We start from the raw sequence: 47,216 nt of genomic DNA, 5'->3' as shown, positions 1-47,216 counted from the left end.
CGCACCAAACCCCACACCGCAGCCGCACCCACATCCCCCACACCCTCACCAACCCCCACCCCCACCGCACCCCGCGACACCAACACCAACCGCGAACCAGACCACCGCTCATCCCCCAACCACGACTGAACCAACGCCAGCGAACGGTGCAACACCGCACGCACCGCGTCAGGACCCTCCTCCGCGGTCACCACACACGGCACGAACACCACCTCCGGCGCCGGACCGGACACCCCGGCCAACGCCTCCAGGTCGGGGAAGGAGTCGGCGTACGTGCCCGCGGCCGACAGCGCCGCCCGCAGCCCCAGCGGGTCGTCGCCCAGCACCGCACAGCGCCCGATCGGCGTGGCCGACCCGGCGGACGGCGTGGCATCGTCGGCGACCGGCGTCCAGTCCAGCCGGAACAGGGAGCGGGCGAGCCCCGCCGGCCCCGACAGCGAGGCGAGCGAGGTGTCGGAGATCGGGCGGAGCATCAGCGAGTCGACCGAGACGACCGGTGCGCCGGTCTCGTCGGCGGCGTCGATCGCCACCGCGTCCTCGCCCGTGGGCGTCAGCCGTACGCGCAGCGTGGACTCGCCGCTGGAGTGGAGCCGGATGCCGGACCAGGCGAACGGCAGGCGTGGGCGCCCGGTTGCGGCGCCGTCCGCTCCTTCCCCGCTGTCCCTTCCTTCCTCGCTGTCCCTCAGCGCGCCGAAGCCTGCGGCGTGCAGGGCCGCGTCCAGCAGGGCCGGGTGCAGGCCGAAGCGCCCCGCGTCACCGCGTACGGCCTCCGGCAGCGCGACCTCGGCGAAGACCTCGTCGCCGCGCCGCCAGGCCGTGCGCAGACCCTGGAAGGCCGGGCCGTAGGACACGCCGGTCTCCGTCATACGGGTGTAGAAGTGGTCGGTCACTACGGGCTCGGCGCCGGACGGGGGCCATACGGAAAGGTCGCTGCCGTCCTGCGGTGCCGCCACGGCAAGCACGCCGGTGACGTGGCGGACCCAGGCGGCGTCCTCGTCGTCGCGCTCCTCGGCACGTGAGTGCACCTGGAGCGAGCGTCGGCCGCCGTCGTCGGCCGCGCCCACGGATACCTGTACGGCCACTCCGCCACGCTCGGGCAGTACGAGCGGCGCCTCCAGGGTCAGCTCTTCGACGAGGCCGCAGCCCACCTGGTCACCGGCCCGAACAGCCAACTCCACAAAGACCGTTCCCGGAAGCACAGCCGTGCCGCTCACCACGTGGTCGGCGAGCCAGCCGTGCGAACGGAGGGACAGTCGGCCGGTGAACAGCCAGCCTTCACCGTCGGCCAGCGACACGGCAGCACCCAGCAGCGGGTGTTCGGCCGTACCCAGCCCCAGCCCTTCGGCGTTGGCCGCGTCGACCAGTACGCGGGGCCAGTAGCTCTCGTGCTGGAAGGCGTAGGTGGGGAGGTCGATGCGGCGGGCGCCTACGAAATACGGGGACCAGTCGACCGCCACGCCATGGACGTACGCCTCACCGAGAGAGAGCAGAAAGCGGTCCAAGCCACCCTCATCACGACGCAGAGACCCCAGAGCACGGGCCTCGCCGTAACCCGACGCCTCCAAAGTGTCACCGATGGGCATGGTGAGGACCGGGTGGGCCGACACCTCGATGAACGTACCGAACCCCTCAGCCGCCAACGCCTCGACAGTTTGCTGTAGTTGAACGGTCCGACGGAGGTTGCTGTACCAGTACTCGGCATCCAACTCCTCACCGCCGACCCACTCCCCCGTCACCGTGGAGAAGAAGCCCACCTCGGCAGAGCGCGGGGTGATCGGAGCAAGCACGTCAAGAAGCTCGCCGCGAATGCGCTCGACCTGAACGCTGTGCGAGGCATAGTCGACGGGGACACGGCGAGCACGGACACCATCCGCCTCACAAGCAGCCAGGAGTTCGTCCAGGGCATCGGGCTCACCGGAGACCACCACAGCCGCCGGACCATTCACCGCCGCAACACCAACCCGACCGCCCCAAGCAGCGATCCGCGCCTCCACATCCACCAGCGACGCAGCGACGGAAACCATCCCGCCCTCACCGGCCAGGGCGAGAAGGGCCTTGCTGCGCAGGGTCACCACGCGGGCCGCATCGTCGAGCGAGAGCGCCCCCGCCACCGCAGCCGCCGCGATCTCCCCCTGCGAATGCCCGATCACCGCATCCGGCACCACCCCGTACGAACGCCACAGCTCGGCCAGGGAGACCATCACAGCGAACAGGACAGGCTGGACCACATCCACACGGTCGAGAGAGGGCGCACCCTCCGTACCGCGCAGCACGGACAGCAGATCCCAGTCGGTGTAGGAGGCGAGCGCGTCGGCGCACTCACCCAACCGCTCCGCAAACACCGGAGCACAATCCAACAACTCCACCGCCATCCCCACCCACTGCGACCCCTGCCCCGGAAACACCAACGCCACCCGCCCAGCACCCGAGGCAACCCCCGACACCACTCCCCCACCAGGCGCACCCCCAGCCACCACCGACAACCCCGCCAGCAACTCCTCACGGCCCGCACCCACCACCACCGCCCGATGCTCAAACACCGACCGCGACGACACCAACGACCAACCCACATCAGCGAGTTCGCGGTCACCAAGGCCGGCGGACCGGGTGGAGAGCCGTTCGGCCTGAGCCCGGAGGGCCGCCTCGGAACGTGCGGACAGCACCCAAGGCAGTGCGCCGACACCGTCCTCCGTGTCACGGGCGGCAGGCTGCTCGGCCTGGACAGGGGCCTGCTCCAGGATGGTGTGGGCGTTGGTACCGCTCATGCCGAACGAGGAGACGGCGGCACGGCGGGCGCGGCCGGTCTGTGGCCAGGGGCGCTGGTCACGCAGCAGCTCGACGGTGCCGGAGGACCAGTCGACGTGCGAGGACGGCGCGTCCACGTGCAGGGTGGGCGGCAGCGCGCCCGCCCGCAGGGCCATCACCATCTTGATGACGCCGGCCACGCCCGCCGCGGCCTGCGTGTGGCCGAGGTTGGACTTCACCGAGCCCAGCCACAGCGGGTGGTCCGCGTCGCGTCCCTTGCCGTAGGTGGCCAGCAGGGCCTGGGCCTCGATCGGGTCGCCGAGGGTGGTACCCGTGCCGTGGGCCTCGACCACGTCCACCTCGCCCGTTCCCAGACCGGCGTTCTCCAGCGCGGCACGGATGACGCGCTGCTGGGAGGGGCCGTTGGGAGCGGTCAGGCCGTTGCTGGCGCCGTCCTGGTTGACGGCGGAGCCGCGGACCACGGCCAGGACCGGGTGGCCGTTGCGCAGTGCGTCCGAGAGGCGTTCGACGACGAGCATGCCGGCACCCTCGCCCCAGCCCGTACCGTCGGCGGCCTCCGCGAACGCCTTGCAACGGCCGTCGGCGGCCAGCCCGCGCTGCCGGCTGAAGGCGATGAAGGCGCCGGGGCTGGCCAGTACGGTGGCGCCGCCTGCCAGGGCGAGGTCGCACTCGCCCTGCCGCAGCGACTGCACGGCCAGGTGGAGGGCGACCAGGGAGGAGGAGCAGGCGGTGTCGACGGTGACGGCCGGGCCCTCCAGGCCGAAGGTGTAGGAGAGCCGGCCGGACAGGACACTGGCGGCGCTGCTGGTGGCCAGGTAGCCGTCAAGGACCTCGGCGGAGCGCAGCATGAGGGTGCCGTAGTCCTGGCCGTTGGAGCCGACGAAGACACCGGTGCGGCTGCCGCGCAGGGTGTGCGGGTCGACGCCGGCACGCTCCACGGCCTCCCAGGAGGTCTCCAGGAGGAGGCGCTGCTGGGGGTCCATGGCGAGCGCTTCGCGCGGCGAGATACCGAAGAAGGCCGGGTCGAACTCCGCGGCGCCGTCGAGGAATCCGCCCTCCCGTACGTACGAGGCTCCGGGCCGGTCCGGGTCCTCGTCGTAGAGGGCGTCGTTGTCCCAGCCCCGGTCGGCGGGGAAGGGGCTGATGGCGTCGGTGCCGTCGCAGACGAGGCGCCACAGGTCCTCCGGGGAGCGCACCCCGCCCGCGAAGCGGCAGCCCATGCCGACGACGGCGATCGGCTCCCGGTTCCCGGCTTCGGCCTCCTCAAGCCGGCGCCGGGTGTCCTGAAGATCGGCCGAGACCCGCTTGAGGAAGTAGCGGAGCTTCTCCTCGTTACCCGCCCTCTCCTCGTTCCCGGCCTTCTCCTCGTTGCCCGTCTTCTCCTCGTTCCCCGTCGTCGTCACTTTGTCGCTCCAAGAAGGAAATCAGGGCATTCGGGCATACAGTGCGGGCTCAGATGCTGCTGCTCCGCGCGGTGCGGACTCACGGAATACCGGCTCACGAGATACCGAACTCCTTGCCGATGAAGTCGAAGATCTCGTCGTCGGTCGCCGCGTCGAGCGCGTTGCCGGAGCCGTCCTGGCGCTCGGCGTCCGCCGTGTCACCGGGGGCGCCCCACTTGGCGAGCAGGGCACTCAGGCGGTCGGCGACCTTGGCTCGGTCGGCGTCCTCCGCGGCCACGCCGGTCAATGTGGCATCCAGGCGGTCGAGTTCGTCGAGCAGCGGGTCCAGGCCCGCCGGTCCGTCCGGGGCCAGCTCGGTGTGCAGATGGTCGGCGAGCGCGGCCGGGGTCGGGAAGTCGAAGATCAGCGTCGCGGGGAGGGCCAGGCCGGTCTCGGCTTCGAGGCGGTTGCGCAGTTCGACGGCGGTGAGTGAGGTGAAGCCCGCGTCGCTGAACGACTTGCGGTCGTCGACCGCGTCCGGGGCCGGGTGTCCGAGCACCGCGGCAACGTGGGTCCGTACGGCGGTGAGTACCAGGTGGGCGGCATCGGCGCGGGAGAGCCCGGCCAGCCGCTCGGTGAACGGCTCGGCCGGCACCGCGCTCGGCGCCGTTTCGGAAGCGGGCAGGACCTGGGTCTCGGGGAGGTCGCGGAACAGCGGGAGCGGCCCGGCGGCCGGGCCGCCCTCCAGGTAACGGGACCAGTCGATATCCGCCACCAGCAGCGACTCCGGTCCCGCCGCGGCACCGGCCAGGATCTCGGTGGCCGTCTCCGGGTCCAGGGCGAGGACGCCGGAGCGGCGCATCCGCTCCTGGACCGCGCTGCCGTCGGCGGCCATACCCTCACCGGCCCACGGGCCCCAGGCCAGGGCCACGGCCGGAAGGCCGTCCTGGCGCCGGTGCCGGGCCAGGGCGTCCAGCGCGGCGTTGGCGGCGGCGTAGTTGGCCTGCCCGGCGGCGCCGACGGCGCCGGCCATGGAGGAGAACAGTACGAAGGCGTCCAGGTCGAGGCCGAGTTCGCGGGTGAGGCGGTCGAGTACGACGGCGCCGCCGACCTTGGCCCGCAGGACGTGGGCGAAGCGCTCGGGGGTCATCGCGTCGATCACGCCGTCGTCCAGGACGCCCGCGGCGTGCACCACGCCGGTCAGCGGCCGCTCCGCAGGGATGCCGGCCAGCAGCCGGGCCACCTCGTCGCGGACGGCGATGTCGCAGGCCGCGACGGTGACCCGGGGGCCGAGCTCGGCCACCAGCTCCGCGGCGCCCGGCGACCGGTCGCCGCCGCGGCTGACGAGCAGGACGTGCTCCGCGCCGTCGCGCAGCAGCCGGCGGGCGACATGGCCGCCCAGGGCGCCGGTGCCGCCGGTGACCAGGACGGTGCCGCGCGGGGTCCACGGGGTACGGCCGCCGGCCGCGCGGGCGAGGCGGCGTGCGAGAACACCGGTGGGACGCAGGGCGACCTCGGTCTCGGCGGGGCCGGAGTGTCCGGTGGCGCCGGAGGCCAGTACGGCGCACAGGCGCGCGCCGGTGGCCTCGTCCACGCCCGGGTTCCCTGCCGTGACGGCCGGGAGGTCGACCAGGCCGCCCCAGCGCTGGGGATGCTCCATGGCGACGGTGCGGCCCAGGCCCCAGAACGCGTACCGCAGCGGGTGTGCCAGGCGGTCCGAGCGGCCGGTGGAGACCGCGCCGCGGGTGACGCACCACAGGGGGGCCGCCACGGAGGCGTCGCCCAGCGCCTGGACGAGGGTCGCGGTGTCGGCCAGGCCGGGAACGGCCGCCCCGTCCATGTCCGGTCCGGCGGCCAGGGCGAGCAGCGACAGCACGCCGGCCGGGGTGTCCGTGCCCAGCGCCGCGCCGATCGCGGCGGCCAGCTCCGCCCGGCCGGTGCCGGCGGCGACACGTACGACGGCGGTGTGTGCGCCGTGGCGGGCGAGGGCGGCGGCGGTCGCGACGACGGTCTCCTGCTCCCCCTCGGCCGTGTCGACGGGCAGGGCGAGCAGCCAGGTGCCGCCGAGCGGGGTCCGGGGGTCGGGCACGGCCTTCCAGACCGTGCGGTACCGCCGGGAGTCCGCGGCGTCCCGCTCGCGCCGGGCCTTGCGCCAGGTCGACAGGACGGGCAGAACGGCGCCCAGCGAGTCGCGGTGGGCCTCGTCGGCCTGGAGGGTGGCGCTCAGCGTCTCCAGGTCGCCGCTGTCCACGGCCTGCCAGAAGCTCTCCTCTGCGGGTGAGCCGGCGGCCGTCCGGGGGCGAGGGGTCGGCTCGGGCCAGTAGCGCTTGTGCTGGAAGGGGTAGGTGGGCAGGTCGATCCGGCGGGCGCCGGTACCCGCGTACAGGGCCCGCCAGTCGACACCTACGCCGGCGACATGGAGCCGGGCAAGAGCGGCCAGAGCCGCCTCCTCCTCGGGACGGTCACGACGCAGCGACGGCACCACAACCACCGCCTGCGAACCATCGGTCAGACAGTCACGGACCATGGCCGTCAGCACGGCATCCGGACCCAACTCCAAAAAGACACCGGCACCTGCACGCTCCAGAGCACGGACACCATCCGCGAAACGCACCGCCTCACGCACATGACGCACCCAATAGCCCGGATCGCACAACTCCTCCGCCGTCGCCAACTCACCCGTCACATTGGAAACCACCGGCAACGACGGAGCCCCATACGACAACCCCACCGCCACCTTCCGGAAATCCTCCAACATCCCGTCCATCAACAGCGAATGGAAGGCATGACTCACCCGCAACCGCTTGACCTTCACCCCACGCGCCGCCAACCGCCCGGAAACCTCCAGCACGGCACCCTCACCACCCGAAATCACCACAGAACGCGGCCCGTTCACCGCCGCGACCGAAACCCCCTCAACCCCGTCCAGCTCAGCGCGGACCTCACCCTCCGCAGCCCCCACGGACACCATCGCACCACCGGACGACAACGCCTGCATCAACCCGGCACGGGCCACGACCAGGGCCGCGGCGTCCGGCAGCGACCACACCCCGGCCGCGTACGCCGCGGTCAGCTCTCCGATCGAGTGCCCGGCCAGGAAGTCCGGGTGCACGCCCCAGGACTCCAGGAGCCGGAACAGCGCGACCTCGACGGCGAAGAGCGCGGGCTGGGTGAAGCCGGTCCGGTCCAGGGCCTCGGCGTCCTCGAAGACCACCGCGCGCAGCGGGCGATCCAGGTGGGTGTCCAGCTCGGCGCAGACCGCGTCGAAGGCGTCGGCGTAGACCGGGAACCGCTCGTACAGCTCACGGCCCATGGCGAGGCGTTGGGCGCCCTGTCCGGTGAACAGGAAGGCGGTCGGCGGGGTTTCCGCCGTGGCGCGTACGAGGTGGGGGGCGGACCCGCCTTCGGCCAGCGCGGCGAGGCCGGACAGCAGCTCCTCGCGGCCGGTGCCCACGACCGCCGCGCGGTGCGCGAAGGCGGTACGGGTCGTCGCCAGTGACAGTCCGATGTCCGCCGGGCTCGCCGAGTCCAGCGGGCCGCCGTCGCTCAGCGCCGACAGCAGGTTGTGCGCCTGGTCCCGCAGGGCCTGTTCCGCACGGGCCGAGACCGGCCACACCACTGTACGGGTGTCGCCCTGGGCGGGCGCCGGGGTCCGCTCGGCGGCCGCCGGGGCGGGGGCCTGCTCCACGATGGTGTGGGCGTTGGTGCCGGACAGGCCGAAGGAGGACACCGCGGCGCGCCGGGGGCGACCGCTCGTCTCGGGCCACTGGCGGGCCTCGGTCAGCAGCTCGACGGCGCCTGCCGACCAGTCGACGCGCGAGGACGGCGTGTCGATGTGCAGGCTCTTGGGCAGCACGCCGTGCCGCAGCGCCAGCACCGTCTTGATGACGCCCGCGACACCGGCGGCCGCCTGGGTGTGCCCGAGGTTGGACTTCACCGAGCCCAGCCACAGGGGCCGGCCGTCCTCCCGGGCCTGCCCGTATGTGGCGATGAGGGCCTGGGCCTCGATGGGGTCGCCGAGGCGGGTGCCGGTGCCGTGCGCCTCCACGGCGTCCACGTCGGCGACGGAGAGCCGCGCGCTCTCCAGCGCGGCGCGGATGACGCGCTGCTGGGAGGGGCCGTTGGGCGCGGTCAGCCCGTTGCTGGCGCCGTCCTGGTTGACGGCGGAACCGCGGACGACGGCAAGGACGTCATGGCCGTTGCGTACGGCGTCCGACAGGCGCTCGACCAGCAGCAGGCCGACGCCCTCGCCCCAGCCGGTGCCGTCGGCCTCGTCGGCGAACGCCTTGCAGCGGCCGTCGGCGGCCAACCCGCGCTGGCGGCTGAACTCCACGAAGGTGGCCGGGGTGGACATGACCGAGACTCCGCCGGCCAGGGCGAGGTCGCACTCGCCCTGGCGCAGCGCCTGGGCGGCCAGGTGCAGGGCGACCAGCGAGGAGGAGCAGGCGGTGTCGATGGTCACCGCGGGGCCTTCGAGACCGAAGGTGTAGGAGAGACGGCCGGAGACGACGGCGGCGGCGTTGCCGGTGCCGACGAAGCCCGCGGCGTCCTCCTCGGGGGCGGTGGCCAGCAGCCCCGGGTAATCCTGGCCGTTGGTGCCGGCGAAGACGCCCGTACGGCTGCCGCGCAGTGATCGCGGGTCGATGCCCGCACGCTCGAACGCCTCCCACGCGGTCTCCAGCAGCAGCCGCTGCTGCGGGTCCATCGCCAGGGCCTCACGCGGCGAGATACCGAAGAACTCCGCGTCGAAGTCCGCGGCGCCGTCGAGGAACGCACCCTCGCGGGTGGCGGACGCACCGGGGTTCTCCGGATCGGGGCCGTACAGCGCCGCCAGGTCCCAGCCGCGGTCCGCCGGCAGGTCCGACATGGTGTCGGCCTCGGCGAGCAGCAGGCGCCACAGGTCCTCGGGGGACCGGACGCCGCCCGGGAAGCGGCAGCTCATGGCGACGATGGCGATCGGCTCGTCGGCCGGGGCGGGTGCCATGGGCGCGTCGGCGGCGCGGTCGGTGGCCCGCGCCCCGTCGGCGTCCGGCCCGGCCAGCTCCTGGAGCAGGTGTGCGGCCAGTGCCTCCGGCGTCGGGTAGTCGTAGATGAGGGTGGCGGGCAGGGCGAGCCCGGTGGCCGCGTCCATGCGGTTGCGCAGCTCGACGGCGGTCAGAGAGGTGAACCCGCTGTCTCGGAAGGCGCGTTCGGGGTCGACGGCCGTGGCGTCGGGGTGGCCCAGGACCGCGGCGACATGGGTGCGGACGAGGTCGAGGGCGGCGCGGCGGGCCTCGGGCGCGGACAGCCCGGTGAGGCGCCCGGCAAGGCCCTGCCGGTCGTCGGTACGGTCCGCCCGTACGGCGTCGGCGGCGCGGGCGACGGAGACCGCCTCGGCGAGCTCACCGAACAGCGGGCGGGGGCGCAGGGCCGTCAGCGCGGGCACGTACCCGGACCAGTCGACGTCGGCGACGACCGCGACCGGGTCGGGTCCGGCGGCCGCCTCGGCCAGCGCCTCCAGCGCGGGCTCGGGCGCCAGCGGGACCATGCCGGAGGCCCGCAGCCGGCGTTCGAGGGTCTCGTCCCCGGCCGCCATGCCGCTGCCGGACCAGGGGCCCCAGGCGATGGACACCGCGGGGAGCCCGGCCGCGGCCCGCCGCTGGGCGACGGCGTCCAGCGCGGCGTTGGCCGCGGCGTAGTTGCCCTGCCCGGCCGCGCCGAGGGTGCCTGCCACGGAGGAGAACAGCACGAAGGCGTCCAGGTCCGCGTCCCGGGTCAGCTCGTCCAGGTGGGCGGCGGCCGACGCCTTGGCCCGGACCACGGCCTCGAAGCGCTCGGGCGTGAGGGCATCGAGCACACCGTCGTCGAGGACGCCCGCCGCGTGCACCACGGCGGTCAGCGGCCGGTCGGTGGATATCCCCGCCAGCAGCGACGCCAGGGCGTCGCGGTCCGCCGCGTCACAGGCGGCGACGGTGACTTCGGCGCCCGACTCCCGCAGCTCCGCGGCGAGTTCGGCCGCTCCGGGAGCTTCGGCGCCGCGCCGGCCGGCCAGGATCAGCCGCTCGGCGCCGTTGCGCACCAGCCAGCGGGCGACATGGGCGCCCAGGGCGCCGGTGCCCCCCGTCACCAGAACCGTGCCGCGGGGCTGCCAGCGCGGCACCGCCGCACCGGCCGGGGACGCGTGCTCCGTGCGGGACTGCTCCGTACGGGGCGCACGGCTCAGGCGGCGGGCGAAGGCGCCGGACGACCGCAGGGCGACCTCGTCCTCGTCGCCGGTCAGTGCCGCGACGAGCCGGGTGCCGGCACGCTCGTCGAACGCCTCCGGCAGATCGATCAGGCCGCCCCAGCGCTGCGGATACTCGTGCGCCGCCGCCCGCCCGAGGCCCCACACCTGGGCCTGCGCCGGGTCGACGGCCCGGTCCGAGCGCCCGGTGGACACCGCACCGCGCGTCAGGCACCACAGCGGCGCCATCACCCCGGCGTCACCCAGCGCCTGCACCAGGGCCAGGGTCGCCGCCGCGCCGGCCGCGACCGAGGCGGCCCGCGCGTGCCTGCGCGTGTCCAGGGCGAGCAGCGAGACCACTCCCGCCGCCGACTCGCCTGCCAGCGCGGTACGGACCCGCTCCGCCAGCTCCGCCCGGCCCGCCGTCGCGGCGTCGGCCTTCACGGGGGTGACATGCGCGCCGTACGAGACCAGCGTGCGCACCAGGTCGGCCGCGGCCTCGTCGGCCGTGCCCTCCGGGACCACCAGCAGCCAGCGACCGGAAAGCCGCGGGGTACCGGCGGCGGCCAGCGGGCGCCAGGCGATCCGGTAGTGCCAGGAGTCGATCTTCGAGCGCTCGCTGTGCTTGCGCCGCCACGCGGACAGCGCCGGGCGCACGGCACCGGCCAACTCCTCGTCCAGCTCCAGCGTGGCCGCGAGCTCGGAGAGCTCGGCCCGCTCGACGACCTCCCAGAACCGGGCGTCGACCGAGCCGGCCCCGCCCGTGGCCGGAGCGCTCCGCTCCTTGCCCGGCAGCCAGTAGTGGCGGCGCTGGAACGGGTAGGTGGGCAGGTCGATCCGGCGGGCGCCGGTACCCGCGTACAGGGCCCGCCAGTCGACACGTACACCGGTGACATGCAGCCGGGCAAGAGCAGCCAGAGCCGCCTCCTCCTCGGGACGGTCACGACGCAGCGACGGCACCACAACCACCGCCTGCGAACCCTCGGCCAGACAGTCACCCACCATGGCCGTCAGTACGGCATCCGGGCCCAACTCCAGAAAGACACCGGCACCTGCACGCTCCAGAGCACGGACACCGTCCGCGAAACGCACCGCCTCACGCACATGACGCACCCAATAGCCCGGATCGCACAACTCCTCCGCCGTCGCCAGCTCACCCGTCACATTGGAAACCACCGGCAACGACGGAGCCTCATACGACAGCCCCACCGCCACCTTCCGGAAATCCTCCAACATCCCGTCCATCAATGGGGAATGGAACGCATGACTGACCCGCAACCGCTTGACCTTCACGCCACGCGCCGCGAACCGCCCGGAAACCTCCAGCACGGCACTCTCACCACCCGAAATCACCACGGAACGCGGCCCGTTCACCGCCGCGACCGAAACCCCCTCAACCCCGTCCAGCTCAGCACGGACCTCACCCTCCGCAGCCGCCACAGACACCATCGCACCACCGGACGACAACGCCTGCATCAGCCCGGCACGGGCCACGACCAGCCGGGCCGCGTCGGCCAGGTTCAGCACTCCTGCCACATGCGCGGCCGCCAGCTCACCGATGGAGTGCCCGGCCACGAAGTCGGGACGGACACCCCAGGATTCGGCGAGGCGGAACAGGGCCACCTCGACGGCGAAGAGAGCGGGCTGCGTGTGGCCCGTCCGATCGAGCGCGTCGGCGTCCTCGAAGATCACCTCACGCATCGGCCGTTCCCGGTGAGCGTCCAGCTCCGCGCACACGGCGTCGAAGGCTTCGGCGAAGACCGGGAATCGGCCGTACAACTCCCGGCCCATTCCGAGACGTTGGGACCCCTGTCCGGTGAAGAGAACCGCCAGCTTGCTCTCGCCGCGGACCCGGCCCAGGACGAGGGACGCCCCGGGCAGCTCCGACGCGGCGTCCGAGAGCGCCCGGGCGGCCTCGTCACGGCCGGCGGCGCACACCACCGCGCGACACTCCAGCGAGCCGCGCGTGGTGGCCAGCGAGTAGCCCAGGTCCGCCACGGTCAGTCCGGGGTCGTCCGCGATGCGTCGCGCCAGGCGCCGCGCCTGCTCCCGCAGCGCGTCCTGGGTACGGGCCGAGAACACCAGGGGGACGGGGCCCTGGCCGGTCTCGCCGGACGCGGGCTCCGGACCCTCGGCGCCCGACAGCTCGGCTTCCGGGGCCTGTTCGATGATGGTGTGGGCGTTGGTACCGCTGATGCCGAAGGAGGAGACGGCGGCACGGCGGGGCCGGTCGGCGTCCCGCGGCCAGTCACGTGCTTCGGTCAGCAGCTCGACGGTGCCCGCGGACCAGTCCACGTGCGAGGTCGGTTCGTCGACGTGCAGGGTCTTGGGCAGCGTGCCGTGCCGCATGGCCATCACCATCTTGATGACGCCCGCGACACCGGCGGCGGCCTGGGTGTGGCCGAGGTTGGACTTGACGGAGCCCAGGTGCAGCGGCCGGCCCGAGGGCCGGTCCTGCCCATAGGTGGCGATGAGGGCCTGGGCCTCGATCGGGTCGCCGAGGGTGGTGCCGGTGCCGTGGGCCTCCACCGCGTCCACCTCGCCGGGCGCGAGTCCGGCGCCCGCGAGGGCCTGCCGGATGACACGCTGCTGGGAGGGCCCGTTGGGGGCGGTCAGGCCGTTGCTGGCGCCGTCCTGGTTGACAGCCGAACCGCGTACGAGGGCGAGCACCTGGTGCCCGTGGCGAACGGCGTCGGACAGCCGCTCCACGAGGAGCAGGCCGGCCCCCTCGCCCCAGCCGGTGCCGTCGGCGGCCTCGGCGAACGCCTTGCAGCGGCCGTCGCCCGACAGGCCGCGCTGGCGGCTGAACTCCGCGAACATCCCGGGGTTGGCCATCACCGCGACGCCGCCCGCCAGGGCGAGGTCGCACTCGCCCTGGCGCAGTGACTGCACCGCGAGGTGGAGGGCCACCAGCGAGGAGGAGCAGGCCGTGTCGACCGAGACGGCCGGGCCCTCGAAGCCGAAGGTGTAGGAGAGGCGGCCGGAGACCACACTGGTCGCGTTACCGGTGAGCAGGTGCCCCTCGACGCCCGTCTGGTCGTCGGCGACGCTGTCGCCGTAGCCCTGGTAGGCGGCACCGATGAAAACGCCGGTACGGCTGCCGCGCAGGGTGGCCGGGTCGACGCCGGCGCGCTCGAAGGCCTCCCAGGAGGTCTCCAGCAAAAGGCGCTGCTGCGGGTCCATCGCCAGGGCCTCATGCGGCGAGATCCCGAAGAACTCCGGGTCGAACGCCCCCGCGTCGTAGACGAAGCCGCCCTCGCCCACGGCGTGGGCGCCGAGGTCGTAGAGCGCGTCGGTGTCCCAGCCGCGGTCGGCCGGGAATCCGGCGATGGCGTCACGTCCCTCGGCGACCAGCCGCCACAGGTCCTCGGCGGAGGCCACACCGCCGGGGTAGCGGCAGCTCATGGCGACGATGGCGACCGGATCGCCGTCCAGCGCCGGGGAAACCGCCGGAGCCACGGCGGGTACGGCCGACTCGGCGGCCTCCCCGACGAGTTCACCGTACAGATACGTCGCGAGAGCGGCCGGGGTCGGGTAGTCGAAGACCAGGGTCACGGGCAGCCGCAGTCCGGTGACCGTGTGGAGACGGTTGCGCAGTTCGACGGCGGTGAGCGAGTCGAAGCCGATGTCCTTGAACGCCCGGCCCGGGTCGACGGCCTCGGCAGCCGCATGCCCGAGCACCGCCGCGACATGCGTACGGACCACATCGAGCAGCCGGCTCCTGGCGTCCTCGGCCGTGAGCCCGGCGAGGCGTTCGGCGAGCCCGCCGGCCCCCGCTTCGGACGAGGCCGCCAGGGCACGGCGCACGGGAGCGCGGACCAGGCCGCGCCACAGCGGCGGCAGACCGCCGTTCGCCGCCTGGGACCGCAGCACACCGAGGTCCAGCTGGACGGGGACCACCAGCGCCGAGCCCACGTTGTCGGCGGCGTCGAGTGCGGCGAGGCCGTCCTCGGTCGACAGCGCACCGATCCCCGACCGCACGATCCGCGACAGATCCTGCGCCTCCAACCCACCCGTCATCCCACTGGCCTCAGCCCACTGACCCCACGCCAATGACACTCCCGGCAGACCCAACGACCGCCGATGCGCCGCCACACCGTCCAACGCCGCATTCGCAGCGGCGTAGTTGGCCTGCCCGGCCGCACCCGCCACCCCCGACAACGACGAAAACAGCACAAACCACGCCAGATCCACACCCCGCGTCAACTCATCCAGATGCCGCGCCCCCTCCACCTTCGCCTCCCACACCCGGGACAGGCGCTCGGCGTCCAAGGCGGTCACCACCCCGTCATCCACCACCCCCGCCGTATGCACCACTCCCGTCAGCGGATGCCCGTCCGGAATGGCCGCCAGCACCTCGGCCAGCGCCTCACGGTCCGCCACATCACACGCCACCACCCGTGCCTTCGCACCCAAGGATGCGAGGTCGGCCACCAGCTCGGCCGCCCCCGCCGCCTGCGGACCACGACGGCTCAGCAACACGAGATGCCGCACCCCGCGCACCGCCGCCAGATGCCGGGCCACCGCCGCGCCGAGTGTGCCGGTACCGCCCGTCACCACCACCGTCCCCGTCCGCTCCAGATCACGCGGCAGCATCAGCACATTCTTCCCCACATGCCGCGCCTGACTGATGAACCGGAACGCCTCCGGCGCCCGCCGCACATCCCATGCCCGCACCGGCAACCCCGCCAGCACACCCTCCTCCAACAGCCCCACCACCCGCCGCAGAATCTCCCCCAACCGCTCCGGCGACGGATCCCCCAGATCGAACGAGCAGTACCCCACCCCGCCATACACCCGCGCCACCTCATCCGGATCCCGCAGATCCGCCTTCCCCATCTCCACAAACCGCCCGCCCGCCGTCACCAACCCCAACGACGCCTCCACGAACTCCCCCGCCAGAGAGTTCAGCACCACATCCACCCCACGCCCCCCGGTCCCCGCCCGGAAGGCCTCCGCAAAACCCGTATCCCGCGACGACTCAATATGCGCATCATCCAGCCCCAGCCCACGCAAGGTCTCCCACTTGCCCGCACTGGCAGTCGCAAACACCTCCGCCCCCGCCCACCGCGCCAACTGCACCGCAGCCATCCCCACCCCACCCGCACCCGCATGCACCAGCACCGACCCATCCCCCACCAGCCCGCCCAGATCGAACAACCCATAAAACGCCGTCACATACGCCACCGGCACCGACGCCGCCCGCGCCCACGACCACCCCCGCGGCACCCCCACCACCAACCGCGCATCCGTCACCGCCACCGGCCCTACCGCACCCCCGAACAACCCCAACACCCGATCCCCCACCGACACCCCCACAACCCCCGGCCCCACCTCAACCACCACACCCGCGGCCTCCGACCCCATCACCGCACCCGCATCCGGATACATCCCCAACGCGATCAGCACATCCCGGAAATTCACCCCCGCCGCACGCACGGCAACCCGCACCTCACCCACGCCCAACTCACGAGTCCCGGAATCGTCCGGCAGCAGCGCGAGGTCGTCCACGGACCCGCCGCCGGTCGTACCCAGCCGCCACCCCATCTGCCCGTCGGAACCGGCGAGTTCGCCGGGCACGGCCGGGGCCGCAAGAGCCGTGGCCGCCGCGCGCACCAGACGCGGCGCGACCAACTTGCCGTCCCTGACGGCCAGTTGAGTCTCATCCGTACGCAGCGCGGCCAGCAGAGCGTCCACGGGGAGGGGGTGCTCCTCGAGGTCCACCAGCACAAAGCGTCCCGGGTGCTCGGACTGCGCCGACCGCACCAGGCCCCACACCCCGGCCGCACCCCGGCCCCGCACATCCTCGCCCTCGGCGGAGACCGCTCCTTCGGTCACCACGACCAGCCGGGCGTGCTCGGTGCGCTGCGCGGCCAGCCATGCCTGGACGAGTTCCAGGACGCGGTGCACAGCCTCGGGACCGTCCGTCCCCTCGTCGGCGCAGGGCGCGAAGACGATATCGACGTCCCCGTCCACCGTGTCGACCCCGGCCACCCGTCGTATGCCTTCCGCGCCCAGCGCCTCGGCGGCGCGGGAGCCGTCCGTGCCGAGCACGGCACAGCGCTGCGGGGACACACCGTCCTCGGCCGCCGCCACCTGCATCCACTTCAGGGCGTAGAGCGACTCCATACCGGTCGGCTGCGCGGCCGTGCGGAGGGCGGCGGAGACCGGGCGCAGTACGAGGGAGTCGACGGTGGCGAGCGGGGCGCCCGCAGCATCGAACACGGCGACCGCGACGGCGTTCTCACCGGCCAGGGACAGCTTCACGCGCAGTGCGGACGCACCGGTCGCGTGCAGCCGTACGCCGCTCCACGAGAACGGCATACCGCCGGACGCACCGCCGTCGCCCTCACCCGTCTCGCCGCCGTCTCCGCCCACGCCGAGGCCGAGCGGGTGCAGCGCGGCGTCCAGCAGTGCGGGGTGCAGTCCGTACACGTCCGCCTGCGCGGCGAACTCCTCCGGGAGCCGCACCTCGGCGAAGAGTTCCGCCCCGTGCCGCCAGACCCGTTCCAGCCCCTGGAACGCATCGCCGTAGACGAATCCCAGGCCCGCAAGACGCTCGTACAGGCCGGAGAAGTCCACCGGTTCGGCGTCGGCCGGGGGCCACTGGCCCAGGCCGTCCGCCGACATGGCGGCGCCGGGCGCCAGCACACCCGAGGCGTGCCGGGTCCACTCCTCCGCGCCGTCCTCGTCATGCGAGAACACCTCGACCTCGCGCCGGCCGGAGCCGTCGGCGGGCCCGACAGCCACCTGCACCGCCACACCGCCACGCTCCGGCAGCACCAGCGGCGCCTCCAGCGTCAACTCCTCCACCACATCACAGGCCGTCTCATCCCCGGCCCGCACCGCCAGCTCCAACAACGCCGTCCCCGGCACCAACACCTGCCCGGCCAGCGCATGCCCCGACAGCCACGGATGCGACGCCAACGACAACCGCCCCGTCAGCAGCACCCCGCCATCGCCCGCGAGGCGCACCACCGCACCCACCAGCGGGTGGCCTGCCGCGCCCAGCCCGACCGACGCCACATCGCCCGCGGAGCCGGTCAGCGGCGGCCAGTAGCGCTGCCGCTGGAAGGGGTAGGTGGGCAGGTCGATCCGGCGAGCGCCGGTGCCCGTGAAGAACGCGTCCCAGTCGACGCGTACACCCGTGACGTGCAGCTGAGCGAGAGCGGTCACCGCCGCCGACTCCTCCGCACGGTCCCGGCGCAGGGACGGGACCAACACGGCGGCCGAGTCGCCCGACAGACAGTCCCGGGCCATCGCCGTCAGTACGCCGTCCGGACCCAACTCAAGGAAGGCCCCGACGCCTTCACGATCCAGCGTACGGATACCGTCGGCAAAGCAGACCGCCTCACGAACATGACGAACCCAGTAGTCGGGGTCGCACAGCTCCTCCGCCGTCGCCAGCTCACCCGTGACATTGGAGACCACTGACAGGGACGGGACCTCGTACGACAGACCGGAGGCGATGCGGCGGAAGTCCTCCAGCATCCCGTCCATCAACGGCGAATGGAACGCGTGACTCACACGGAGGCGCTTGGTCTTCACACCACGAGCCGCGAAGCGGTCGGCAAGCTCCAGTACGGCCGACTCGTCGCCCGAAATCACCACGGAATTCGGACCGTTGACGGCTGCGATCGACACACTCGTGACGCCGTCCAGCTCGGCGCGGACCTCGTCCTCCGCCACCGCCAGCGACACCATCGCACCACCGGACGGCAACGCCTGCATCAACCGCCCACGAGCCGCCACCAACCGCGCCGCATCCGCCAACCCGAACACCCCGGCCACATGCGCCGCCACCAACTCACCCACCGAATGCCCGGCCACAAAGTCCGGCCGCACACCCCACGACTCGGCGAGACGGAACAACGCCACCTCAACGGCGAACAGCGCAGGCTGTGTGAACTCCGTCCGGCCCAACGCCTCCGCGTCCTCGAACACCACCTCACGCAACGGCCGCCCCAAGTGGACGTCCAGCTCCGCACACACCGCGTCAAAGGCATCCGCATAGGCCGGGAACCTCTCGTACAACTCCCGCCCCATGCCGACTCGCTGCGCACCCTGCCCGGTGAACAACACCGCCAGCGGCACCTCATCCCCGGCAACCCCCGAAACCACACCACCAGCCACCGCACCCTCAGCCACCGCCGACAACCCGGACACCAACTCATCCCGCCCGGAACCGACCACCACCACCCGATGATCCAACGCCGCCCGCGACACCGCCAACGACCAACCCACATCCACCGCCGACACATCACCCCCAGCAACCCACGACACCACCCGCCGCGCCTGCTCCCGCAACGCACCCGCACCCGCGGCCGACACCACCCACGGCACCACCACACCCTCACCGACCCGAGCCGGAACCGGAACCGGGGCCGCGTCGTCCGCAGCCCCGGAAACCTCCGGCGCCTGCTCCACGATCACATGCGCATTGGTACCGCTCACGCCGAAGGCCGAGACACCGGCCCGCCGCGGGCGCCCGTCCACCGACGGCCACTCCCGCGCCTCCGTCAGCAGCTCCACCGCGCCCGCCGACCAGTCCACTTCGGTGGACGGCCGGTCGACGTGCAGGGTCTTGGGGAGGATGCCATGCCGCATCGCCATGACCATCTTGATGATGCCGCCGACACCGGACGCCGACTGGGTGTGGCCGATGTTGGACTTGAAGGCGCCCAGCCACAGCGGGCGGTCGGCGGGGCGGTCCTGGCCGTAGGTGGCAAGCAGGGCCTGGGCCTCGATGGGGTCGCCGAGGCGGGTGCCGGTGCCGTGCGCCTCCACCGCGTCCACATCGGCCGTGGTCAGGCCGGACCTGGCGAGTGAGGCGCGGATGACGCGCTGCTGGGAGGGCCCGTTGGGCGCGGTGAGGCCGTTGCTGGCACCGTCCTGGTTGACGGCCGAACCACGGATCACCGCCAGGACCTGGTGGCCGTTGCGGCGGGCATCCGACAGACGCTCCAGCAGGAGCAGGCCGACGCCCTCGCCCCAGCCGGTGCCGTCCGCGGCCTCCGCGAACGCCTTGCAACGGCCGTCGGAGGCCAGGCCCCGCTGACGGCTGAACTCGGCGAAGGCCATGGGGCTGACCATGACGGTGACACCGCCCGCGACGGCGAGGGTGCACTCGCGCCGGCGCAGGGCCTGGCACGCCCAGTGCAGGGCGACCAGGGAGGACGAGCAGGCCGTGTCCACGGTGACGGCCGGACCCTCCAGGCCGTAGGTGTAGGACAGCCGGCCGGACATCACACTCGGGGCCTCGCCGGTGAGGAGGTAGCCCTCGGCGCCTGCCGCGGCGCCCTGCATCCGTACGCCGTAGCCGGAGGAGTTGGCGCCGATGAAGACGCCGGTGCGGCTGCCGCGCAGGGAGTGGGGGTCGATGCCGGCCCGTTCGAAGGTCTCCCAGGAGGTCTCCAGCAGGAGCCGCTGCTGCGGGTCCATGGCGAGGGCCTCGCGCGGGGAGATACCGAACAGGGCGGGGTCGAAGTCGGCGACGTCGTAGAGGAATCCGCCCTCGATGGTGTGGCCGGCCGCGCCGTCGGCCCCGTACAGCTTGTCCACGTCCCAGCCGCGGTCCCGGGGGAAGGTGTCCATGGCGTCGACGCCGTCGGCGACCAGCCGCCACAGGTCCTCGGGCGAGCGGACGCCGCCCGGGAAGCGGCAGCCCATCGCCACGACGGCGACCGGCTCCTGGTCCTGTGCCTCCGCCTCGTGGAGGCGTTGCCGGGTCTGGTGCAGATCAGCCGTGACCCGCTTGAGGTACTCAAGGAGCTTGTCTTGATCCGACATCAGAACCTCATCCGTTCGTTCGGCGGTGCTCTGCGGCCGGCCGGCGGGCCGGCCGCTTTCCGATCCAGGTGGTTACGGGCGGTTGGTTACGGGCGGTTGGTCACGGGCGATGGATTACGGGGCGGGGCGGGGCGGGACAGGGGTAGTGGGGTGGTGGGGTGGTGGGGTGGTGGGCGACCGTGGGTCAGTCGAGGCCGAGCTCGTTCTCGATGAAGGACAAGACCTCCTCGGCGGAAGCGGACTCCAGCTGGGAGCTGACCGCCGAGCCGCTGTCGGCGGCGGGGACGGGGGCGGGGGCGGGGGCGGTGTCGTCTCCCCAGGTACTCAGCAGGGACTTCAGGCGCATCTCCACCCTCATACGGAGGTTCTCGTCGTCCGGTCCGGCGGCCATCGCGGCCTCCAGGCGGTCGAGTTCGTCGATGACGGAGGCGCCGCCCGCACCGTCGGGCACCAGCTGTTCGACGAGGTGACGGGCGAGGGCGCCGACCGTGGGGCGGTCGAAGACCAGGGTCGCCGGCAACCGCAGCCCGGTGGCCTCCCGGAGGCGGTTGCGGAGCTCGACGGCGGTGAGGGAGTCGAAGCCCAGGTCGCGGAACGGGCGGTTGCCGCTGACGGCCTCCGGGTCGGGGTAGCCGAGGACGGCGGCCGCCTCGGTCCGTACGAGGTCGGTGACAGCGCGGGTGCGCTCGGCCTCGGGCAGGGCGGCGACACGGTCGCGGAAGGCGGCGGGTGCCCTGACGACGCTCGCCTCGCCCGCCTGCTCGGCTGCCGCCAACACCCGCTGGACCTGCGGGAGTCCCTCGAGCAGGGGCCGGCGCCGGGCAGCGGTGAAGGCCGGGGCGAAGCGCTCCCAGTCGACATCGGCGACGGCGAGGAAGGGCTCGTCGCAGGTGAGGGCGCGGTGCAGGGCGGCGACGGCCGACTCGGGGGCCATCGGGCGCAGTCCGCGCCGGCGCAGCTGCTCCTCGCCCTCACCGTCGGCCATACCGCCGCCGGCCCACAGGCCCCAGGCGACCGAGGTGGCCGTGCGGCCGCGGGCCCGGCGCTGTTCGGCGAGCGCGTCGAGGTGGGCGTTGGCGGCGGCGTAGGCGCCCTGGCCCGCGCTGCCCCACACTCCGGAGTTGGAGGAGAACAGAACGAAGGCGTCCAGGTCGCCGCCGGGCAGGTCCGCACGCAGCTCCTCGAAGAGCTCGTCGAGGTGGGCGGCACCGGCCACCTTGGCCGCGGCGACCTCCGCGTACTCCTGCAAGGTGGCCTCGGCGAGCGGAGTGGCCTGCGGCAGGCCGGCCGCGTGGAAGACGGCGTGGGGCAGCCGTCCGTCGGCGTGCAGCTTGCCGAGGAGGCCGGCCAGGCTCGTGCGGTCGGCGGCGTCGCATGCGGCGATGGTGACCTCGCAGCCCAGCGCGGCCAGTTCGGCGCGCAGTTCCGTGGCGCCGGGGGCGTCGGGTCCGCGGCGGCTGGTCAGAACGAGGTGTGCGGCGCCGTCGCGGGCCAGCCAGCGCGCCACGTGGGCGCCGAGGGAGCCGGTGCCGCCGGTGACCAGGACGGTGCCGCGGGGCTTCCAGGGGGCGCGGCCCGCCCCACGGGGGTGCTCGCCCGTGCCGCTGTCGGCGGCCACCAGGCGCCGGCCGAGCGTGCCGTGGACGCGGACGGCGATCTGGTCCTCGCCGTCGCCGGAGGCCAGGGCGGCGGCCAGGCGGTCGGCGGCGCGCCCGTCGAAGTCCTGGGGCAGATCGGCCAACCCGCCCCAGATGTCCGGGTATTCGAGGCCGATGACCCGGCCCAGGCCCCAGATCTGGGCCTGCACCGGGTCCGCCGGTGCGTCACCGGGGCCGGTGGCGACAGCGCCGCGGGTCAGCAGCCACAGCGGGGCCTGGAGGTCCGCGTCGCCCAGCGCCAGGCTCAGCGCGGTGGTGGCAGCGGCCCCCAGTGGCACCAGCGGGTGCTCGGGGTGCGGGCGCCGGGTCAGGGCGAGCAGCGACAGGACACCGTCGACCGGGCCGTCCCCGGCAGCGGTACGCAGCAGCCCGGCCACCGCGGCGCGGTCCACCGCGGTGTCGGGGACGGTGGTGCGTACGAGGTCCGCGCCGCGCTCGGCGAGGGCGGTGAGCACCGCGTCCGCGGTCTCGGCCACATCGGGGTCCTCGGGGAGGAGGGCGAGCCAGCGTCCGGTGAGGACCGGAACTCCCTGGTCGCCCAGCGGCTTCCAGGCGATGCGGTACGACCAGGAATCCAGCGTGCTCTCCTCGCGGCGCTGCCGGCGCCAGGAGGAGAGGGCGGGGAGCACGGAGTGCAGCGGTGCGTCACCGGTGACGTCCAGGGTCTGGACGAGTGCGTCGAGGTCGTTGCGGTCGACCGCCTCCCAGAACGCGGTGTCCGCCGCGCCGGGCGCGGCTCCGCCGACGGGAGCGGTGTCGGCGGGGGCCTGCCGCGCGTCCAGCCAGTAGCGCTGCCGCTGGAACGGGTAGGTCGGCAGCGGCACCCGGCGCGGCGCGGCGTCGGCGAAGACCGCGGACCAGTCGACGTCCACACCGTTGACGAACGCCTCGGCCAGCGAGGCGAGGAACCGCTCGGGCCCGCCCTCGTCGCGGCGCAGCGAGCCGACGACGGCGCCTTCGGTGCCGGTCTCCTCCAGGGTGTCCTGGATGCTCATGGCGAGGACGGGGTGGGCGCTGCACTCGATGAAGGCGTCGAAGCCCTCCTCGGCCAGGCGGCGGGTGGTGTCCGCGAACCGCACCGTGCTGCGGAGGTTGGTGTACCAGTACTCGGCGTCGAGGGCGGCGGTGTCCAGGAGCTCGCCGGTGACGGTGGAGTGGAAGGCCACCTCGGCGGAGCGGGGCGTGATCGGCGCCAGGGCCTCCGACAGCTCCGTGCGGAGGCGCTCGACCTGGACGTGGTGCGAGGCGTAGTCGACGGGGACGCGGCGGGCGCGGACGCCGTCCGTCTCGCAGGCGGCCAGGAGTTCGTCCAGGGCGCCGGGTTCGCCGGAGACCACCACGGCGGCCGGGCCGTTCACGGCGGCGACACCGATCCGGCCGTCCCAGGCGGTGATGCGGGTCTCCACATCGGCCAGGGGTGCGGCGACAGAGACCATGCCCCCCTCACCCGCCAGGGCGAGAAGGGCCTTGCTGCGCAACGCCACCACACGGGCCGCATCCTCCAACGAGAGCGCACCCGCCACCACAGCCGCCGCGATCTCCCCCTGGGAGTGCCCGATCACCGCGTCCGGCTTCACCCCGTACGAACGCCACAGCTCGGCCAGGGAGACCATCACGGCGAACAGGGCGGGCTGGACCACGTCCACGCGGTCGAGGGAGGGCGCACCCTCCGTACCGCGCAGCACGGACAGCAGATCCCAGTCGGTGTAGGGGGCGAGCGCGTCGGCGCACTCGCCCATCCGCGCCGCGAAGGCCGGAGAGGATTCCAGCAGTTCCAATGCCATTCCCACCCACTGCGACCCTTGCCCGGGGAACACGAATGCGACCTTGCCGTGGCAGCGGGCGGCACCTCGTACGACGCCGGGGCCGCTGCTGCCCTGTGCCAGGGCGGCCAGACAGCCGTCGAACCTCTCCCGGTCCCGTGCGATCACAACCGCCCGCCGATCGAACGTACTGCGGGTGGTGGCCAGCGAGTACCCCACATCTGTGGCGTGGACCCCCTGCTCACCCCTTAGGTGGGCGCGCAGCCGCTGCGCCTGTGCGCGCAGGGCGTCCTCGGTGCGGGCGGTGAGGACCCAGGGGACCACCGCGCCGGCGGTGCCGTCGGCCGGTGTGCCGGGGGTCGCGGCGGTGCCGTCCTCCGCAGGGGGTGCCTGCTCCAGGATGGTGTGCACATTGGTGCCGGACAGGCCGAAGGAGGAGACCGCGGCCCGGCGCGGCGCGCCGGTCTCGGGCCAGTCGCGGGCCTCGGTGAGCAGTTGTACGGCGCCGGAGGCCCAGTCGACATGCGAGCTGGGCCGGTCGACGTGGAGGGTCTTGGGCAGCACGCCGTGCCGCAGGGCCAGCACGGTCTTGATGACGCCGGCGACACCGGAGGCGGCCTGGGTGTGGCCGATGTTGGACTTCACCGAGCCCAGCCACAGCGGCCGGTCCGCGTCCCGGTCCCGGCCGTAGGTGGCGAGCAGGGCCTGGGCCTCGATGGGGTCGCCGAGGCGGGTGCCGGTGCCGTGCGCCTCCACCGCGTCGATGTCGCCGGGCTCCAGCCGGGCGTTGGCCAGGGCCTGGCGGATGACGCGCTGCTGGGAGGGGCCGTTGGGGGCGCTGAGGCCGTTGCTGGCGCCGTCCTGGTTGACGGCGGAGCCACGGATCACCGCCAGCACCTCATGGCCGTTGCGCCGGGCGTCGGACAGCCGCTCCACGAGGAGCAGGCTGACGCCCTCGGCCATGCCCATGCCGTCGGCGGCGTCGGCGAACGCCTTGCACCGGCCGTCGGCGGCCAGCGCCCGCTGGCGGCTGAAGGCCACGAACGAGGCGGGGGTGGACATCAGAGCCACGCCGCCGGCCAGGGCGAGGTCGCACTCTCCCTGCCGCAGCGACTGGATGGCCAGGTGGAGGGCGACCAGGGAGGAGGAGCAGGCGGTGTCGACGGTGACGGCCGGGCCCTCCAGGCCGAAGGTGTAGGAGAGCCGGCCGGAGACCACACTGGCGGCACCGCCGGTGAGCAGATGGCCTTCGGCGCCTTCGGGCTGGGGCACGCCCATGCCGTAGTCCTGGTAGTTGGTGCCGACGAAGACGCCCGTGCGGCTGCCGCGCAGGGAGCGGGGGGCGACGCCGGCGCGTTCCATCGTCTCCCAGGAGGTCTCCAGCAGCAGCCGCTGCTGGGGATCCATGGCCAGCGCCTCGCGCGGGGAGATCCCGAAGAAGCCCGGGTCGAAGTGGGCCGCGTCGTGCAGGAAGCCGCCCTCGCGGACGTAGCTGGTGCCCGGGTGGTCGGGGTCGGGGTCGAAGAGCGCGGCCAGGTCCCAGCCACGGTCCGTGGGGAAGCCGGTGATGGCGTCGCCGCCCTCGGCGAGGAGCTGCCACAGGTACTCGGGCGACTGCACGCCGCCGGGGTAGCGGCAGCCCATGGCGACGATGGCGATGGGCTCGTCGTCGGCGACGGTGACCACGGTGGCGGCCCGGTCCGCGCCGGGGGCGGTGCCGAACGCGTCGTCGTGCAGCCGGCGGGCCAGTCCGGTGGCGGTGGGGTGGTCGAACACGACGGTGGCGGGGAGCCGCAGGCCGGTGGCGGAGTTGAGGCGGTTGCGCAGTTCGACGGCGGTCAGCGAGTCGAAACCCAGCTCGCGCAGGGCCCGCTCGGGGGCGACCGCCTCCGGCCCGTCGTGGCCGAGCACGGCCGCCGCATGGGTGCGTACGAGGTCCAGCAGGGCCCGCAGCCGGTCGGCCTCGGACAGTGCGGACAGCCTGCCGTGCAGCTCGCCCGACGCCTCGGGGGCCGGTGTGCCGGCGGCTGAGGCGGCGGCCTCCAGGGCGCGGCGGGCCTCGGGGACGCCGGCCAGCAGCGGGCGGGGCCGGGCGGCGCAGAACACCGGCGCGAAGCGGGCCCAGTCGACATCGGCCAGGGCGAGGAAGGTCTCGTCGTCGACGAGGGCCTGGCCCAGGCCGGACAGGGCCAGATCCGGGTCGAGGAACGGCAGGCCCTGCCGGATCAGGCGCTCGGCGTCGACGTCCTGGTTCTGCTTGCTGTCGTCGTAGGGGTTGACGGCGTTCCACACGCCCCAGGCCAGCGACGTGGCCCGCAGGCCTCGGGCGCGGCGGCGGACGGCGAGCGCGTCGAGGTGCGCGTTGGCGGCGGCGTAGGCGGCGTGGTCTCCGCTGCCCCACACCCCGGCGATGGAGGAGAACAGGACGAACGCGTCCAGGTCGCGGTCGAGTACGGCATCCAGGTTGCGGGCCCCGGCCACCTTCGCCCGCGCCACGCCGGCGAACTCCGCCAGGTCCGTACGGTCGATGGCGGCCAGCTCGATCAGCGCGGCCGCGTGGAAGACCGCGCGGATGTCGTGACCATCGGCCTCCAGGCGGCCGATGAGCGCTTCCAGGTCGGCGCGGTCGGCGACATCGCATGCCTCGAACGTCACCGGCACCCCCACGCCGGCGAGGTCGGCAGCGGCCTCGTCGGCACCGGGGGCGGCGGCGCCCCGGCGGCTGACGAGCACGATGTGCCCGGCTCCGGCGGCGGCCAGCCAGCGGGCGATACGCGGCCCCAGCGCACCGGTGCCACCGGTGACCAGCACCGTGCCCCGGCACGTCCACTCCCGGTCCGCGCCGCCCGTACGGGGCGACCGCTCCAGCCGCTGGGCCAGCACCCCGGCCGGGCGGACGGCGAGCTGGTCCTCGTCACCGCCGGCGGCCAGGCGCCCGGCGACCAGCGCGGCGGTGCGCTCGTCCAGGTCCTGCGGCAGATCGACCAACCCGCCCCACAGCTGCGGGTATTCGAGGCCGATGACCCGGCCCAGGCCCCAGACCTGAGCCTGCTCCGGACTGGGCGCGGCGTCGTGCGCACCCGCCGCCACACCGCCCTGGGTGAGCAGCCACAGCGGGGCGCCGAACTCCGCATCGCCCATGGCCTGGGCCAGCAGCAGGGTGCCCGCGACACCGGCGGGCAACTCCGGGTACAGCGGATGCGGCTGCTCGGCGAGCGCCAGCAGTGAGACCACGCCCTTGGGGGCTGCCGCCTCCGTACGGAGCCGCTCGGCGACGGCGGCACGGCAGGTCTCGGCACCGGTGAGCTCGATCAGCACCGGGTCCGCGCCCTGGGTGGCGAGCGCGTCGCGGACCGCCGTCACGGCAGGATGCGCGCCCGCGCCCTCGGGAACGACGACCGCCCAGGTGCCGGTCAGGCGGTGCCCGCCGGTGACGGACAGGGGTTTCCAAGTGGCACGGTAGCGCCAGGAGTCGAGGGTGTGCTGCTCCTTGCGGCAGCTCCGCCACCGGGTGAGCGCGGGCAGCAGCTCGCTCAGCGTGGCCTCGGCGTCCACATCGAGCGTGTCGGCCAACGCCTGGAGGTCGGCGCTGTCGACGACCTCCCAGAAGCGGGCATCCACCGGATCGGCCGGGCCGCTCTCGGGGGCTGCGGTGCCGGGCTCCAGCCAGAAGTGCTTCTGCTGGAAGGCGTAGGTGGGGAGGTCGATGCGGCGGGCGCCGGTGAACAGCGGGGACCAGTCGACCGCCACGCCGTGGACATACGCCTCGCCGAGAGAGAGCAGGAAGCGGTCCATGCCACCCTCGTCACGACGCAGAGACCCCAAGGCGCGGGCATGGGGAACATCCGCGGCTTCCAGGGCGTCGCCGATGGACGTGGTGAGGACCGGGTGAGCCGACGCCTCGATGAACGTGCCAAAGCCTTCAGCTGCCAATGCCTCGACGGTTTGCTGTAGTTGAACGGTCTGACGGAGGTTGCTGTACCAGTACTCGGCATCCAACTCCTCACCGCCGACCCACTCCCCCGTCACCGTGGAGAAGAAGCCCACCTCAGCAGAGCGCGGGGTGATCGGAGCCAGCACCTCCAGCAGCTCCGCACGGATACGCTCCACCTGAACGCTGTGCGAGGCATAGTCGACGGGGACACGGCGAGCACGGACACCATCCGCCTCACAGGCGGCAAGAAGCTCGTCCAGGGCATCGGGCTCACCGGAGACCACCACAGCCGCCGGACCATTCACCGCCGCAACACCAACTCGGCCGCCCCAAGCAGTGATCCGCGCCTCCACATCCACCAGGGGCGCAGCGACGGAAACCATCCCACCCTCACCAACCAGGGCAAGGAGAGCCTTGCTGCGCAACGCCACCACACGGGCCGCATCCTCCAACGAGAGCGCACCCGCCACCGCAGCCGCCGCGATCTCCCCCTGCGAATGCCCGATCACCGCATCCGGCTTCACCCCGTACGAGCGCCACAGCTCGGCCAGGGAGACCATCACGGCGAACAAGACAGGCTGGACCACGTCCACGCGGTCGAGGGAGGGCGCACCCTCCGTACCGCGCAGCACGGACAGCAGATCCCAGTCGGTGTAGGGGGCGAGCGCGTCGGCGCACTCACCCAACCGCTCCGCAAACACCGGAGCACAATCCAACAACTCCACCGCCATCCCCACCCACTGCGACCCCTGCCCCGGAAACACCAACGCCACCTTGCCCGACCCACCAGAAGCCACCCCGGACACCACCCCAGCATCCGGCGCACCCCCAGCCACCGCCGACAACCGGGCCAGCAACTCCTCACGGCCCGCACCGACCACCACCGCCCGATGCTCAAACACCGACCGCGACGACACCAACGACCAACCCACATCAACCGGCTCAACAACACCCCCAAGACCACCCTCAAGACCAGCCACATGGGCAGCCAACCGCCCCGCCTGCCCCCGCAACGCCCCCTCCGACTTCCCCGACACCACCCACGGCACCACACCACCCACAGCCGGAACGCGATCCGCCCCGTCACCGGCCTCGGCTTCCGGCTCGGGCGCCTGCTCCAGGACGACATGGGCGTTGGTCCCCGAGATACCGAAGGACGAGACAGCGGAACGCCGGGCACGCTCGGCCTCCGGCCACTCACGGGACTCCGTCAGCAGCTCCACCGCACCCGCCGACCAGTCCACATGCGAGGACGGCGCATCCACATGCAAGGTGCGCGGCAGAACGCCCACCCGCATCGCCATCACCATCTTGATGACGCCGCCCACACCCGCCGCGGCCTGCGTATGCCCGATGTTGGACTTCAACGAGCCTAGCCACAGCGGGCGTTCGGGCTCGCGCTCGCTTCCGTAGGTGGCCAGCAAGGCCTGGGCCTCGATCGGGTCGCCGAGAGTCGTGCCCGTGCCATGGGCTTCGACAGCGTCCACATCCGCCGCCGACAGCCGCGCGTTGGCCAGAGCCTGACGGATGACACGCTGCTGGGAAGGGCCGTTGGGGGCGCTGAGGCCGCTGCTGGCGCCGTCCTGGTTGACGGCGGAGCCGCGGACCACGGCCAGGACCGGGTGGCCGTTGCGCAGTGCGTCCGAGAGGCGTTCGACGACGAGCATGCCGGCACCCTCGCCCCAGCCCGTGCCGTCGGCGGCCTCCGCGAACGCCTTGCAACGGCCATCGGCGGCCAGACCCCGCTGGCGGCTGAACTCCACGAACATATCGGGGTTGATCATGACGGCGACGCCGCCGACGAGAGCGAGTTCGCTCTCGCCCTGGCGCAGCGACTGCATGGCCAGGTGGAGGGCGACCAGGGAGGAGGAGCAGGCGGTGTCGACGGTGACGGCCGGGCCCTCCAGGCCGAAGGTGTAGGAGAGCCGGCCGGAGACGACGCTGGTGGCGTTGCCCGTCATCAGGTGGCCCTCGACGGCCTTGAGCTCCTCACCGCCGTCGGCGCCGTAGCCCTGGTAGGCAGCGCCGACGAAGACGCCGGTGCGGCTGCCGCGCAGGGTGGTGGGGTCGATACCGGCGTGTTCGACGGCCTCCCAGGAGGTCTGGAGGAGCAGCCGCTGCTGGGGGTCCATGGCCAGCGCCTCGCGGGGGGAGATCCCGAAGAATCCGGGGTCGAACTCGCCCGCGTCATAGAGGAATCCGCCCTCCTGTACGTACGAGGTCCCGGAGGAGCCGGGGTCGTCGTCGTAGAGGGCCGAGACATCCCAGCCCCGGTTGTCGGGGAAGTGGGAGACGGCGTCGCCGCCGGAGGCGACCAGGCCCCACAGATCCTGGGGGGAGGCCACCCCGCCGGGGTAGCGGCAGCCCATGCCGATGATCGCGATGGGCTCCTGGCCCGCTTCCTCGACCTCGCGGATGCGGCGGCGTGCGCGCCGCAGGTCGGCGGTCACCTTCTTGAGGTAGTCGCGGAGCTTGTCGTCATTGTTCATGGCTGCTGCTCTTCACTCCGTCGGTGTGGCCGTCGGGTTGGCGGGGGGGGCGGGGCTTTCGGCTGGGGTGGGGCAGAAGCGGGTGTCCGGTCAGGACAGCCCCAGCTCCTTGTCGATGAGCGCGAACATCTCGTCGTCGGTGGCCGTCTCGAGCTCGGCGTCGCTCTCGTCGTCCGGTCCGTCGGCGGTGTGCTGCTCCCGCCACTTGGCGAGGAGCGATTCGAGGCGTGCCGTGATGCGGCCGCTGTTCCCCTTGTCCGGCTGGTGGCCGGCCAGGGATCGCTCCAGCCGGTCGAGTTCGGTGAGGAGAGCGGTGTCGGTGCCGGGTTCGTCGGTGGACAGTTCGGTGCGCAGGTACTCGGACAGGGCCGCGGACGAGGGGTGGTCGAAGATGAGCGTGGTGGGCAGCCGGAGTCCGGTGGCGGTGCTCAGCCGGTTGCGGAGCTCCACCGCGGTCAGCGAGTCGAAGCCCAGGTCCAGGAAGCCGCGGTCGGGGCCGATCTCGGCGAGGGAGTCGTGTCCGAGGACGGCGGCGACATGGTCGCGTACGTGCTCCAGGAGGACGGCGGCGCGCTCGGCGGCCGGGGTGGCCGTGAGCAGCCGGGCCAGTGCGGGGCCGGTGTCCGGTGCGGCCGGCGCGGCGGCGCCTGCCGTGCGGCGGGACGGGGCCTGGGCGCGTACCAGGCCGCCGAACAGCGGGGGTACGGCGGGCTGGTGGCGCAGCGCGGCGAGGTCGAGCCGGACGGGCAGCAGCAGGGCGTCGCCGCGGTCCACGGCGGTGTCGAAGACGGCCAGGCCGTCGGCGGCGGTGAACGGGGTGACGGCGGCGCGGTCCATCCGGTCGCGTTCGGCGGTGCCCAGGGCGCCGGTCATGCCCCCGGTGCCGGTCCACGGGCCCCAGGCCAGCGAGGTGGCGGGCAGACCGGCCGCCTGGCGGTGCTGGGCCAGGGCGTCGAGGTAGGCGTTGGCGGCCGCGTAGTTGCCCTGGCCGGGGCTGCCGAGGGTGGCCGAGGTGGAGGAGAACAGCACGAATGCCGTCAGGTCGTGGTGGCGGGTGAGGTCGTGCAGGGTGCGGGCGGCGTCCAGCTTGGGGCGCAGCACCGTGTCGAGGCGGTCGGGGGTCAGGGAGGTCACGGCGCCGTCGTCGAGCACGCCCGCGGTGTGGACCACGCCGGTCAGGGGAGCGTCTGCGGGCAGCGCGGCGAGCAGGGCGGCCAAGGCGTCGCGGTCGGCGGTGTCACCGGCCGCGACGGTGACCCGGCAGCCCAGTGCGGTGAGTTCGGCGTGCAGTTCCGCGGCGCCGGGGGCGTCGGAGCCGCTGCGGCTGACCAGCAGAAGGTGGCGTACGCCGTGCCCGGTGGCCAGGTGGCGGGCGACCAGGGAGCCGAGGGCGCCGGTGCCGCCGGTGACCAGGACGGTGCCGTGCGGGCCGAAGCGGGGCGGCATGGTGAGGACGACCTTGCCGGTGTGCTTGGCCTGGCTGACGAAGCGGAACGCCTCGGGGGCGCGGCGCACGTCCCAGGTGCGGACCGGCAGCGGGCGCAGGGCGCCGGTCTCGAAGAGGGCGAGGACCTCGGTGAACAGCCGCTGGATGTGGTCCGGGCCGGCGTCGACGAGGTCGAACGCGCGGTAGTCGACGCCCTGGTGGGCGGTGGCGACGTGGTCGGCGTCGCGGATGTCGGTCTTGCCCATCTCCAGGAAGCGGCCGCCGCGGGACAGCAGGTCGAGGGAGGCGTCGACGAACTCCCGGGCCAGGGCGTTGAGCACCACGTCGACGCCGTCGCCTCCGGTGTGCTCCAGGAACGTGTCGCGGAAGTCGAGGGTCCGCGAGGAGGCGATGTGGTCATCGTCCAGGCCCAGTGAGCGCAGGGTCGCCCACTTGCCGGGGCCGGCGGTGGCGTACACCTCGGCGCCGAGGTGGCGGGCGAGCTGGACGGCGGCCATGCCGACACCGCCGGCGCCCGCGTGCACCAGGACGGACTGCCCGGCGCGCAGGCCGGCCAGCTCCACCAGCCCGTAGTAGGCGGTGAGGAAGACGATGGGCGCGGACGCGGCCTCGGTGAACGTCCATTCGGCGGGCTTCTTGACGAGCATCCGCCGGTCGGCGACGGCCTGCGGGCCGAAGGCGCCGGGGATCAGGCCCATGACCGCGTCGCCGGGTGCCAGCCCGGCCACGTCGGGGCCGACCTCGGTGACCACACCGGCGGCCTCGATGCCCATGACCGCGTCGCCGGGGTACATGCCCAGGGCGATGAGCACGTCGCGGAAGTTCATTCCGGCGGCCCGTACCTCGACGCGTACCTCACCGGGGGCCAGGGGCGCTGTGGCCCTAGGGGCGTCGACGAGGGCGAGGGCGTCCAGGGAGCCGGCGGCGGAGGTGTCCAGGCGCCAGGCGGCCCCGCCGGGCGGGGTGCCCAGCCGTCCGTCGGTGCCGGCCCGGGCGATGCGGGGGGTGCGGACGGTGCCGGCTCGCACGGCGGCCTGGGGTTCTCCGGTACCGGCGGCGCGGGCGGCCGCGGCGGCCGAATCGGGGTGCTCGTCGAGGTCGACGAGGACGAACCGGTCGGGATTCTCGAACTGCGCGGAGCGTACGAGGCCCCAGACGGGGGCGGACAGCGGGTCGGGCACCCGGTCGCCGTCGTCCGCGGCGACGGCACCGCGGGTCGTCAGGACGAGCCGGGCGGCATCCAGCCGGGGGTCGTCGAGCCATGTCTTCACCAGGTGCAGCGCCCGGTGGGCGGGGGCGTACGGGCCGTCGTCGGCGTCGTCCACCGGGCCGGTGAGAGAGGCGAAGACCAGCGCGGGCGCGGCCCCGTCCCCCTCGTCCAGGGCGGCGGCGAGCGCGGCCGGGTCGGGGTGCGAGGTGACCGTGGCGCCGGTGGACTTGAGGGCGGCGGCCAACTGGAACGGGTCGTCGCCGACGACCGCGTACGGGCCGGACGGCGGCTCGGCCACGGCGGCCGGGGTCCACTCCAGGCGGTACAGCGCGTCCTGCCCGGCGGGCGGCCGCCCGGCCGCCGCGGGGCGCAGCACCAGGCGTTCCACGGTGGCCACCGGGGCCCCGGTCTCGTCGGCAGCCAGCACGGACACGGCGTCCCGGCCCGCCGGGGTCAGCCGCACCCGCAGCGTGGTGGCGCCGCCGGCGTGCAGCCGTACACCGGTCCAGGCGAAGGGCAGCCGGGCGCCGGTGCCGACGTCGGCGGTGGCGGCCAGGCCGTGCAGCGCGGAGTCCAGGAGGGCCGGGTGGAGGCCGAAGTCGGCCGCCTGTGCCCGGTGTTCGCCGTCGAGGGCGGCCTCGGCGTACACGGTGTCGCCGTGCCGCCAGACGGCGCGCAGGCCGCGGAAGGCGGACCCGTAGGCGAATCCGGCGTCGGCCAGGCCGGCGTAGAAGCCGTCGGCGGGGACGGGTTCGGCGCCGGCGGGCGGCCAGGCGGCCAGGTCCTCCTCGACGGGCTCCGGGGCCGCGGGGGCCAGGAGCCCGGTCGCGTGCCGGGTCCAGGTCTCCGGGCCGCCGTCCTCGTCGCCGTCCTCGGGACGGGCGTACACGGTCAGGGTGCGCCGCCCCTCCTCGTCGGCGGCACCGACGGACACCTGGACGGATGCCGCGGCGCCTTCGGTGAGGGCGAGCGGGGTCTCGACGGTGAGTTCGGTGACCTCGGGGCAGCCCACCTGGTCCCCGGCGCGGACGGCGAGTTCGACGAACGCGGTGCCGGGCAGGAGGACGGTGCCGAGCACGGTGTGGTCGGCGAGCCAGGTGTGCGCGGAGCGCGCGATCCGGCCCGTGAGCACGGCGGTGTCCTGCCCCGCGGGCCGCAGCACCGCGCCCAGCAGCGGGTGGCGGGCCGCGGCCAGCCCGGCCGCGGTGACGTCGGCGGCCGCCGTACGGGAGGGCCGCGGCCAGTAGCGCTTGCGCTGGAAGGCGTAGGTGGGCAGGTCCACGTGGGGTCGGGCGGCGGTGTGCGGGTGGGCGGCGGTCCAGTCGACGGTCACGCCGTGGACGTGCAGCGTGGCCAGAGCGGTGAGGAAGGCCGCGGGTTCGGGGCGGTCGGCGCGCAGGGCCGGAACCGCCACGGCGGTGTTCCCTTCGGTGAGGCAGTCGCGGCCCATGGAGGTCAGCACGCCGTCCGGGCCGAGCTCCAGGAAGGCCCGGACGCCCCGCTGTTCGAGGCAGTGCATACCGTCCGCGAAGCGGACCGTCTCGCGGACGTGCCGTACCCAGTAGCCGGGGTCGCAGAGCTCCTCGGCGGTGGCCAGTCCGCCGGTGACGTGGGAGACGACCGGGACGGCCGGGGCGTGGTAGGTGAGCCCCTCGGCCACTCGGCGGAAGTCCGCCAGCATGGCGTCCATGTGCGGGGAGTGGAAGGCGTGGCTGACGCGCAGCCGCTTGGTCTTCACCCCGCGGGCCGCGAACCGCTCGGCGATCTCCACGGCCGTGCTCGCATCGCCGGAAACGACGACCGAGCGCGGCCCGTTGACCGCAGCGACCGAGACACCGCGCACACCGTCCAGCTCGGACAGGACCTCGTCCTCGGCGGCCGCCAGCGAGATCATGGCGCCGCCGGACGGCAGGGCCTGCATCAGCCGGCCGCGGGCGGCGACCAGTTCGGCCGCGTCGGCCAGGGACAGCACCCCGGCGACGTGGGCTGCGGCGAGCTCGCCGATGGAGTGGCCGGCGAGGTAGTCGGCGCGTATGCCCCAGTGCTCGGCCAGCCGGTAGAGGGCCACCTCGACGGCGAACAGCGCGGGCTGGGTGAGGGCCGTGTCGTCCAGCAGGGCCGCGTCCGCCGAGCCGGGCTCGGCGCGGAGCACGTCCAGCAGCGGCCGGTCCAGGTGGACGTCGAGGTGGGCGCACACGGCGTCCAGGGCCTCGGCGAACACCGGCTGATGGCCGTACAGCTCGCGGCCCATGGCCGGGCGCTGGGAGCCCTGGCCGCTGAAGAGCACCGCCGTCGGGCCGGCGGGCGCCGGCTGTCCGGTCACCACGCCGGGCGCGGTGCGGTCCTCGGCGAGCGCTTCCAGGGCGCGGGCGAAGCCTTCGCGGTCCTCGGCCAGGACGACGGCCCGGTGGTCCAGGGCGGCACGTCCGGTGGCCAGGGCGGCGCCGATGTCCGCGGGCCGCGGCCCGTCGGCGTCGGTCACGTACGGGAGGAGGGCGCGGGCCTGGGCGCGCAGTGCGGCGGAGTTCTTGGCGGAGACCGGCCAGGGCAGCGGAGCCGGGGAGGCGTCCGGGGTGGCGGGCGCGGCGGTCCGCGGGGCGGGCGCGGCCGGCGGCTCCTCCAGGATGGCGTGGGCGTTGGTGCCGCTGATGCCGAAGGAGGAGACGGCGGCGCGGCGCGGCCGGTCCGCGTCCCGAGGCCAGTCCCTGGCCTCCGTCAGCAGCCCGACGGCCCCCGCCGACCAGTCCACATGCGAGGTCGGCCGGTCCACGTGCAGGGTCTTGGGCAGCACGCCGTGCCGCATCGCCATCACCATCTTGATGACACCGGCGACGCCTGCGGCGGCCTGGGTGTGGCCGATGTTGGACTTGACCGAGCCCAGCCACAGCGGCCGGCCCGCGTCCCGGTCCCGGCCGTAGGTGGCCAGCAGGGCCTGGACCTCGATCGGGTCGCCGAGGGTGGTGCCCGTGCCATGGGCCTCGACCGCGTCCACGTCCGCCGCCGACAGCCGGGCACCCGCGAGGGCCTGCCGGATGACGCGCTGCTGGGAGGGGCCGTTGGGGGCGGTCAGGCCGTTGCTGGCCCCGTCCTGGTTGACGGCGGTACCACGGACCACGGCCAGCACCGGGTGGCCGTTGCGTACGGCGTCCGACAGACGCTCGACCAGCAGCATGCCGGCGCCCTCCGCCCAGCCCGTGCCGTCCGCGGCCTCGGCGAACGCCTTGCAGCGGCCGTCGGGTGCCAGCCCGCGCTGGCGGCTGAACTCCACGAACGCGCCCGGCGTGGACAGCACCGTCACCCCGCCCGCCAGCGCCAGGTCGCACTCCCCCTGGCGCAGCGACTGGGCGGCCAGATGCAGCGCGACCAGCGAGGACGAGCAGGCGGTGTCCACGGACACGGCCGGGCCCTCCAGGCCGAAGGTGTAGGCCAGCCGGCCGGAGAGCACGCTGGTGGCGTTGCCGGTGAGCAGGTGCCCCTCGACACCGTCCCGCGCGGTGCGCATCAGCGCCGCGTAGTCCTGGCCATTGGTCCCGGCGAACACGCCGGTGCGGCTGCCGCGCACCGAGTCCGGGGCGATTCCGGCCCGTTCGAACGCCTCCCACGAGATTTCCAGCAGCAGCCGCTGCTGCGGGTCCATCGCCAGGGCCTCACGCGGCGAGATGCCGAAGAGGCCCGCGTCGAAGTCGGCGACGGCCTCGATGAAACCGCCTTCGCGGGCGTAGCTGGTGCCCAGCGTGCCCGGGTCGGGATCGTAGAGCGCCTCCAGGTCCCAGCCGCGGTCGGCGGGGAACGGCGAGATACCGTCGCCGCCCGTGGCGACCAGCCGCCACAGCTCCTCGGGGCTGCCCACGCCGCCCGGGTAGCGGCAGCTCATACCGACGATCGCGATCGGCTCGGCGTCGTCAGCGGTCCGCGTGGCGCCCTCGGCGGGGCGCTCCGGCAGCGTCTCGTCCGCCTGGCCGCCCAGCGCCTCGGCGAGCAGATGGCCGGCCAGCACGGCGGGCGTCGGGTAGTCGAAGACCAGCGTGGCGGGCAGCGCCAGGCCGGTGGCGGCCTGCAGCCCGTTGCGCAGCTCCACCGCCATCAGCGAGTCGAACCCCAGCTCCTTGAAGGGCCGTTGGCCCTCGACGGCATCGGCACCCGCGTGCCCGAGCACCGCGGCGGCCTGTTCCCGTACGAGGTCCAGGACGGCACGGCGCCGCTCGGCCGCGCCCGGGGTGGCGACCAGCCCGGCGAACCGCGCCGACGGGCCGCCCGCGCCGGAGGCCGCGGAGGTGCCCGGCGCGGCGTCGGCCAGCGCGGCGCGCACCTGCGGCAGTTCGTCCAGCAGCGGGCGCGGGCGGGCCGCGGTGTAGGCGGGCGCGAACCGCTGCCAGTCCATGTCGGCCACGGTCACCGAGGTCTCGTCCGCGGCCATCGCCCGCAGCAGCGCCGTCACCCCCAGCTCAGGGTCGAGCGGACGCAGGCCACGGCGGCGCAGCCGCGCGTCGGCCACGTCGTCGGCGGACATCCCGGCCCCGGCCCACGGGCCCCAGGACACGGCGGTGGCGGGCAGGCCCCGGGACCTGCGGTGCTCGGCGAGGGCGTCCAGGTAGGCATTGGCGGCCGCGTAGGCGCCCTGCCGGCCGCTGCCCCACACACCGGCGATGGAGGAGAACAGCACGAACGCGTCCAGCGGGGTGTCCGCCAGCGCCGCGTGCAGATGGGCGGCGCCGGCCACCTTGGCGCGCATCACCTCGGCGAAGTCCTCGGCGGTGGCGTCCGGCAGCGCGGTGAACCGCCCGAACCCGGCAGCGTGGATCACCGTACGGAGCGGGAACTCCTCGGGCACCTCGGCCAGCAGCCGGTCGACTGCCGTGCGTTCGCCCACGTCGCAGGAGGCGAGCGTGACCCGCGCTCCGGACTCCTCCAGTTCCGCCACCAGTTCGGCCGCGCCCGGGGCGTCGGGGCCGCCGCGGCTGGTGAGCAGCAGATGCCCGGCGCCCTCACGGGCCAGCCGGCGGGCGACCGCCGCGCCGAGCGCCCCGGTGCCGCCGGTGATCAGTACGGTGCCGTGCGGACGCTCCGTACGGACGGGGGTGGCGTCCGCCGGGGCGGGCACCAGCCTGCGCACGAAGACACCGGAGGCGCGGATCGCCCACTCGTCCTCGTCGGCAGTGCCTTCGGCCCCGCTCGCGACGATGTCGCGGCCGAGCACGCCCAGCAGACGTTCAGCGGCGCGCACGTCGGTCCGCTCCGGGAGGTCGACCAGCCCGATACGGCGGCCGGTCAGCTCCAGCCCCGCCACCCGGCCCAGGCCCCAGATCTGCGCCTGTACGGGGGCGGTGAGCGCGTCGGACCGCCCGGTGGACACCGCGCCGCGCGTGAGACACCACAGCGGGGCCACCGACCCGACGTCCTCCAGGGCCTGTACGAGCGCCAGCGTGGCGGCCAGCCCCGCCGAGGGGGCCGGGGCCACGTCCGGCTCGGTTCCCAGCGCCAGCAGTGAGAGCACGCCCGCGACAGCGCCGTCACCGGACGCGTCCCGCAGCCGCCCGGCCAGCGCCGCACGGTCCGCGCCCCCTTCCACCCGGACGACCGAGGCACCGTGCTCCCCGAGGGCATGCAGCAGCGGACCGGCCCACTCGGCACCGGCCCACCGCCCCGCACCCGCCTCGGCCGGGAGCACGACCAGCCAGGTGCCGTCCACGATCCCGTCCGCGGCCGAGGCGGCGGGCACGGTCACCGGCCGCCAGGCCGCCCGGTAGCGCCAGGAATCGATCGTCGACTGCTCACCGCGCTGCCGGTGCCAGCCGGCCAGGGCCGGCTGCACGGCCGCGACCAGCCCCTCGTCCAGCTCCAGCGCCGCCGCCAGTCCGGCGAGGTCGGCACGCTCCACCGCCTCCCAGAACCGGGCGTCGCCGCCGACGGCCCCGCGCTCGTCCCGGGCGGAACCGGGATCGCCCGCCAGCCAGTAACGCTGGTGCTGGAAGGGGTAGGTGGGCAGGTCGACACGGCGGGCACGGGGGAAGAACGGGGCCCAGTCGACCGCCACGCCGGAGGTGTGCAGCTGGGCGAGGGCGACGAGGACCGCCTGCTCCTCGGGGCGGTCACGGCGCAGAGAGGGGATCAGTGCGGCATCGGAGCCGGCGGGGAGACAGTCGCGGGCCATGGCCGTGAGGACGCCATCAGGCCCCAACTCCAGGAAGATCTCCACGCCTTCGCGCTCCAGGGAGCGGATGCCGTCGGCGAAACGGACCGCCTCACGGACGTGGCGGACCCAGTAGTCGGGGTCGCGGAGATCGTCGGCAGTGGCGAGTTCGCCGGTGACATTGGAGACCACTGGCAGGGACGGGGCCTCGTACGACAACCCCGCCGCCACCCGACGGAAGTCCTCCAGCATCCCGTCCATCAACGGCGAATGGAACGCGTGACTGACGCGGAGACGCTTGGTCTTCACACCACGAGCCGCGAAGCGCTCGGCGAGCTCCATTACAGCCGTCTCGTCACCCGACATCACCACCGAGCGTGGGCCGTTGACGGCCGCTATGGAGACCTTTTCGAAGCCCTCCAGCTCGGCACGGACCTCATCCTCCGCCGCGGCCAGGGACACCATCGCCCCACCGGACGGCAGGGCCTGCATCAGACGACCGCGAGCGGCCACCAGCCGGGCGGCATCCGCCAGGTTCAACACCCCGGCCACATGCGCCGCCACCAACTCACCGATCGAATGCCCGGCCACGAAGTCCGGCCGCACACCCCAGGACTCGGCCAGGCGGAACAGCGCCACCTCGACCGCGAACAGCGCGGGCTGCGTGAACTCCGTACGGTCCAGCGCCTCCGCATCCCCGAACACCACCTCACGCAGCGGCCGCCCCAGGTGGGCGTCGAGTTCCACGCACACGGCATCGAAGGCGTCCGCGAAGGCAGGGAACCGCTCGTACAACTCCCGGCCCATGCCCAGGCGCTGTGCCCCCTGCCCGGTGAACAACACGGCGGCGCGGCCACCTCGTACGCTCCCCCGCAGCACGTTCGGCGCGGGAGTGCCCTCGGCGAGTGCCATGAGGCCGCTCAGGAGGGTGTCCCGGTCGGTGGCCAGTACGGCGGCGCGGTGGTCGAGGGCAGCACGCGCGGTGACCAGGGTGTAGCCGAGGTCGGTGACCGTGAGGCCGGGCTCCGCCTCGGCGTGGGCGGCCAGTCGCCGGGCCTGTTCGCGTAGGGCCTCGGCGCTCTTGGCGGAGAGCACGACCGGGAGCGACGGACCCGCCGGGCGATCGGCGTCCCCGTCGGCCTCGTCGGCCGTTGCGGCCCCGTCGGCCGTGGCGGGTGCCTGCTCCAGGATCAGATGGGCGTTGGTGCCGCTGACGCCGAAGGAGGAGACGCCCGCGCGGCGGGGCCGGCCGGTGGTGGGCCAGTCACGGTTCCCGGTGAGCAGTTCGACGGCGCCGACCGACCAGTCCACGTGCGAGGAAGGCGTGTCGACATGCAGTGTCCTGGGCAGCACACCGTGCCGCATGGCCATCACCATCTTGATGACGCCCGCAACACCCGAGGCCGACTGGGCGTGGCCGATGTTGGACTTGAGGGAGCCCAGCCACAGCGGCTGGCCGCCGTCCCGCTCCTGGCCGTAGGTGGTCAGCAGCGCCTGGGCCTCGATGGGGTCACCGAGGCGGGTACCGGTGCCGTGGGCCTCGACCGCGTCCACCTCGGCCGCCGTCAGCCGGGCGTTGGCCAGGGCCTGGCGGATGACGCGCTGCTGGGAAGGGCCGTTGGGGGCGCTGAGGCCGTTGCTGGCCCCGTCCTGGTTGACGGCGGAGCCGCGGACGACGGCGAGGATCTCGTGGCCGTTGCGCTCGGCGTCCGAGAGCCGCTCCAGCAGGACGACGCCGACTCCCTCGGACCAGCCGGTGCCGTCGGCGGCGTCGGCGAACGCCTTGCAGCGGCCGTCGGCGGCCAGCCCGCGCTGCCTGCTGAACTCGATGAACGCGGCCGGGTGCGCCATCACCGTCACACCACCGGCGAGCGCCATGGAGCACTCCCCCTGGCGCAGCGCCTGGGCGGCCAGGTGGAGGGCGACCAGCGAGGAGGAGCAGGCGGTGTCGACGGTGACGGCCGGGCCCTCCAGGCCGAAGGTGTACGACAGGCGGCCGGAGACCACGGCAGGGGCACTGCCGGTGAGGAAGTAGCCCTCGGATCCGTCGGGGATCTCGGTCAGCCCGGCTCCGTAACCGGAGGAGGTCGCTCCGACGAAGACGCCGGTGCGGCTGCCGCGCAGCGCTGCGGGAGTGATCCCGGCGCGTTCGAAGACCTCCCAGGTGGTCTCCAGCAGCAGCCGCTGCTGCGGGTCCATCGCCAGGGCCTCACGCGGCGAGATGCCGAAGAACGCGGCGTCGAAGTCGCCCGCGGCGGGCACGAAGCCGCCCTCGCGGGCGTAGCTGGTGCCTTGGTTGTCCGGGTCGGGGTCGTACAGCGCGTCCAGGTCCCAGCCGCGGTCGGTGGGGAAGGGGGTGATCCCGTCGGCGCCGGTGACGGCCAGCCGCCACAGGTCCTCGGGACTGCGGACGTCGCCGGGGTAGCGGCAGCCCATGGCGACGATGGCGATGGGCTCGTCGGCGACAGCGGCGGTCACCGGGGCGACGGCGGGGTCCCCGGCGGTGGTGCCGAGCGCTTCGTGGCGGATGTGGTCGGCGAGCGCCCGCGGGGTGGGGTGGTCGAAGACGAGGGTGGCGGGCAGCGGCAGCCCGGCCGCCGTCGAGAGCAGATTGCGCATCTCCACGGCGGTGAGCGAGTCGAAGCCCAGATCGCGGAAGGCTCGGTCGGGGTCGACGGCACCGGCGGAGCCATGGCCGAGCACGGCGGCCGCCTGTTCCCGTACGAACTCCAGGACCGCGGGGGCGGCCTCGGCCTCCGGCAGTCCGGCCAGCTTCCGTGCCAGGGCGGAGGGTTCGCCGTTCCCGGACGGCCCCGTGGCCTGCGGGGCGGTCGCGGTGCGGCCGGCGTCGAGCGCATCGCGGACCTCGGGGAGGTCCTCGATGAGCGGGCGGCGGCGGGCGGCCGTGAAGCCTGGGGCGAACCGCGCCCAGTCCACGGCGGCCACGGCGAGGCAGGTCTCGTCCGCGTCCAGGGCCTGCCACAGCACGGTGGTGGCCTGCTCCGGGTCCAGCTCGTGCATACCGCGGCGGCGCAGGTGGGCGCGGGCCTCAGGGCCGTCGGCCATACCGCTGCCGGCCCAGGCGCCCCAGGCCACGGAGGTGGCGGTCAGGCCCTGGGCGCGGCGGCGGGCGGCGAGCGCGTCGAGGTGGGAGTTGGCGGCGGCGTAGGCGCCCTGGCCGGCGCTGCCCCATATGGCGGCGCCGGAGGAGAAGAGGACGAAGGCGTCGAGCGTCTCCCTGCCGTTCTCGCCGTCGCCGGTGATGCCGCCGTCGAGAAGGTCGTGGAGGTGGTCGGCACCCCGGGTCTTCGCGTCCAGGACGCGGCCGAGCTCTTCGGGGGTGGTGTCGGCCAGCGGGGTGGCCTGCGGGAGTCCGGCGGCGTGGAACACCGCGCGTACCGGGCCGCCGCCGTCCTGCGCCCGTACGCCGTCCAGTAGTTCGGCCACCTGTGCGCGGTCGGCCATATCGCAGGCCGCGACGGTCACCTGGGCGCCGAGTGCGGTGAGTTCGTCGCGCAGCTCCGTGGCTCCGGGCGCATCGGCGCCGCGCCGGCTGGTGAGGATCAGGTGCTCGGCACCGTTGCGGGCCAGCCAGCGCGCCACATGCGCGCCCAGGGCCCCGGTGCCGCCGGTCACCAGGACGGTGCCGCGAGGCGTCCACCGCCCGGCCTTGGAAGTCCTGGCCTCGGAGGTTCCGGCCTCGGGAGTCCCAGCCCCGGAAGTTCCGGCCTCGTATGGGGCGTGGGTCAGGCGCCGGACGAACGCGCCGGTCGGGCGCAGCGCCACCTGGTCCTCGCCATCGGCGGAGGCCAGCACGGCGGTCAGGCGCCGGGCCGTACGCCCGTCGAGCGCGGCATCGGCAACGGCATCGGCATCGGCATCGGGTGACACGGGCAGGTCGAGCAGCCCGCCCCACCGCTCGGGGTGCTCCAGCCCTACCACCCGGCCCAGGCCCCACACCTGGGCCTGTACCGGCTCGGGCGGGGCCTGGTGGGCCCCGGCCGCCACCGCGCCCCGGGTGAGCAGCCACAGCGGAGTGTCGAATCCGGCGTCGCCCAGGGCCTGGACCAGCGCGAGGGTGGCGGCGACGGGGAACGGGGCCTGCCCAGCCGCCTCGGCCCCCTCAACCCCCTCAGCCTCATCGGCCCTCTCTGCTCCCTCAGCCTTCTCCTCCGCACCGCCGCACGGCGCCAGCGCAAGCAGCGAGAGCACGCCATCGGGCGCAGCCCCTGCCGCCGTCAGACGCTCGTGGAGCACTGTGCGGCTGCAGTCGGCGCGGGAGATCTCCAGGACGGCCGGAGGCTCCGCGCCGTCGTGCCGCAGCGCGTCCAGAACGGAGACGACGGCGGGATCACCTGCGTGCTCCTGAGGCACCACGGCCAGCCAGCGGCCGTCGAGGCGGGCATCCGTGGAGACGGAGTGCGGCTTCCAGGTCACGCGGTAGCGCAGCGAGTCGAGTACCGCCTGCTCGTCCTGGCGGCGCCGCCACTCGGCCAGCACGGGCAGCGCCGCGCCCAGCGCCTCGCGAGCGTCCTCGGCGTCCACACCCAGCGTGGCCGCCAGCGTCTCCAGGTCCTCGCGCTGGACAGCCTCCCAGAACCGCGACCCCACGGGGTCGGCGATGCCGGGCCCCTGGTCTTGCGCGGCACGGGTCACCGGTACGTCGAGCCAGTAGCGCTGGTGCTCGAAGGCGTACGTGGGCAGGTCGACCTGGCGGGCACCGGGGAAGAACGGGGCCCAGTCGACCGCCACGCCGGAGGTGTGCAGCTGAGCGAGGGCGACGAGGACCGCCTGCTCCTCGGGGCGATCACGACGCAAGGACGGGACCAGCACGGCATCGGAGTCGGCCGCCAGACACTCACGCGCCATGGCCGTCAGTACGCCATCCGGACCCAACTCCAGGAAGGCCCCGACGCCTTCACGCTCCAGCGTGCGGACGCCGTCGGCGAAACGCACCGCCTCACGGACATGACGGACCCAATAGTCGGGCGAGCACAACTCCTCGGCACTGGCGAGTTCGCCGGTGACGTTGGAGACCACCGGCAGGGACGGCGCCTCGTACGACAGCCCCGCCGCCACCTGACGGAAGTCCTCCAGCATCCCGTCCATCAACGGCGAATGAAACGCATGACTAACCCGCAGCCGCTTGGTCTTCACACCACGAGCCACGAAGCGGTCGGCAACCTCCAGCACAGCCGCCTCATCACCCGAAATCACCACAGAATTCGGGCCGTTGACGGCTGCGATCGACACCTCCGCACGGCCCTCCAGCTCGGCACGGACCTCGTCCTCCGAGGCGGCCAGGGACACCATCGCCCCACCGGACGGCAACGCCTGCATCAGACGACCGCGAGCGGCCACCAACCGCGCCACATCCGCCAGGTTCAACACCCCGGCCACATGAGCCGCCACCAACTCACCCACCGAATGCCCGGCCACAAAGTCCGGCCGCACACCCCACGACTCGACGAGACGGAACAACGCCACCTCCACCGCGAACAGCGCGGGCTGCGTGAACTCCGTCCGATCCAGCGCCTCCGTGTCCTCGAACACCACCTCACGCAACGGCCGCTCGAGATGCGCATCCAGCTCCGCACACACCTCATCAAAGGCCTCCGCAAAAACCGGGAAACGGGCATACAACTCCCGCCCCATCCCCACCCGCTGCGCACCCTGACCAGTGAACAACACCGCCAACACACCCGAACCCACCACCCGGCCCCTCACCACCTGAGCCGCCACCGTCCCCGCCGCCAGAGCCTCAAGCCCCACCACAAAATCCTCCGCACCAGACCCCCACACCACCGCCCGCTCACCAAAACCCGCCCGCGACACCGCCAACGACAACCCCACATCCGCCACACACACCCCACCACCAGCCACACACGACAACAACCCACGCGCCTGCCCCCGCAACGCCCCCACCGACTTCGCCGACACCACCCACGGCAACAACACCCCCTCACACACCCCAGCCCCCTCCGCCACCCCGGAACCCTCCACCTCCACAGCCAGCTCCGGCTGAGGAGCCTCCTCCAGGACCACGTGCGCGTTGGTGCCGCTCACACCGAAGGAGGAGACGCCCGCGCGCCGAGGAGCTCCCGTGCGCGGCCACTCCCGGCTCTCGGTCAGCAACTCGACGGCACCGGCCGACCAGTCCACATGCGAGGACGGCGCGTCCACGTGCAGCGTCCTGGGCAGCACGCCGTGCCGCATCGCCATCACCATCTTGATGACGCCCGCGACACCCGCCGCCGCCTGGGTGTGACCGAGGTTGGACTTGACGGACCCCAGCCACAGCGGGCGGGCGGCGTCCCGTGCCTGCCCGTACGTGGCCAGCAGCGCCTGGGCCTCGATGGGGTCACCGAGGGTGGTGCCGGTGCCGTGGGCCTCGACCGCATCGATCTGCTCGGCGGACAGCCGGGCGTTGCCCAGTGCGGCGCGGATGACGCGCTGCTGGGAGGGGCCGTTGGGGGCGGTGAGCCCACTGCTGGCACCGTCCTGGTTGACGGCAGAGCCACGGACCACCGCGAGGACCCGGTGACCGTTGCGCCGGGCGTCGGCCAGCCGCTCCAGCAGGAGCAGCCCTACGCCCTCGCCCCAGCCGGTGCCGTCCGCGGCCTCCGCGAACGGCTTGCAGCGGCCGTCGCGCGCGAGCCCGCCCTGGCGGCTGAACTCGGTGAAGGTGCCCGGGGTCGCCATGACCGTCACACCGCCGGCGAGGGCCAGTCCGCACTCGCCGAGCCGCAGGGCCTGGCTCGCCAGGTGCAGGGCGACCAGCGACGAGGAGCAGGCGGTGTCGATGGTGACGGCCGGCCCCTCCAGGCCGAGGGTGTACGAGATGCGGCCCGACGCCACGCTGCCCGCACTGCCGTTGCCGAGATAGCCCTCGAACTCCTGGAAGACGTCGGGTGCCAGGAGCAGCCGAGCCGCGTAGTCCTGGTACATCACCCCGGCGAAGACGCCGACCCTGCTGCCGCGTACGGAGTGCGGGTCGATGCCGCCGCGCTCGAACGCCTCCCACGACGCCTCCAGCAGCAGGCGCTGCTGCGGGTCCATGGCCAGGGCCTCACGCGGCGAGATCCCGAAGAAGGCGGGGTCGAACTGGGCGGCGTCGTAGAGGAATCCGCCTTCACCGGTGTGACTGGCCCCGCCGTCGCGTGCGTCCGGGTCGTACAGCGCCTCCGTGTCCCAGCCACGATCGGCAGGGAAGCCGGAGACCGCGTCCCGGCCCTCCGCGACCAGCTCCCACAGGTCCTCCGGCGACCGGACACCGCCGGGGAAACGGCAGCTCATGCCGACGATGGCGAGGGGCTCGTGCTCCTTGTCCTCCGCTTCCTGGAGGCGGCGGCGCGCCTCGCGCAGGTCCGCGGTGGCGCGCTTGAGGTAGTCGAGAAGCTTCTTTTCGTCAGTCATCCCAGGTCTTTTCCTCGTAGCACTCGGTAACCGTGTGTGTCTCGCTTCACGACAAACCGAGTTCGTCGTCGAGGAGTTCGAAGAGTTCGTCAGCGGTCGCGGACTCCAAGCCGGCGTCGTCGTCCGCGGCGGCGGGGCCGGAGGATCCGGCGCCGCGGGTCCACTGCGCCAGCAGGCCGCGCAGCCGTTCGGTGATCCGGGCGCGCTCGGTCTCGTCCGGGTCCGTGCGGGAGAGGGTCTCGCCGAGCTTGTCCAGCTCCGCGTGGACGGGCAGCACCACCGGGGCGCCCTCCACGGCCACTTCGGCACGCAGGTGCGCGGCCAGCGCGGTCGGCGTGGGGTAGTCGAAGACCAGCGTGGCGGGCAGCCGCAGGCCGGTGGCCGCGTTGAGGCGGTTGCGCAGTTCCACCGCGGTCAGGGAGTCGAAGCCCGACTCCAGGAAGCCGCGCCCCGGATCCACCGCGCCGCCCGACGCATGGCCCAACACCGCGGCGACATGGCTGCGTACCAGGTCGAGGGCGAGGCGCTCCTGCTCCTGCGCGGAGCGGCCCGCCATACGCTGTGCCAGCGAGGGGCCGGCAGCCGCCCCACCACCGTCGCGCACGGTGCGGCGGACGGGCGTACGGATCAGACTGCGCAGCAGGGGCGGCAGGTTCCCGGAGGCCGCCTGGACGCGCCAGGCCGCGGTGTCCAGCCGTACGGGCATCAGCAACGGGCTGTCCGCCATGCCGGTGGCCGTGTCGAAGAGCCGCAGGCCCTGCTCCGTGGTCATCGCGCGGACGCCGGAGCGGCCCAGGCGGGCGATGTCCCCATCGTCCAGGTGCGCAGTGAGCGAACTACGGGTCTCCCACAGGCCCCAGGCCAGGGAGTGGGCGGGCAGCCCCTGCGCCCGGCGGTACTGCGCCAGCCCGTCCAGAAAAGCATTGGCCGCCGCGTAGTTGCCCTGACCCGCACCACCCATCGTGGAAGCAAAAGAGGAGAAGAGAACGAAGGCGGACAGATCCAGCCCCAGCTCCCGCGTCAACTCATG

The 47,216-nt window shown here is 73.7% G+C and carries 4 protein-coding genes and 2 pseudogenes; all 6 read right to left on the bottom strand.

Annotated features, from left to right (window positions below; all coding sequences use genetic code 11):
• The coding region (locus tag ACFY12_RS34955) for a type I polyketide synthase (protein ID WP_390720021.1) at positions 1 to 4,169 on the bottom strand (4,169 nt) is incomplete at its 3' end.
• A gap of 94 nt (positions 4,170 to 4,263) precedes the next feature.
• Positions 4,264 to 20,142: a type I polyketide synthase gene (locus ACFY12_RS34950; RefSeq protein ID WP_390720023.1), complete on the bottom strand. Its 15,879-nt coding sequence runs from the start codon at positions 20,140 to 20,142 to the stop codon at positions 4,264 to 4,266.
• A 181-nt stretch (positions 20,143 to 20,323) separates the two neighbouring features.
• Positions 20,324 to 29,983: pseudogene (locus tag ACFY12_RS34945) on the bottom strand (type I polyketide synthase); the annotation flags it as partial.
• 90 nt (positions 29,984 to 30,073) lie between these two features.
• Positions 30,074 to 46,075, bottom strand: coding sequence for a type I polyketide synthase (locus ACFY12_RS34940; RefSeq protein ID WP_390720022.1), 16,002 nt, complete (start codon positions 46,073 to 46,075; stop codon positions 30,074 to 30,076).
• Between the two features lie 33 nt (positions 46,076 to 46,108).
• Positions 46,109 to 46,186, bottom strand: a pseudogene (locus ACFY12_RS34935) (polyketide synthase docking domain-containing protein); the annotation flags it as partial.
• A gap of 46 nt (positions 46,187 to 46,232) precedes the next feature.
• The coding region (locus ACFY12_RS34930; RefSeq protein ID WP_390720020.1) for a KR domain-containing protein at positions 46,233 to 47,216 on the bottom strand (984 nt) is incomplete at its 5' end.

Origin of the sequence: Streptomyces sp. NPDC001339, assembly GCF_042895955.1 — a bacterium.
Classification (GTDB): domain Bacteria; phylum Actinomycetota; class Actinomycetes; order Streptomycetales; family Streptomycetaceae; genus Streptomyces.
The sequence above is the reverse complement of the archived record's forward strand: the minus strand, read 5'-3'. Positions and strand labels throughout refer to the sequence as shown.